Annotated in this window: 52 protein-coding genes and 1 tRNA gene (2 of these 53 cut by a window edge); 40 read left to right on the top strand and 13 right to left on the bottom strand. The window is 60.4% G+C overall.

All coding sequences use genetic code 11. The features are described 5' to 3' along the window. Positions 1–509, top strand: the 3' portion of a protein-coding gene (gene miaA, locus B7H23_RS09520; RefSeq protein ID WP_094077705.1) for a tRNA (adenosine(37)-N6)-dimethylallyltransferase MiaA. 409 nt of this gene lie to the left of the window's left edge; 509 of the gene's 918 nt are visible here — the last part of the coding sequence; the start codon falls outside the window, past its left edge; its stop codon occupies positions 507–509. Positions 510–604: 95 nt separating this feature from the next. Continuing rightward, positions 605–1,366 (top strand): GGDEF domain-containing protein, encoded by a 762-nt coding sequence (locus B7H23_RS09515; RefSeq protein WP_094077193.1) that lies wholly within the window; start codon positions 605–607, stop codon positions 1,364–1,366. A 7-nt stretch (positions 1,367–1,373) separates the two neighbouring features. Here B7H23_RS09515 and B7H23_RS09510 read toward each other — a convergent pair whose 3' ends face one another. Continuing rightward, on the bottom strand, positions 1,374–3,446 hold the full coding sequence (locus B7H23_RS09510; RefSeq protein ID WP_158215806.1) for an ATP-binding protein: 2,073 nt from the start codon (positions 3,444–3,446) through the stop codon (positions 1,374–1,376). 332 nt (positions 3,447–3,778) lie between these two features. Between B7H23_RS09510 and B7H23_RS09505 the strand changes: the two genes are divergently transcribed. From B7H23_RS09505 to B7H23_RS09495, 3 genes are all read left to right on the top strand, one after another. Continuing rightward, on the top strand, positions 3,779–5,572 hold the full coding sequence (locus B7H23_RS09505) for an acetolactate synthase 3 large subunit (protein ID WP_276294270.1): 1,794 nt from the start codon (positions 3,779–3,781) through the stop codon (positions 5,570–5,572). Between the two features lie 23 nt (positions 5,573–5,595). Beyond that, positions 5,596–6,174, top strand: coding sequence for an acetolactate synthase small subunit (gene ilvN, locus B7H23_RS09500; protein ID WP_094077191.1), 579 nt, complete (start codon positions 5,596–5,598; stop codon positions 6,172–6,174). Positions 6,175–6,370: 196 nt separating this feature from the next. After that, positions 6,371–8,068, top strand: a complete 1,698-nt coding sequence (locus tag B7H23_RS09495) for a DMP19 family protein (RefSeq protein ID WP_143534752.1) — start codon at positions 6,371–6,373, stop codon at positions 8,066–8,068. Positions 8,069–8,077: 9 nt separating this feature from the next. Here the strand turns inward: B7H23_RS09495 and B7H23_RS09490 are convergent, their stop codons facing one another. Next, positions 8,078–8,557, bottom strand: a complete 480-nt coding sequence (locus B7H23_RS09490) for a group III truncated hemoglobin (RefSeq protein WP_205320142.1) — start codon at positions 8,555–8,557, stop codon at positions 8,078–8,080. Between the two features lie 9 nt (positions 8,558–8,566). Next, positions 8,567–8,731 carry a hypothetical protein gene (locus B7H23_RS16100; protein WP_173861901.1) on the bottom strand — a complete coding sequence of 55 codons (165 nt, stop codon included), beginning with the start codon at positions 8,729–8,731 and terminating at the stop codon, positions 8,567–8,569. Between the two features lie 93 nt (positions 8,732–8,824). On the opposite strand from B7H23_RS16100, the gene B7H23_RS09485 reads away from it, so the two are divergent. Together B7H23_RS09485 and B7H23_RS09480 are read left to right on the top strand one after the other, a co-directional pair. Continuing rightward, a complete protein-coding gene (locus tag B7H23_RS09485; protein ID WP_240535043.1) occupies positions 8,825–9,271 on the top strand; it encodes an RrF2 family transcriptional regulator in 447 nt (148 codons plus the stop codon). Between the two features lie 42 nt (positions 9,272–9,313). Beyond that, positions 9,314–10,441 carry an ATP-dependent DNA helicase gene (locus tag B7H23_RS09480; RefSeq protein ID WP_094077189.1) on the top strand — a complete coding sequence of 376 codons (1,128 nt, stop codon included), beginning with the start codon at positions 9,314–9,316 and terminating at the stop codon, positions 10,439–10,441. 24 nt (positions 10,442–10,465) lie between these two features. On the opposite strand, the gene B7H23_RS09475 is transcribed toward B7H23_RS09480, so the two are convergent. Both B7H23_RS09475 and B7H23_RS09470 read right to left on the bottom strand, forming a co-directional pair. Further along, positions 10,466–10,930 carry a hypothetical protein gene (locus tag B7H23_RS09475; protein WP_094077188.1) on the bottom strand — a complete coding sequence of 155 codons (465 nt, stop codon included), beginning with the start codon at positions 10,928–10,930 and terminating at the stop codon, positions 10,466–10,468. Between the two features lie 113 nt (positions 10,931–11,043). Then, entirely contained in the window at positions 11,044–11,868 is an 825-nt protein-coding gene (locus B7H23_RS09470; RefSeq protein WP_158215805.1) for a SpoIIAA family protein, read from the bottom strand. A 252-nt stretch (positions 11,869–12,120) separates the two neighbouring features. Between B7H23_RS09470 and B7H23_RS09465 the strand changes: the two genes are divergently transcribed. The 19 genes from B7H23_RS09465 (at position 12,121) to B7H23_RS09375 (ending at position 33,478) form a co-directional block, all read left to right on the top strand. Then, positions 12,121–12,885, top strand: coding sequence for a pyridoxine 5'-phosphate synthase (locus B7H23_RS09465; protein ID WP_094077701.1), 765 nt, complete (start codon positions 12,121–12,123; stop codon positions 12,883–12,885). A gap of 75 nt (positions 12,886–12,960) precedes the next feature. After that, on the top strand, positions 12,961–13,119 hold the full coding sequence (locus B7H23_RS16030; protein ID WP_158215804.1) for a hypothetical protein: 159 nt from the start codon (positions 12,961–12,963) through the stop codon (positions 13,117–13,119). Positions 13,120–13,253: 134 nt separating this feature from the next. Continuing rightward, entirely contained in the window at positions 13,254–13,832 is a 579-nt protein-coding gene (locus B7H23_RS09460; RefSeq protein ID WP_094077186.1) for a transglycosylase SLT domain-containing protein, read from the top strand. A 104-nt stretch (positions 13,833–13,936) separates the two neighbouring features. Further along, positions 13,937–14,617, top strand: a complete 681-nt coding sequence (locus B7H23_RS09455; RefSeq protein ID WP_094077185.1) for a TetR/AcrR family transcriptional regulator C-terminal domain-containing protein — start codon at positions 13,937–13,939, stop codon at positions 14,615–14,617. Positions 14,618–14,649: 32 nt separating this feature from the next. Beyond that, entirely contained in the window at positions 14,650–15,669 is a 1,020-nt protein-coding gene (ilvC, locus tag B7H23_RS09450) for a ketol-acid reductoisomerase (protein WP_094077184.1), read from the top strand. A 147-nt stretch (positions 15,670–15,816) separates the two neighbouring features. After that, complete coding sequence (locus tag B7H23_RS09445) at positions 15,817–17,028, top strand: aminotransferase-like domain-containing protein (RefSeq protein WP_094077700.1); 1,212 nt, start codon at positions 15,817–15,819, stop codon at positions 17,026–17,028. Between the two features lie 69 nt (positions 17,029–17,097). After that, on the top strand, positions 17,098–18,207 hold the full coding sequence (locus B7H23_RS09440) for an endonuclease/exonuclease/phosphatase family protein (RefSeq protein WP_094077699.1): 1,110 nt from the start codon (positions 17,098–17,100) through the stop codon (positions 18,205–18,207). Next, positions 18,204–18,986, top strand: coding sequence for a hypothetical protein (locus B7H23_RS09435; RefSeq protein WP_094077183.1), 783 nt, complete (start codon positions 18,204–18,206; stop codon positions 18,984–18,986). The genes B7H23_RS09440 and B7H23_RS09435 overlap by 4 nt, the downstream gene beginning before the upstream one ends. Further along, on the top strand, positions 18,983–19,885 hold the full coding sequence (locus B7H23_RS09430; protein WP_094077182.1) for a PhzF family phenazine biosynthesis protein: 903 nt from the start codon (positions 18,983–18,985) through the stop codon (positions 19,883–19,885). The genes B7H23_RS09435 and B7H23_RS09430 overlap by 4 nt, the downstream gene beginning before the upstream one ends. A gap of 265 nt (positions 19,886–20,150) precedes the next feature. Next, positions 20,151–20,765 carry an Isoquinoline 1-oxidoreductase subunit gene (locus B7H23_RS09420; protein ID WP_206608885.1) on the top strand — a complete coding sequence of 205 codons (615 nt, stop codon included), beginning with the start codon at positions 20,151–20,153 and terminating at the stop codon, positions 20,763–20,765. 292 nt (positions 20,766–21,057) lie between these two features. Next, positions 21,058–21,564, top strand: coding sequence for a (2Fe-2S)-binding protein (locus B7H23_RS09415; protein ID WP_094077180.1), 507 nt, complete (start codon positions 21,058–21,060; stop codon positions 21,562–21,564). A 113-nt stretch (positions 21,565–21,677) separates the two neighbouring features. Beyond that, positions 21,678–24,047, top strand: a complete 2,370-nt coding sequence (locus B7H23_RS09410; RefSeq protein WP_094077179.1) for a xanthine dehydrogenase family protein molybdopterin-binding subunit — start codon at positions 21,678–21,680, stop codon at positions 24,045–24,047. Positions 24,048–24,126: 79 nt separating this feature from the next. Next, a complete protein-coding gene (locus B7H23_RS09405; RefSeq protein ID WP_094077178.1) occupies positions 24,127–24,975 on the top strand; it encodes an FAD binding domain-containing protein in 849 nt (282 codons plus the stop codon). 185 nt (positions 24,976–25,160) lie between these two features. After that, a complete protein-coding gene (locus B7H23_RS09400; RefSeq protein ID WP_094077177.1) occupies positions 25,161–27,011 on the top strand; it encodes a sensor histidine kinase in 1,851 nt (616 codons plus the stop codon). A 10-nt stretch (positions 27,012–27,021) separates the two neighbouring features. Further along, positions 27,022–28,380, top strand: a complete 1,359-nt coding sequence (locus tag B7H23_RS09395) for a sigma-54-dependent transcriptional regulator (RefSeq protein WP_094077176.1) — start codon at positions 27,022–27,024, stop codon at positions 28,378–28,380. Positions 28,381–28,665: 285 nt separating this feature from the next. After that, entirely contained in the window at positions 28,666–29,673 is a 1,008-nt protein-coding gene (locus tag B7H23_RS09390) for a DctP family TRAP transporter solute-binding subunit (RefSeq protein WP_094077175.1), read from the top strand. Between the two features lie 107 nt (positions 29,674–29,780). Continuing rightward, positions 29,781–30,476 (top strand): TRAP transporter small permease, encoded by a 696-nt coding sequence (locus B7H23_RS09385; protein ID WP_094077174.1) that lies wholly within the window; start codon positions 29,781–29,783, stop codon positions 30,474–30,476. Positions 30,477–30,480: 4 nt separating this feature from the next. Next, on the top strand, positions 30,481–32,100 hold the full coding sequence (locus B7H23_RS09380; protein ID WP_094077173.1) for a TRAP transporter large permease: 1,620 nt from the start codon (positions 30,481–30,483) through the stop codon (positions 32,098–32,100). Between the two features lie 127 nt (positions 32,101–32,227). Further along, a complete protein-coding gene (locus tag B7H23_RS09375; protein ID WP_094077172.1) occupies positions 32,228–33,478 on the top strand; it encodes a sensor domain-containing diguanylate cyclase in 1,251 nt (416 codons plus the stop codon). 183 nt (positions 33,479–33,661) lie between these two features. On the opposite strand, the gene B7H23_RS09370 is transcribed toward B7H23_RS09375, so the two are convergent. After that, positions 33,662–33,737: transfer RNA gene (locus tag B7H23_RS09370), tRNA-Lys, on the bottom strand. A gap of 238 nt (positions 33,738–33,975) precedes the next feature. Between B7H23_RS09370 and B7H23_RS09365 the strand changes: the two genes are divergently transcribed. The 5 genes from B7H23_RS09365 (at position 33,976) to B7H23_RS09345 (ending at position 39,886) form a co-directional block, all read left to right on the top strand. Continuing rightward, positions 33,976–35,415, top strand: coding sequence for a UbiA family prenyltransferase (locus B7H23_RS09365; protein WP_094077171.1), 1,440 nt, complete (start codon positions 33,976–33,978; stop codon positions 35,413–35,415). A 3-nt stretch (positions 35,416–35,418) separates the two neighbouring features. Then, positions 35,419–36,753 (top strand): FAD-binding oxidoreductase, encoded by a 1,335-nt coding sequence (locus B7H23_RS09360; protein WP_094077170.1) that lies wholly within the window; start codon positions 35,419–35,421, stop codon positions 36,751–36,753. 147 nt (positions 36,754–36,900) lie between these two features. Next, positions 36,901–37,344, top strand: coding sequence for a DMT family transporter (locus B7H23_RS09355; RefSeq protein WP_094077169.1), 444 nt, complete (start codon positions 36,901–36,903; stop codon positions 37,342–37,344). Between the two features lie 11 nt (positions 37,345–37,355). Next, positions 37,356–38,396 carry an NAD-dependent epimerase/dehydratase family protein gene (locus B7H23_RS09350; RefSeq protein ID WP_094077168.1) on the top strand — a complete coding sequence of 347 codons (1,041 nt, stop codon included), beginning with the start codon at positions 37,356–37,358 and terminating at the stop codon, positions 38,394–38,396. A 134-nt stretch (positions 38,397–38,530) separates the two neighbouring features. Further along, positions 38,531–39,886 carry an aspartate aminotransferase family protein gene (locus B7H23_RS09345; RefSeq protein WP_240535087.1) on the top strand — a complete coding sequence of 452 codons (1,356 nt, stop codon included), beginning with the start codon at positions 38,531–38,533 and terminating at the stop codon, positions 39,884–39,886. Positions 39,887–39,896: 10 nt separating this feature from the next. Here the strand turns inward: B7H23_RS09345 and B7H23_RS09340 are convergent, their stop codons facing one another. After that, the gene (locus B7H23_RS09340; protein ID WP_094077166.1) at positions 39,897–41,567 is read right to left on the bottom strand and encodes a hypothetical protein; all 1,671 of its coding nucleotides are present in this window, start codon (positions 41,565–41,567) and stop codon (positions 39,897–39,899) included. Between the two features lie 327 nt (positions 41,568–41,894). Between B7H23_RS09340 and B7H23_RS09335 the strand changes: the two genes are divergently transcribed. After that, positions 41,895–44,270, top strand: a complete 2,376-nt coding sequence (locus B7H23_RS09335) for a putative bifunctional diguanylate cyclase/phosphodiesterase (RefSeq protein WP_094077165.1) — start codon at positions 41,895–41,897, stop codon at positions 44,268–44,270. 30 nt (positions 44,271–44,300) lie between these two features. On the opposite strand, the gene B7H23_RS09330 is transcribed toward B7H23_RS09335, so the two are convergent. Next, positions 44,301–44,993, bottom strand: coding sequence for an exopolysaccharide biosynthesis protein (locus B7H23_RS09330; RefSeq protein ID WP_158215803.1), 693 nt, complete (start codon positions 44,991–44,993; stop codon positions 44,301–44,303). A gap of 294 nt (positions 44,994–45,287) precedes the next feature. Between B7H23_RS09330 and B7H23_RS09325 the strand changes: the two genes are divergently transcribed. Continuing rightward, on the top strand, positions 45,288–45,569 hold the full coding sequence (locus B7H23_RS09325; RefSeq protein WP_139943666.1) for a hypothetical protein: 282 nt from the start codon (positions 45,288–45,290) through the stop codon (positions 45,567–45,569). Here the strand turns inward: B7H23_RS09325 and B7H23_RS09320 are convergent. The 4 genes from B7H23_RS09320 to B7H23_RS09305 all read right to left on the bottom strand — a co-directional run bounded on the left by B7H23_RS09320 (position 45,559) and on the right by B7H23_RS09305 (position 51,001). After that, complete coding sequence (locus B7H23_RS09320) at positions 45,559–47,604, bottom strand: zinc metalloprotease (protein WP_094077162.1); 2,046 nt, start codon at positions 47,602–47,604, stop codon at positions 45,559–45,561. The two genes, B7H23_RS09325 and B7H23_RS09320, sit on opposite strands and share 11 nt — an antisense overlap. A 56-nt stretch (positions 47,605–47,660) precedes the next feature. Beyond that, positions 47,661–49,127: an efflux RND transporter periplasmic adaptor subunit gene (locus B7H23_RS09315; protein WP_094077161.1), complete on the bottom strand. Its 1,467-nt coding sequence runs from the start codon at positions 49,125–49,127 to the stop codon at positions 47,661–47,663. Next, positions 49,124–49,990: an efflux RND transporter periplasmic adaptor subunit gene (locus B7H23_RS09310; protein WP_143534750.1), complete on the bottom strand. Its 867-nt coding sequence runs from the start codon at positions 49,988–49,990 to the stop codon at positions 49,124–49,126. Before B7H23_RS09310 ends, B7H23_RS09315 begins: the two co-directional genes overlap by 4 nt. A 207-nt stretch (positions 49,991–50,197) precedes the next feature. Further along, positions 50,198–51,001: a TSUP family transporter gene (locus B7H23_RS09305; protein WP_094077159.1), complete on the bottom strand. Its 804-nt coding sequence runs from the start codon at positions 50,999–51,001 to the stop codon at positions 50,198–50,200. A 208-nt stretch (positions 51,002–51,209) separates the two neighbouring features. Here B7H23_RS09305 and B7H23_RS09300 point away from each other — a divergent pair, with 208 nt between their 5' ends. Next, complete coding sequence (locus tag B7H23_RS09300) at positions 51,210–51,638, top strand: L,D-transpeptidase (protein ID WP_094077158.1); 429 nt, start codon at positions 51,210–51,212, stop codon at positions 51,636–51,638. A gap of 56 nt (positions 51,639–51,694) precedes the next feature. Here the strand turns inward: B7H23_RS09300 and B7H23_RS15890 are convergent, their stop codons facing one another. Further along, positions 51,695–52,621, bottom strand: a complete 927-nt coding sequence (locus B7H23_RS15890; protein ID WP_158215802.1) for a helix-turn-helix domain-containing protein — start codon at positions 52,619–52,621, stop codon at positions 51,695–51,697. A 64-nt stretch (positions 52,622–52,685) separates the two neighbouring features. On the opposite strand from B7H23_RS15890, the gene pobA reads away from it, so the two are divergent. The 6 genes from pobA to B7H23_RS09265 form a co-directional block, all read left to right on the top strand. Beyond that, complete coding sequence (gene pobA / locus B7H23_RS09290; RefSeq protein WP_094077696.1) at positions 52,686–53,900, top strand: 4-hydroxybenzoate 3-monooxygenase; 1,215 nt, start codon at positions 52,686–52,688, stop codon at positions 53,898–53,900. 60 nt (positions 53,901–53,960) lie between these two features. After that, positions 53,961–54,758: a 3-oxoadipate enol-lactonase gene (pcaD, locus tag B7H23_RS09285; RefSeq protein ID WP_094077157.1), complete on the top strand. Its 798-nt coding sequence runs from the start codon at positions 53,961–53,963 to the stop codon at positions 54,756–54,758. Continuing rightward, the gene (gene pcaC, locus B7H23_RS09280) at positions 54,755–55,186 is read left to right on the top strand and encodes a 4-carboxymuconolactone decarboxylase (protein ID WP_094077156.1); all 432 of its coding nucleotides are present in this window, start codon (positions 54,755–54,757) and stop codon (positions 55,184–55,186) included. Before pcaD ends, pcaC begins: the two co-directional genes overlap by 4 nt. Continuing rightward, complete coding sequence (gene pcaH / locus B7H23_RS09275) at positions 55,186–55,932, top strand: protocatechuate 3,4-dioxygenase subunit beta (RefSeq protein WP_094077155.1); 747 nt, start codon at positions 55,186–55,188, stop codon at positions 55,930–55,932. The genes pcaC and pcaH overlap by 1 nt, the downstream gene beginning before the upstream one ends. Then, the gene (gene pcaG / locus B7H23_RS09270; RefSeq protein ID WP_094077154.1) at positions 55,932–56,546 is read left to right on the top strand and encodes a protocatechuate 3,4-dioxygenase subunit alpha; all 615 of its coding nucleotides are present in this window, start codon (positions 55,932–55,934) and stop codon (positions 56,544–56,546) included. The genes pcaH and pcaG overlap by 1 nt, the downstream gene beginning before the upstream one ends. A gap of 66 nt (positions 56,547–56,612) precedes the next feature. After that, on the top strand, positions 56,613–57,671 hold the 5' portion of the coding sequence (locus B7H23_RS09265) for a 3-carboxy-cis,cis-muconate cycloisomerase (RefSeq protein WP_094077153.1). 42 nt of this gene lie beyond the right edge of the window; the window shows 1,059 of its 1,101 coding nt (coding positions 1–1,059); its start codon is at positions 56,613–56,615; its stop codon lies beyond the right edge, outside the window.

Below are 57,671 nucleotides of genomic sequence, written 5' to 3'. Positions count from 1 at the left end.
GCGAAGGATCGGAAGCGCTTCATGCCGAGCTTGCGCAATGCGATCCGTCCGCTGCCGCCGCGATCGGCAAAAACGATGCGCAGCGCATTCTCCGGGCCCTTGAGGTTTTTGAGGCATCCGGCGTTCCGCTCACCGAGCATCAGGGAAAGGGCAGTATGCCGCTTGTCGACCTTGAGAAAACGCGACGCCTGCTATTGGTACCGGATCGCGGTGAGTTGCGGATGCGTATCGCCGAGCGCTTCGAAACGATGATGGCGGGGCCGGCTGTCGACGAAGTCCGGCACCTCCTGTCCTTGAAACTGGATCGTTCGCTGCCGGCCATGAGGGCAATCGGCGTCGCGCAGATCGCTGCCATGCTGGATGGGCAGATCGAAAAGGGTGAGGCCATCGTTCAATCGATTAATGCCACGCGGCAATACGCCAAGCGCCAAACCACCTGGTTCCGAAATCAACTCGGCCCCGAATGGGAGCGGCTCGACAGATGCCAACCGCCTGTTTATATCGCCTAATCGCGTGACCAGTTACCTTGGGGAACAGTGCGCCGCTTAAGAGATGTTTAGGGCGGTTTCATTATGCTGCCGGAACAACGAGGATCGCCGGCTCAATGCGTTTTCACAAATCCGAACTGGCCTTTTTTGCGTTCACGTTTGCCCTTTTGATGGCGAGTGGGCTGCTGGCGTTCGCACTTTATGTATCGGATGAATTGTCGTCCAATTATGGTCTGCGCGCGTTCACTCATGGCGCGCTGGTCATTCAGGGCGCTGCGCTCCTTTTCGGCACGCTCTACATTTATCCGCTCCTGCGCTCCCATGCCCGAGAGGAACACAAGCTGCGGAAGATGACGGCGAATCTTTCCGAACGCAGTGAGACGCTGGAGCATGTGGCGCTGACCGATGGCCTGACCGGCATGCAGAATCGCCGCTATTTCGACGATGCCCTGCGCGAATACATGGAAGAGTTCGGCCGGATTAAGCGGCCGATCGGTCTGATGATCCTCGATCTGGATCACTTCAAGACCGTCAATGACACGCACGGCCATGATGTTGGCGACGAAGTTTTGAAAGCGGTCGCCAAGGTCCTGAAGGATTTCACGCGCTATCACGATGTCGTCGCACGGCTTGGCGGCGAGGAATTTGCTGTCGTCACGCCCAATATGGGTGCGTCAGGGTTGCCTGGTTTCGCCGACCGGCTGCGCAAGGCCATCGCAACGATCGATATTCTAACGGACAATGTGCATCTGCGCGTGACGACATCCGTCGGCGTCGCTGTATGGAACGGCGATGAGACGGCGGAAGAGTTGTATCGGCGGGCGGACCGTATGCTCTACCAGGCCAAGCGCGAGGGCCGGAACCGCGTCTGCGCCTGAGCAAAGGTCAGCGCTTCGGCCGGAATTGCTTCATCAGATCATTATTGGTCGTACGCCCAGCCGCTGAACGGTCGGACAGATCGAACCGACTGGTTCTCTGTTTGTCGTTCGCCGCCCTGGGCTCAGGTTTGGGCGACTGCGCGGAGGGGCCCGACGGAACGACGGGTCTATGCGCCTTCTTCGATGCGTCTGCATTCGTCTGCAATTGAGCGTTGTCCGCCCCTTCGTCATTGGCGTCGCCATCCGCCAGCAGCACCCGGGCGCGCACGCGGCTGAGCATGTCCTGCCCGCCGGGATCGGCGCCTCGATCCTGCCCTTCGGTTTCACGCGCTGGGGCGGACCAGGAAACCTTGCCATTTCCGTCCTCGGCTGCACCCTCCGTTCGCAAACGCGCGATAACCTTGCCGAGATTGGGCGCTTTTTTGCCGTTCGCGATAGCGTCACGCTGTTCGTAGATATGAGCGCCGGGCAAGTGTTCGCCAGGCAGGTTTTCGAACTGCATCCGCATGGGCGTCTGAAACGCTTCGCCAAAAGCGATGCATTCGCGATTTGCGATCGACGACAGAAATGAGAGCGTCGATTTGGCTGCGCCAACGGATGCTCGCCGAATGATCTCCTGATCGTATTCATTGGCCAGCCGCATGGCGAAGATGGTCGAGCATTGCGACAGGATAGTCTGGTCCAGTTCGCCGGGTCGTTGGGTCACGATACCGAGGTGCACGCCATATTTACGGCCTTCCTTGGCGATCCGCGAAATGGCGAGTCTCGTCGGCAGGAAACCGGCGCTTTTGTCGGCCGGAATATAGCGATGGGCTTCTTCGCAAAGGACGAGGGTTTCGATGGAACCATCGGACGATGTCGCCAGTTCGAACGCGATCCGACAAAGCACCGACACGACGGCGTTGACGACTTCGCTCGGCAGATTGCTCATTTCGAAGACGCAAATCGGCTTGCCGTCGATCGGCAGGCGGAACACTTTGGCAAGAGTAGCCTGCATACAGTCGGAAACGGCGTTGCGTCCGAACATGAACTGAAACCGGTTGTCGAACAGAAGGGTTCTAAGCCGGTTGCGGATGGCCCGAAGATGGGGGCGGTCCTCCTTGCCTTCCAACTGGCCGATCCGTTCGTCGATCAGCGCAAGCAGATCCTGCATTCGGTATGGCACGGGCGTATCGGCCGTGTGGTTTGATATCTCCTGCTGGTTGCGGACCAGTACGCTGGCCTCGGGCCGTCCGCCCGATTCATAGCGCTGCTTGGCGAGGGGGATGAGATCCTGCAGCGCGTCGCGTTCGTCCACCGGTGCAGGGCGGCCACGATAGATCACCTCGATGAACTCCTCGAAGCGGAACATCCAGTAGGGCAGGTCGAGCTGGTTGGCATCGATGGTCAGCGCCTTGTCGCCAAAGGCGGCAGCAAATTCATTATGCGGGTCGAGAACCAGTGCGCGCAGCTGGGGTCTGATTTCGACGATCTTTCGCAAGAGCAAAGCGATTGCCGTCGACTTTCCGACGCCCGTGGAGCCGACGACCGCGAAATGGCGGGATAGCAGTTTCTCGACATCGATGGTCGCGGAGACGCGCTCGTCCTGGGAGAGCGTGCCGATGGCCAAACCGCCGTTCTCGGAGGTGTACATGGCCTCTAGATCGATGGCCCGGATGCGGTGGGCGACAGCGCCCATATAGGGATAGGTAGTCACGCCGCGCGAAAAGACCGGGGCACCGTTCTCGGTCTGGCGGACTTCGCCGACGATTTCGATAACCACACGTAGCTGGTTGATGGCCTTGGGGTCCCAGGCCTCGGCGACCGTATCGACCTTATAGACGAAGCCGACAATGCGGTTCTCGTTGACTCGAACCGAGATCATCTGGCCGACCGCCCAGTAATCGTCGGAGCCGGCTGCATCGCCGCCACCTTTCGCCATGATGATAGCGTTGTTGCCGTCGCACTGGATCACGTAACCTTCGGCTCGGTTGCGTTTGACGAACTTGCCGTTGTCATCGAGAAAACCATTCTCGCGGCGACCATCTGCCTTGAGGCGCTCGCCTGTAGCGGCCGGAAAATGTGTCGACGGTTTATCCATCTTCGTCCCAAATCTAGCGGCGGGTCTTCGCCGGGCTCGCAGACTATAAGAACGCCGTTGCCAAAATCCTGTTAACAGCCGGCTAGCTGCCTGCACTCCAATCGTCCGATGGCCGGCATCTCTTGACGGGAGGCATTGCTCATGCTTGATGCGGGTCATGATTTCTATTCGTATCGTACTCGTAGGACCGCGCATGGGCAGGGTGGCGTAGCCGCCCGGCATTTGCCACCCATGCGCGGAAAATCAGGCCCGAAAGGGCCTTTTTTATTGCCTTCACGACATGAGTTGGGACAAACCGCCGCATTGGGCGGGACAGACAGGACAACGGGACGATGGCCGAAGGAAACGGACGACGGGAAGCAGGCGCGCGGCAGATGACAGGCGCCGAAATGGTGGTGCAGGCGCTGATCGATAATGGGGTCACGGATATTTTCGGTTATCCGGGCGGCGCCGTCCTTCCCATCTATGACGAGATTTTCCAGCAGGAGACCGTCCGCCACATCCTGGTCCGCCACGAACAGGGCGCAGGTCATATGGCCGAGGGCTATGCCCGATCCACCGGGCGGTGCGGCGTCATGCTGGTGACCTCCGGGCCGGGTGCGACCAATGCGGTGACGCCGTTGCAGGACGCGCTGATGGATTCCATCCCACTCGTCTGCATATCCGGCCAGGTTCCCACTGCCGTTATCGGCTCGGACGCATTCCAGGAATGCGATACGGTCGGCGTGACGCGGCCTTGTACCAAGCACAACTGGCTGGTGCGCAATGTCGACGAACTGCCGGAGATCATGCACGAGGCGTTTCGCATTGCGACGACAGGCCGGCCGGGACCGGTGCTCGTCGACATTCCGAAGGACGTTCAGTTTGCGACCGGCACCTATATACCGCCGAGTGCGGCAAAACGGCGCACGAGCTATCAGCCGTCCATCCGCAGCCGTTCAGATACGGTGCGCGAAGCGATCGAACTTCTGCGCCATGCCAAGAAGCCCGTCATCTATTCGGGCGGCGGCGTCATCAATTCCGGGCCGGAAGCGTCGCATCTGTTGCGCGAATTCGTCCAGCTGACCGATTTTCCGATCACCTCCACCCTGATGGGGCTCGGGGCCTATCCAGCGTCCGGCGAGCGTTGGCTCGGCATGCTCGGCATGCACGGCACCTATCAGGCCAATATGGCCATGCACGATTGCGACGTGATGCTGTGCATCGGCGCGCGGTTCGACGATCGCATCACCGGACGGCTGGATGCCTTCTCGCCGAATAGCCGAAAGATTCATATCGACGTCGATCCGTCTTCGATCAACAAGATCGTGCATGTCGATGTTCCGATCATCGGCGATTGCGGCCATGTGCTGGAAGATATGGTTCGGCTCTGGCGGGCCGGTTCCGCCGATAAGGGGCGCCTGAAACCCTGGCTGGAACAGATCGAAAGCTGGAAGGCGCGCGATTGTCTGGCCTATTCGCCCAATGACGATATCATCATGCCGCAATACGCCATTCAGCGGCTGTATGAGCTGACCAAGGATCGCAAAACCTTCATCACTACGGAAGTCGGCCAGCACCAGATGTGGGCGGCCCAGTTCTACGGCTTCGAGGAGCCGAACCGATGGATGACCTCCGGCGGGCTCGGAACGATGGGATATGGCCTGCCAGCGGCGGTCGGCGTCGCTGCCGCGCATCCCGATGCGCTGGTCATCGACATTGCGGGCGATGCGTCCGTGCAGATGACCATGCAGGAGATTTCGACGGCGATCCAGTATGACCTGCCAGTGAAAATCTTCATCTTGAACAATCACTATATGGGCATGGTGCGCCAGTGGCAGCAATTGCTGCATGGCAACCGACTATCGCATTCCTATTCGGAAGCACTGCCCGATTTCGTCAAGATGGCCGAAGCGTTCGGCGCCACCGGACTGCATTGCGCCAAGCCGGACGATCTGGACGATGCCATCCAGGAGATGATCGAAACGCCCGGCCCGGTGATCTTCGACTGCGAGGTGGCCAATCTGGCCAATTGTTTCCCGATGATTCCGTCCGGCAAGGCGCATAACGAGATGCTGTTGCCGGACGAAGCCAGCGATGAGGTTGTCTCCAAGGCAATCGATCGCGAAGGCGCACAATTGGTCTGACTGGTCTGAGACGGAGAATAATCATGAACGTCAAATTGCAACCACCCGCCTCGGCCTATTTCATCACCAAGGAGACCGAGAGCGCAGAGCGCCGGACACTATCGGTTCTCGTGGACAATGAGCCGGGCGTACTGGCGCGAGTCATCGGCCTCTTCTCCGGCCGGGGCTACAATATCGAAAGCCTGACCGTCTCGGAGACCGAGCACGAGAAGCACCTGTCGCGGATCACGATCGTGACGAGCGGGCCGCCGCATGTGCTGGAGCAGATTCGCCACCAGCTTGAGCGAATCGTGCCGGTTCATCGCGTCGTCGATCTGAACCTCGTGGCAACCTCCAAGGGACACGACAAGCCGATCGAGCGGGAGCTTGCCCTGGTCAAGGTTGCGGGGACCGGCGAAAAGCGCGTTGAGGCGCTGCGCCTGTGCGAGGCTTTCCGCGGCACGGTGATCGACGCCAATACCGAGCATTTCATCTTCGAGATCACCGGACGGGTCTCCAAGATCGAGCAGTTCATCTCGATCATGGCGCCGCTGGGCCTCATCGAAGTCTGCCGAACAGGCGTGGTCGCCCTTTCGCGCGGCGCGGAAGGCATGTTGGAATGACCGGCTGCTAACCGTTCATTTACCATGTTGCGGCTCTTCGGTAGAGCCGTCCGCCCTATTAGCAGGATGTTGACCATAGAGGCACAGACTCGGTGGCAGTTCATTGTCCGCGTCAGGGTTTGTCATGCTGAATGGTCTGCTGAAAAAAAAGAAGAAGACGGACGAGTCTATTCATCCCCAAGTCACTAAGGACGAAGTGGGTGCGCGCCTGAAAGGGCTCTTCAAGAGCGCGGAAGGTAATGCGCCAGACAGGCCCGACGACAATAAAAGCGCTCTGAAGCGACTTGTCGCATCCGCTGCTGCCGAAGCCATGGGCGAGGGGCAGACACAGACCGTCCAGAAAGACGATGACGATCCAGCCGTGGTGGAGAAAGCGGCGAGCGACGTTCAATCCGCAGCCGACACTTTGTCCGCCGCCCTGGCCCACGCTGGTGCGCAGGGCAGTAACCCGTTTGCGCAGGCTCCGACCTTTCGCGACATTGGCCGCGATATCGAAGCGCATCTGGAAACGCTGCGCCGTTCGAATGCCGACATTCAGGCCTTTCTGAATGAGAGGGATCATGGCGGTTCACCTGCCAACATGCCCGATTCCGATCATGCGTCAGTTACCGAAGACGCGCTCGATACCGACGGTGAAGGTGCAGAAACGCTATCCCGCTCGCGATCCGACGATGAGAGTGTGGCGGTTGCCGAACCGGCCGAAGAAATTGTTGCTTCGGAAGCGGTTGGTGTTTCTGATGAATCTCATGCAACGATCGATGGCGATGCTGCTGCGATCGTGCAGCCGGACGAGGCGAGCGACGTCGGAAACGATCCAACGGACGCATTACCGGCGGAAGACGGGCTGGCTCACGAGAGCGCCCCGACGGATGAGTCGGCGGATGACGGCGTGGCAATGGAAGCGCCCTCGATGATTCCCGACGTGACGGACATCGTCGAGGATGCCGACGATATGTTGGGAGACCGTGCGGTCGGTGAAGCGCGAGAGGGGCATGAGGATGCCTTTCCTGAAAACAAGGACGAGGCAATGCCGGCCTATAGCGAGAAGGTCAGTCTCGGCGACCAGATCGCGTCCATGACACCGGATGAGCATCAGGAACGGCTTCGCCGGCTTGAGGAAATGGTGACCGGCGGTTTCGAAGCCGATGGCGACGACGAAGTCGACGCGAGCGCGGATACCGAACCTACCGTGGCGGAGGAGCCGGGTCGTTCGGAGGCGCAAGACGCCGTCGGCGCCACGGATGAAGCGCCTCATGTGGCCGCCACCGACCAACCGGAACCGGCAAACGCCGATACTGCGGATCGCGAAGAAGGCGGCCATGCCGCCCTCTCGATTCCCCTGATGCTAAGCGACGAGGTGATGGCGCAGGAGGACGATACCGCGGCGCATGAACTGAACGCCCAGATCTGCGATTTTCTTCTCTTCGATGCGTTCGTCACGTCGGAAGAATTGAGCGAACCGGCTTTCATGGGCTGGAGCGTGGACTTCTTCTGGCGAAACGCTGTCGAGGGCGGGCTTGCACGCTTCGTGCATCTGGCGATCGACCGCCCGGAAATCTGGAAAGCGCTGGTCGATGGACTGGAAGCGGTCGAGGCCGAAAGCCATCTGCGTCTCGTCGAGGCGTTACAGGCTCTTCTGGCGCAGGATGGCGACCTTGCCGATGCTCTCTCCGCCGATCCGGCGGGAGCGGACGATGAGAAGGTGTTCGAGGAGCTCGACGAAGCTCTGAGCGATGCCGACGAGGAATTCAGCCTTCCACACGCCATGGGCGGCTGGCTGAAATCGCAAACCGATGTCGAGGTTCTGGAAACGGAAGCCCTGCGGCAGAAGGTTTCGGCCTATGCCGATCTGCCGGAATTGCAGAGGCGCGGCAAGACGGACGGCACCGCCTGACAGGAAATTTCAGCCACGATCGGCCGCGTTGCCCCTGAGCGCCTCCGGCGGCGTGTTGAAAGGCGAGCCGAACCGCGCCAGCCAGAGGCTCGACCCGACCCGTCTGGCCACGGCTTGAACGGTAGCTGCAGCCTGCGGCTCGAAAAGCGCATTCGTCGTCGCATCGAACAGCGCGATCCAGCGTTCGAAATCGCTGGACTTCAGATCGGCAATGCCGTTGTGCGCCGGTACGGGACGACCATGATATTCGCCCGTTCGCAACAGCACCGAGCGCCAGAACGCCTTCATTCGCTCCAGATGAACCGGCCAGCGATCCTGGATGATTCCGTCGAAGAGCGGACCCAGCCGCTCATCATGCCGTACGGCATCGTAGAACCGGTCGACCATGACCGAGATATCATTCGCCTCGATGCCGGGCGCGGCGGGAGCGGGCGGCCGGCTGACAGACCGAACCGTCAATTCGGGTATGTTGTCGGATGGATCGCTCACGTGACTCTCCTAAAGCCAGTCCCGCAGATTGAGCACGAGGACGGTCAACAAAACACCCCATACGCACATATTGATGAAGGACCGGATGATGCCACCATCCTCTTCGACCGAAATGCCGAGCCGCCGCCGTACGAAATCGCCGGGCAGAAGAAACAGATTGACGATGTGATGCATGGTCAGCGATCCTAAAAGTGGTATATACAATACCTGTATTACATTGCGCTGAAAAGCAATATCCCATATGCCACTTTACGATGCGATCTGGGAATGGAACCCATGCGCCTGACCGTCCAGACCGACTACGCGCTGCGTATCCTGATGGCGCTGGCCGCGTGCCATCCGGAGCATCTGTCCGTCAGTGCGATGGCCGAGCGCTTCAATGTATCGGGCAATCATCTGATGAAGACCGCCCAGACTCTGATCCGAAACGGCTTCGCTGTGGCAGTGCGGGGTCGGGGAGGCGGCATTCGTCTTGCGCGACCGGCAAGCGATATCGTCGTTGCCGACGTGGTGCGGGCGGTCGAGCCGGACTTCGCCATCGTCGAATGCTTCCAGCGGGCGGGCTGCTGCTTTTTGCCCGGCTGCCGGCTTAAGTCGCTGCTGGCGGAGGCTCGTTCGTCCTTCCTGGCCACGCTGGCGGGCGAGACGCTGGAGGGGCTTGTGGCCGGGTCGAAGGTGCCGCTTCCGGGGGACAGTCGTTCGGCTGCGGAGTAGAGCGTCTTGCCGGGAATCACCTGATCTGGCACGGCAGTGGCCATGGATTTCTCACCGCAACAGGATGCCGCCCTGAAAGCCGTGGCCGATTGGCTTAAGGGCGGGAAAGGGCCGGTGTTCCGCCTTTTCGGCTATGCCGGCACCGGCAAGACGACGCTGGCCCGCCATTTCGCGGAGGGCATCGACGGCGACGTGCAGTTCGCCGCCTTTACCGGCAAGGCCGCTCAGGTGCTGCGCCATCGCGGCGCAAGGAACGCCAAGACCATCCACTCGCTGATCTATCGCCCGCGCGGCGAGGAGGCGGTCGAGGATGAAGAGACCGGCAAGACAAGGATCTCGCCCTCCTTCTCGCTCAACCGGCAGAGCCCGGTCGCCAAGGCCAAGCTGATCGTGATCGACGAATGCTCGATGGTCGATGAAGAGCTCGGCCGCGATCTCATGAGCTTCGGTACGCCCATTCTCGTGCTCGGCGATCCGGGCCAGTTGCCGCCAATATCGGGCGGCGGGTTCTTCACCGATGCGGAGCCGGATTTCCTGCTGACGGAAATCCACCGGCAAGCGGCGGACAATCCCATCATCCGGCTGGCCATGGATGTACGCGAAGGCAAGGCGCTGATGCATGGCGATTACGGCACCGCGCAGGTCATATCCAAGAACGATGTGGACCAGGAGATGGTGCTGGCGGCCGATCAGGTGCTGGTCGGCACGAACCGGACGCGGCGGCGCTACAATGGACGGCTGCGGCAGTTGAAGGGCTTCGAAGGGGCGACACCGCAATCCGGCGACAAGCTGGTCTGCTTGAGAAACGACCCGACCAAGGGGCTTCTGAACGGCTCGCTCTGGACGGTGGTCTCGTCCAGCCGCGAGACGGTGAAGCCGGGTATCAATCTACTGGTCAGCCCGGAGGAAGAAGACGCCGAACGCGGCCTTGCCAAGATCAAGCTGCTGAAGGCGGCGTTCGAGGAGCCGGAAACCGAAATCGCCTGGCAGCTCAAGCGGCGCTACGACGATTTCGACTATGGCTATGCGCTGACCGTTCACAAAGCGCAGGGCAGCCAGTGGGACAATGTGGTCCTCTTCGACGAGAGCTACGCCTTTCGCGACAATCGCGAACGCTGGCTCTACACCGCCGTCACGCGGGCGGCGGAAACGCTCACCATCGTCAAGTAAGCGTTTCCGGGCTTGCGGGTCGGACTACTGGTTCGTTTCGCTTTCCTGCGGCGCGGCTTCGGTGGCCGGTTCCGCTTCCGCAGGTGTCTCGGCAGGGTCCGGTTCGCCGCGAATCGCCCGCTCCAGCGCATCCAGCCTTTCGGCAATTTCCGACTTGGCCTGCTCAAGCTCCTCGCGGGCATTGGTCGTCACGGTTTCGGACTGTTCGCGCACTTCGGTGCCGGCCTCCTGCGCATCGCCCTGCAGATTCTGGATTGCATCGGCCGCATCGCCGCCAAGATTGCGCGCGCCCTCGCCGACGCGTTCGGCTAGCGACTGAACGGTCGCCTGCAATTCATCGAAGCGGTTTTCCAGCGTTTCCTGACCCGATTCGATCTGATTCTGGGTGGCGGCAACCTCTCTTTCCGACACCATGCCGGGCAGCACCAGCCAGCCGAACAGCGTTCCGAGTGCAAAAACGATCAGAAGCGTGAAAAGTCGCGAGAACATGGTGGGGTCTCCGGTTGGGCGTTTGGGACTATGATCCCAGCTTTCCGTAAATCGTCCGCCTGTCAATCGCATTCACCGTCCGATCGGACTGACGAACGCGATTCAGGGACGGCCTATGCAGGCGGTGCGCCGGTTTCTGCTCCGGTCGCTCCATGCGGAGGCGGCGCTACCGGCGAGGCGCCGATCCACTGCCATGCGTCGTCTTCGCGGCCCGCCGGGAAAGTCCGCACCTCGAATGGCATCATCGCGCCAAGGAAATCGGTTGCGCCGCCCAGCATCTGGGGTGCGCCGACGAGAGCGTACCGGCGTAGATGACGCCATGCGCTGAATTTGGTTGCCCAGCTATTGCCGCTGAACAGGACGGCCGGATCGAAACTCGGCATTTTCTCTTCAAGCCGCACCAAAACGTCGATTTCCTTATAGTCGCGCAGCTTTTCTTCCAGAAGCTGGCTGAACGCCCTGATGTCGGACTTGGTCAGCCGCCCCGATACGGAGAACGCCATAGCGTCGGGCCGGTCGGTCTGGACGAGATGGAGGGCGGGGGCGGCGTCCTCCTTCTCCTCGATGGCCTCGCCCAGAACATAGCGGCGCGCCCGATCCATCTCTTCTGAGCGGAAGGTGCGGACGGACACGCCCGGCAGAAGCGCGCCTTCGGTTTTGGCGGCCCATTCCATCCAGCTCTTTTCGGTCACCACCGCGACGCGATCATAGCGGGACAGATCGCGCAGTTCGCGGAAGCCCTGTCGGAGATCCTCAATGAGGGCAGCCATCTCGAACCCGGCGAAACCCCGGACGTCGACGAGTATGTTGATGCGCTCGCTTTCATCCTTGGCGGCAGTGATGGCCGCCATCGCCATTCTGATATCGGATTTCTCGATCCGCCCGTCGATTGTCAGGTGACAGACACCGGGGGCGAGCGTTTCGATTGTGATAGCCATGGGACATGCTCCAAGCTGAAAAGGGCAGGGCGGTTTGCGCGCCATATCGGTCTTTCATGTTTGTATTGCTGCCGCTAAGTTCAATCCGCCTGTCCATGTGCGGCTAGGGTTCCGCTGCGAAACGCGCAGGCCGTACCCGGCGCCGTTGTCGTCTTCACACTTTGCCGAACATGCCACTGTGACATGACAGACGATTGCCGTTGCGCGGCAGGCCGCTATGGTTCCGTTCCCGAAATCCGAGGAAAGAGCGTCATGCCCGCTGCCCTGTCCGTCAATCTCAACGCTGTCGCGATGCTTCGCAACCGCCGCGATCTGCCATGGCCGAGCGTGACCGGGCTCGGGCGGATCGCGATGGTGGCGGGCGCGCATGGCCTGACCGTTCATCCGCGGCCAGATCAGCGGCATATCCAGTTCTCCGATCTGGCGCCGATTCGCGCCTTGCTGGACGAGGAATTTCGTGGCGGCGAGTTCAATATGGAAGGCTACCCGACCGAAGAGTTTCTTCGGCTGTGCGAGGAGAACCGGCCCGATCAGGTGACGCTTGTGCCGGACGATCCGGCGCAGGCGACCTCCGACCATGGCTGGGATTTCGCCGCTCACAAAGAGAATCTGAAAGCGGTGACCAAGCGCCTGAAAGTCAACGGTTTTCGGGTCAGCCATTTTTGCGATCCCGATGCGGACGAACGCCAGCTCGACGCCGCAGCCGAGATTGGCGCCGACCGGGTGGAGTTTTATACGGGGCCTTATGGCGGAACGTTCGATGACGCGCAGGCCCAAATGCGGCAGGCAGAACTGCTTGGCAGAACGGCCTCGCTGGCGCGCGAAAGAGGGCTCGGCGTCAATGCAGGCCACGATCTGACGGTCGCCAATCTGCCGCCGCTCGTCGCCGCGATCCCCGACCTCGCCGAAGTGTCGATCGGTCATGGCCTGACGGCCGATGCGCTCGAACACGGTATGGCCGGCACCGTGAACCGCTTTTTGGCGGCGCTTGGCCATGCCAATACCGAGCGACCTTAACGTTCCCTTTACCATAAATCCGTTCAATAGCGTGGGATACGAAACCTCGCGGCGCGTCCCTGCCGTTTCTTGCGAATGGCACGAAATACGAAAAGCCGTGACGTTCAGAGTAAGGCCGACAAACGGATCATGGCGGAGAACCGGAACGACCGCGACGATGGTAAAGCGCCGAAAGGCCGGCTGATCGTCGACAATCCGCCACCGCTCGCGCCCGATATGGACGATCTGCTCTAGGTTTGGGCGGGGCGGGACCTGCGCCCAGCCGAGGTGGATCATCACAGTGCCGAAGTGCGACCATGGTTAATTCCATTACGCATAAAATTTTATGATTTTCAGCCTTTAACTCGTGCGTCTGCACGAGGTTTGTCATGCGTCCCGTTCTGTTTCTCATTCCTATTCTGGTTCTGGCCGGCTGCGCCACGCCGCCAAAACGCATCAATAATATTTGCGCTGTCTTCGAACAGACGGACGGTTTCTTCACCGACTGGTCCAAATCGGCCTACAAGGCGGAACGGCGCTGGGGCGTGCCGCGCTCGGTGCTGCTGGCGACGATCCGCGTGGAATCAGGTTTCGATGGCAAGGCCAAACCGCCGCGCAAGAAGATTCTTGGCTTCATTCCCGGTAAGCGTCCTTCGAGCGCGTTCGGCTATGCGCAGGCGCTCGACGGCACATGGGACCGCTACCGAAAGGAAACGGGCAATTGGGGCGCCAAACGCAGCGATTTCGACGATGCGGTGGACTTCGTCGGCTGGCACCATCGCCTGGCCCATGAGAAGAACGGCGTCGCGTTGAACGATACCTATAATCTCTACCTCAACTACTATCTCGGTCATTCCGGCTATCGGCGCGGCAAATATCACGGCAATGCGGGTCTTGCCCGAACAGCGCAGAAGGCCACGAAGATGGCCCTGTCCTACAATCAGCAGATGCATCAGTGCGGGCGCTGACAAGGCTCTCCGCCCTCGTCGATCCGAACCGCTCGGGGCACAGCGACCTCGCCAGATGAAAACATCTGTTGACGGTGTACCGTACCGTACGGTACATCGCCTCCATGACGTCCGCTACTGCCATTAAAGACGATTTCACCAGCCGCCAGCAGGAGGTGCTGGAAGTCGTTCTTCAATTGATGGTCGATGAGGGCGACGGATTTTCGCTGGCCCGCGTCGCCCGAGCGGCAAGTTGCTCCAAGGAAACGCTCTACAAATGGTTCGGCGACCGTGACGGCTTGCTGACGGCGACGGTCCGATGGCAGGCGTCGCGCGTTCATGCCGGCGATTACTCAGGCGGTCCGCTAGACGGCGACCGCCTGCGGAGCCATCTGGAAAATTTTGCAGCGAACTGGTTGTCCGTGATTTCGTCGCCGACATCCATCGCGCTCAATCGCGTCGCGGTCGGGCAGGCCGGGTCCGGCAAGAGCCGCCTCGGCACCATCGTGCTGGCCAATGGCCGCATGGCGGTCGCCGACCGGCTGAAGCCACTTCTCGATGCAGGCAGAGCGACCGGGCTGCTCGCCTTCGACGATACGGAAGAGGTGTTCCGCACCTTTCTCGGCCTTGTCGGCCGGGACGTGCAAATCCGGCTTCTTCTCGGCGAGGGGCCGTTGCCCGACAATCAGAAAATCGCCGCCGACGCCAAGCGCGCGGCCGATCAGTTTCTCGCTCTTTTCGGAACCGAAGAGGGTGGAAGACCGAACACCGGAGAAGCGGTCGGAAGCGGCCGTCCGGCGCACTGAAACATACAACAAGCCTCAGGAAAGGACACATAATGCGCGTTTATTACGATGCCGATGCCGATCTCAATCTGATCAAGAACAAGAAGGTTGTCGTGGTCGGCTATGGCAGCCAAGGCCGGGCCCATGCGATGAACCTTAAGGATAGCGGCGCGAACGAACTGCGCATCGCTCTGCGCCCCGGTTCGACCACGGCCAAGAAGGTCGAAGCCGACGGGCTTCAGGTCATGAGCGTTTCGGAGGCTGCCGCCTGGGGCGACGTCATTATGATGGCGACGCCGGACGAGTTGCAGGCCGACATCTGGAAAGATGAGATCGCCGACAATATTCGCGACGGATCGGCCATCGCCTTCGCGCACGGCCTCAATGTGCATTTCGGTCTGATCGAGGCGAAAAAGACAATCGACGTCATCATGATCGCGCCGAAAGGCCCCGGCCATACGGTGCGCGGCGAATATGAGAAGGGCGGCGGCGTGCCGTGTCTGGTTGCCGTCGATCAGGATGCGTCCGGCAATGCGCTCGACGTCGCGCTATCCTATGCCGCTGGCGTCGGCGGCGGACGGTCGGGCATCATCGAGACCACCTTCAAGGAAGAGTGCGAGACCGACCTCTTCGGCGAACAGGCGGTGCTGTGCGGCGGCCTCGTCGAACTGATCCGCGCCGGCTTCGAAACGCTGGTCGAAGCCGGATACGCTCCGGAAATGGCCTATTTCGAATGCCTGCACGAAGTGAAGCTGATCGTCGACCTGATCTATGAGGGCGGCATCGCCAACATGAACTACTCCATCTCGAACACCGCCGAGTGGGGCGAGTATGTCACCGGCCCGCGGATCATCACCGAAGAGACCAAGGCCGAGATGGGCCGGGTGCTGAAGGATATCCAGACCGGCAAGTTCACTTCGGACTGGATGCAGGAATGGCATTCCGGCGCGGCCCGCTTCAAGGGCATTCGCCGTGTCAACGATGCGCACCAGATCGAAAAGGTGGGCGAACAGCTGCGCGGCATGATGCCCTGGATCAAAAGCGGCGCGCTGGTCGACAAGGATCGTAACTGATTGGTCCTTTCCAAGGATCGCAAGCTATGGGGTCGCGTCTTCGGATGCGGCCCTTTTTTTGCGGCCTGAAAAATAGGTCAGTGCTGTTGACATAATGCGGCGGGAGGCGGAAACATGCGACACCAAGTTCGACCGATGGGGGAAATCATGTCGCAGCCTCGCCTCGCCAATCGCGCAAATCGCATGCGCGCGTCCGAGATCCGCGAACTCCTGAAGCTTCTGGCGCGGCCCGACATTATTTCCTTCGCCGGCGGTATTCCCGATGAATCGCTGTTTCCAGCCAATGCGGCAAAAGAGGGCTATGTCAAAGCCCTCGATAGCGAAACCCAGGGCAAATCGCTGCAATATTCGCTGTCTGATGGCCACGCGCCGCTGCGCCAATGGATCGTCGAGTATATGGCGAGCCTCGGTGTCACGTGCGAGCTTGAGAATGTGATGATCACCTCCGGTAGCCAGCAGGCGCTAGACTTCATCGCCAAGCTCTATCTGTCGCCGAACGACACCGCGCTCGTGACCTGGCCTACCTATCTTGGCGCACTGCAGGCCTTCAATGCCTATGAGCCGCGTTTCGACCGTCTCGACCCGATGGGCAATCGCAGTTCTGCCGAAATCGCGAAAGATGCGGAAGACGCAGGCGGCTCCGTCAAATTCGCCTATCTCTCCGCCGATTTCGGTAATCCGACCGGGCAGACCTACAGCCGAGAGATGCGCGAGCGGCTCATCGAGATGGCCGACGAGCTGGACATTCCGATTATCGAGGACGGGGCCTATCAGGCGCTGCGTTACGATGGTACGGCGATCCCGCCCATTCTTGCCATCGAACAGGAACAGCGCGGTGGCGATATCGAGGCTTGCCGGACGATCTATTGCGGCAGCTTTTCCAAGACGCTGGCGCCGGGTCTTCGGATCGGCTGGGTCTGCGGCTCGCGCCAGATTCTGGACCGGCTGGTCATCATCAAGCAGGCCGGCGATCTTCATACGTCGACGATCAACCAGATGGTCATCGACCACATTGCGCGCACGGTTTTCGACGAGCAGGTCGAAAAGATCGGCTCGGTCTATTCGGCCCGCCGCGACAAACTGCTGGCCGAGTTGAAGAAGAACATGCCGGACGGCGTCAGCTGGACCGAGCCGGAAGGCGGCATGTTCGTCTGGGTAACCCTGCCGAAGGGGCTGGACGGCGCAGCGCTTCTGGAGAAATCGCTCGAGACCGAGAAGGTCGCCTTCGTTCCCGGCCAGGCGTTCTTCGCCGACGGCTCGGGCGCCAATACGATCCGTCTGTCCTTCTCCTGCGCCGGTGATGAAATGATCGAAGAGGGCATGGCGCGACTTGGACGACTGATCGCGAACGCCATTTAACAGGGCATGGGCCGTTTGGTCCGAACGTTCCATGTTTACAAGGATTGTGGCGGGCTTCACATTGCTTCGATGGGATTGCGGCTTGCCACCTTCAACATCGAAAACCTGATGAACCGCTTCGATTTTGCGGGATTTCGCAACGCGCTGCGGCAGGACCGGGCGCTTTCGCTCTACCGAATCGACGATCAGCGGCAATATGAGGCGCTGGAAGCGGCGCGGGCGATCGCGACAACGGACGACACACGCCAATTGTCCGCCCTCGCCATGACGGCTTTGCGCGCCGATGTGATCTGTCTGCAGGAAGTTGAGAACGAGGGCGCGCTCGACGCCTTCGAGCGCCACTATCTCTACCGGATGATCGGACATGGCTACCGGCAGCGCCATCTCAGCCAAGGAAATGACGGACGGGGGATCGATATCGCCGTGCTCGCACGAGACGAAACACGCGATGGCGAACGGATTGAAATTCGCGACATTCAAACCCATGCCTTCAGGACCGTCGCCGATTTCGGCCTTCAGTCGGACGAGTTGATGGCAATCGGTATCGATGGCGGCCAGAAACTTTTTCGGCGCGACTGCATGGTTGTGGACATGGCCGTCGGCGGACGGCCGTTCACGCTCGTCGCTCTTCACCTGAAAAGCATGGGCCCCTCGCGCGATCCCGATATTCCCGGGCGGCAGTGGACCATGCCGATGCGTCGAGCCGAACTGGCCGCGACACGGCAGATCCTGACTGAGAAATTCGATGATCGTCCGGACAGGATGCGCTGGGCGATCTGCGGCGATTTCAATGATTATCGCGAGCGCATTCTCGTCCATGGTGAATTCGACGATGATTACCGTTTCGAACATTCGAAAGAAGACGATTCCAGCCTGAATATTCTGCTGGATGACGGTTTCGCCATCGATCCGTCAGAGAAGTTGGATCCGATGGGGCGATGGACGCTGTTCCATAGCCGCGGACCCGGCAAACGCCATCTCTGCCAGCTCGACTACATTCTCCTGTCGCCCAAACTGGCAGACGCAAACCCCGACGCCGTGCCCCGGATCGAGCGACGGGGACAGCCATGGCGGACGATCATGCCACCGAGCCAGATCGTGGAACGCTTTCCGAGAACCGGCTGGGATCGGCCCAAAGCCTCCGACCACTGCCCGATCGTGATGGAACTGTCGATATGACCGATCGGAACGATAACGACCATCGCGCCAAATTCGATCTGCCGCGGGAAACCATCGTTCCGCTCGAGCGCATCGAACTGAGGCAAATCGAGGGGTCGCACCCCTATGAACTGCGTCACCGAGTTGGAATCGAAGCGGAATGGAAGCGCCGCAAGGCGGCGACGCCCTCCCTGTTCGATGGCCGTTTCTGTTTGATGGAACGTTTGGCCCTTTCCGCGGATGGGGTGTTGCGAGGCGCGTTCCACATTGGCCGCTACGCGACCTTTCTGCATTGGCTCGCACGACGGGAGGAGGGGATCGAGCATCTCTTCGCCCATGCCGTTCCGGTTCTGTCGGACGGAACTCTTCTGGCTGTGCGTATGGGCGAAGCGACGCTCAATGCGGGGAGGGTCTATTTCGCAGCTGGTTCGTTTGATGCCGACGATGTCCACGATGGCGCTATTGATGTTCAGGGCAATATGCTGCGCGAAGTCGCCGAGGAAACCGGCATCGATCTCAAACGGGGCAAGCGCGAGCCGGCGCTTTGGTTCTGGGGTGGAACGGACGGTGCGAGCTGCCTCTTTCAGCGCTTCGCCATGCCGTTCTCCTCCAATGAAATGGAAGCCTTCGTCCAGGACCATATTGCGACCCAGACACAGCCGGAGCTTGCTTCGGCGGTCGTTCTGCGCAGCTTAGACGATCTGCCGACCAATGCGCCGGCCCATATGGCTCCGTTCGTTCGCTTCCACTTCGAACAGGCGGCGGGGCTCGGCGATGAGATAGATGGAGAACGACCGTGACCCGAGACTACGCCATTTACGACGTTTTTACCGCCACCCCGCTGGAGGGCAATCCGTTGGCCGTGGTGTTCGATGCCGACGGTCTCGACGATGGCCAGATGGCGGCCATTGCCGGTGAGTTCAATCTGTCGGAAACGATCTTCCTCACATCGCCGGAGAACGAGGCTCATAGTAGGGGCGCGCGCATATTCACTCCGAAGGCGGAACTGCCCTTTGCCGGCCATCCGACCGTCGGCGCTGCCATTGCAATCGTGGAACGGCGTGGCGGTCTTGCCGGCGATGGACGGATCGTGACGCTGGAGGAGGGGATCGGGCTGGTTCGCTGCGTCGTCAAGGACGATGGCGGAACGCATTTCGCCGAGTTCGACCTGCCGAAGCTGCCGGTCGCCGCGGAGCTGAATCTGAAAAAGGACGAGATCGCCGACGCGCTTGGCCTCGCACCTGCCGAGATCGGGTTCGAGAACCATGTGCCGACGCTCCATTCCGCCGGCGTGCCGTTCTTGTGCGTGCCTGTCGACGGGCTGGAGGCTATCGGTCGGGCGAGCACCAACAATGATACCTGGCCGGCCTTTTCGAAGCGGACAGGGTTCGGCGAAGTTTATCTTTATACGCGCGATACGGTTCGCCACGACGCGGCTTTTCATTCCCGTCTTTTCGCGCCCGGTTTCGGCATTGCGGAGGATCCGGCAACGGGTGCCGCTGCTGCGGCGTTCGCTGGCGTGGTCATGCAGTTCGACACGCCGCATGACGGCCCGCACGTCGTTCTGATCGAACAGGGCGTGGAGATGGGTCGGCCTTCCGCACTCCGTCTGGAGATGGATATCGAAAATCGCAAGCTGACCAAGGCCCGGCTTGGCGGGCATGCGGTGAGGATCGCGGAAGGCCAGTTGCTGCTCTAGGCGGTATCGTCATTCACGATCTGATCAAGGAAATGGGCGATTTCGGCCATATCCCCTTCGGGACGTGGCGGACTGCGCCTGCGGCGGTGTTGAAAGACCCTGATGGTGGTTGGCACCGGCGCTCTCTTTGCCTTGGCCCCGACAAGATATAGTACGGGCCAAGCGCGAGCCTTGAATATCGAGACAGCCTCGCCTGAGCCGGTCGACGCGATGCGCAAGCGCCCTAGCTGTCTCTCTTCGGCGACCCTTTCCATGTGAGGATAGTTTGATCCGGCTTACTGGTCTTGCGCGTTTCGTTTTTCTCTTCGGTTGCCTTGTGCCTGGCGGTGGAGCGTCCGCGAAGGAGGATTTGCGCGGTCCCGACGCCTTCACTTCGATACCTGACAGGCAGAAGCGTGCGGAAGCTCTCTTTACGGAGATGGGCAAGGTGCTTCAGCATCCGCGTTGCCTCAACTGCCACCCGGTCGATGACATGCCGCGCCAAGGCGACGCCATGCAGCTGCACAACCCGCCCGTCATTCGCGGAGACGCGGATTTCGGCGCGGCGGCCATGCGCTGCAACACGTGCCATGGCACGGAAAACGTCGCCTATACGGTCGGCAGAGGTTCCGTTCCCGGACACGAGCCCTGGCTACTTGCGCCGAAGGAGATGGGATGGATCGGCCTGTCGCTCGCAGCGATTTGCGAGCAGATCAAGGACCCGGCGCGCAACGGCGGCAAAACCCTTTCCGAACTGGTCGAGCACAATGCCGAAGACGGTCTTGTGGGCTGGGGATGGGAGCCCGGAGAAGGCCGTGAGCCGGCGCCCGGAAGCCAGGAAATTTTCGGCGATCTGACGAAAGCATGGGTCGCGGCTGGCGCAGGCTGCCCGTCGAATTAGGACATGCCCGTCTGTTCGGTTTGCAGGTTCTGCGTTCTTTCCCGACCGACCGAACCGCAGCAACCGAAAGACGGGCCGCTATGGTCGAGCGCATTCGCGGCCTTGACCGGACGGCGTGGGTTGGGCGGAGCGACAAATCAGGAAAAGAGCGGGCTGCCCGCATCCTGTTGCCCCTGTACCATAGTGCTAAGGTCTCGTTTTCACATTGACCGAACGGGCCGTGGCGGCATTTACTTGGACAGGCGGTCGCGATCTAGCGACCAGGGCGCCTTTATTGGGAGGATAGGATTCAATGTCTGAAGTGACGCTTGTCGTTAATGGACGCAAGGTGAAGCGGGTTGTCGAGGACCGCACGCTGCTCGTCCATTTTCTGCGCGACGAACTGGACCTCACCGGCACCCATGTGGGCTGCGATACGGCTCAGTGCGGGACGTGTGTTGTCCAGATGGACGGCAAAGCCGTGAAAAGCTGCAGCATTCTGGCCGCACAGGCCGATGGGTCGGAGGTCGTCACGATCGAAGCGGCCGATAGTGGCTATGACGATCTGCATCCCATGCAGAAGGCCTTCAAGGAATATCACGGCCTGCAGTGCGGCTTCTGTACGCCCGGCATGATCATGGCCGGGATCGACATGGTGCGACGCTACGGTCCGGGAAATCTGGACGAAGCGACGGTGCGCCAGAATCTGGAAGGCAACATCTGCCGCTGCACCGGCTATCACAATATCGTCAAGGCGATCCTCGCCGCATCCGATGAGATGGCCAAGAGCGATACGCAGCTGAACGAGGCCGCCGAGTAATTCAAGGCGATATCGTTTCGATCCGGTTGGAGTGCGGGATCGAACGGTCGTTTTTCGAAATGGGATCAAAAGGCGAATAGCGAGCGCGCTCTTTGCCAGGAGGAAAATCGGAAATGTCTGAAGGACAGGGTATCGGCGCCAGTGTGGCGCGAAAGGAAGACAAGCGATTCATCACCGGTCTGGGGCGGTATACGGACGATATGAAGGTGCCTGGGATGATGCATGCGGCCTTCGTTCGGTCGCCGCACGCTCACGCCAAGGTCAACGGGGTGGACAAGAGCGCCGCACTGGAGATGGACGGCGTGATCGACGTGCTGATCGGACCGGAACTGAAGGCCGACGGCATCGGTGATCTGATCTGCGGCTGGGCCGTCTCCAGCAAGGACGGCTCGCCGATGAACATGGGCGCGTGGAGCCCGCTTGCAACCGACACCGTGCGTCACGTCGGCAATCCGGTGGCCATTGTGGTTGCCGAGACACGCGATATCGCGCTCGATGCCGCCGAACGCGTCATGGTGGACTACGATCCGCTGCCCGCAGTGACCGATGCTGTCGATGCGCTGAGCGATGGCGCACCGCAGCTTCACCCCGAAGCGGCGAACAATCTCATCTTCGACTGGGAGATCGGTGAAGAGCAGGCGACAGACGATGCTCTTGCCGGCGCCGCCCATGTGGTCGAGGTCGACATCCGCAACAACCGCCTGTCGCCCAATCCGATGGAGCCGCGTGCAGCGCTCGGCCACTACAACAAGGCCGAAGACCATTACACGGTCTGGACGACGAGCCAGAACCCGCATGTGGCAAGGCTCGTCATGAGCGCGTTCTACAATGTCGCGCCGGAAAACAAGCTGCGCGTCATCGCGCCCGATGTCGGCGGCGGCTTCGGCGCGAAAATCTATATCTATCCTGAAGAGATCGTCTGTCTGTGGGCGTCCAAGCGCACCGGCGTGCCGGTCAAATGGGTGGCGACGCGCACCGAAGCCTTCATGACGGACGCCCATGGCCGCGACCACACAAGCACGGCAAAGATCGGCTTCGATGCCGATCACAAGATCGTAGGCCTCAAGGTCGAGACGGTGGCCAATCTCGGCGCCTATATGTCGCTCTTCTCCAGCGCGACGCCGACCTATCTCTACGCCACGCTATTGTCGGGCCAGTATAACATCCCGAACATTCACGCCAATGTGAAGACGGTCTACACCAATACCGTGCCCGTCGACGCCTATCGCGGCGCAGGGCGGCCGGAAGCGACCTATCTGGTCGAGCGGACCATGACGCAGGCAGCGCGCCAGCTCGGCGTCGACCCTGCGGAATTGCGGCGCAAGAACTTCATCCGCGAATTCCCACATCAGACGCCCGTGATCATGAATTACGATACGGGCGATTTCGAAGCGTCCTTGGATGCCGCGACGGAGGCGATCGACTACAAGAACTTCGAAAGCCGCCGTCAGGAAAGTCGCAATCGCGGCAAGCTGCGCGGGATCGGCATGAGCTGCTACATCGAAGCCTGCGGCATCGCGCCATCGGCTGCTGTCGGCTCGCTCGGCGCCGGCGTCGGGCTTTGGGAATCGGCGGAAGTGCGGGTCAACGCCGCCGGCACCATCGAGGTGCTGACCGGCAGCCACAGCCACGGGCAGGGCCACGAGACGACCTTCGCGCAGTTGGTGCATGAACGCCTTGGCCTGCCGCTCGATCAGGTCAACATCGTTCATGGTGATACCGATGTGGTGCAGATGGGCATGGGCACGTATGGCTCGCGTTCCGGCGCAGTCGGCATGAGCGCCATCGTCAAGGCGCTCGACAAGGTCGAGGCCAAGGCCAAGAAGATCGCGGCCCATCTTCTGGAGGCCGATGAGGGCGACATCGAGATCGAGAATGGCGAACTGAAGGTCGCCGGCACCGACAAGACGCTGCCCTGGTTCCAGATGGCGCTCGGGGCCTACACCGCCCACAACCTGCCGGACGGGCTGGAGCCGGGTCTGAAGGAAACCGCCTTCTACGATCCGACCAACTTCACCTTCCCGGCGGGCTGCTACATCTGCGAGGTCGAGATCGATCCGGAGACCGGCAAGACAGAGATACTCCGTTTCGTCGCAGCAGATGATTTCGGCAATATCATCAATCCGATGATCGTCGAAGGGCAAGTCCATGGCGGTCTGACGCAGGGTATCGGTCAGGCGCTGCTGGAAGGCGTCCATTACGACGCCGATAGCGGACAGCTGATCACCGCAAGCTACATGGATTACTGTATGCCGCGCGCGGACAATGTTCCGATGTTCGAGGTCAGCCACCAGACGACGCCATGCCCCGGCAACCCGCTCGGCATCAAGGGTTGCGGCGAGGCCGGAGCGATCGGTTCGCCGCCGGCGGTCATCAACGCCATCACCGATGCCATCGGTACCGAGGCGGTCACGATGCCGGCCACGCCCATGAAGGTTTGGCAGGCGATCCGCGGCGCGGCCATGGCGCAGGCCGCGGAGTAGGAACGGACGAAACCGGCGGGAGACGTCTCGTTTCCCGCCGCTTGCCTCTACCGTCCCAGGAACACCGGAGTTCAAGATTATGCATCAAACTCAATATCATCGCGCGAACAGCGTGGAAGAAGCCGTCAACATGGCTCAGGGCGCCAGCGATCCGCGTTATCTATCCGGCGGCATGACTTTGCTGCCGACCATGAAGCAGCGACTTGCCGCACCGTCCGACCTCATCGATCTGCGTCACATCGACGCCATGCAGGGCGTGTCGGAGGAGGGCGACATGATCGTCATCGGCGGCGCGACCAGCCACAACGATATCGCCACCAACGACATCATCCAGTCCAAGGCGCCGGGCCTCGCCTATCAGGCAAGTCATATCGGCGATCCGATGGTGCGCCACATGGGCACCATTGGTGGCTCGGTCGCCAATAACGATCCGGCGGCCTGCTATCCTTCCGCCATGATCGCGCTGAACGCCGTTATTCGGACCAATAATCGGGAGGTCGCTGCCGAAGATTTCTTCACGGGTCTCTTCGACACGGTACTGGATGAAGGCGAGATCGTCACCGGCGTGGCGTTCAAGGCGCCCGAACAGAGCGGCTATGGCAAGTTCCCGAATCCGGCTTCGCGCTACGCCATGGCAGGGGTCTTCGTGGCCAGGACGGCGGATGGCGTTCGGGTGGCTGTGACCGGTGCCGGAGACGATGGCGTTTTCCGCGCAACGGCGCTGGAAGAAGCGTTGAACGATGATTTCTCGGCAAGTGCGCTCGATGGAAAAACAATTGATTCCACCGGTTTGATGGGCGATATTCATGCATCGCCTGAGTATCGCGCGGCGCTGATCGTTGCGATGGCCAAGCGCGCCGTCGTGCTGGCCAATGGCGGGGATCCCGACACGAAGGCCGCAACGCCGGCGGGCACGGCTGCCGTCTGATCATTCGCCGATAAAGATCTGCCAAAATCGTTCGCGGTTCCGAGCCTTCTAGGTTCGGGGCCGTTTTCTTGTCGTTGCGGACGATATGATGGTGCTGGACGATAGGTCCCGTCATTGCTGACGATCCCGCTTGGCTGCTAGAACGCGGTCTCGTGCGATCTTCGGCGTCAGTATCGGGACAAATTATGGCTGTTCGATCGGGCTATGCTGTGCGGCGCAAGTTCCGCTTCCTGACCCGCGCTCTCATTATCGCAGTCATTCTCGTCGGGACCGTTCTCATCCTGTCGCTGCGGCATTTTGCCCGAGATCGCGCGGAGGCCGATCTGCAACGGCAGGCGCGCGAAACGCTGGTTCTGCAAAGCTCCGTCCTTACCGATCATCTGGAAAAATTCTGGCTTTTGCCGCCGCTGCTGGCGGGAAGGGATACGATCCAGACGCTCTTCGCCAATGGCGATACCGCTGCGGTCGTGGCGGAAGCCAAGCGTGTCGCAGGGCTTTCTGGGGCGAAGGACATCCTATTCCTGCGACCGGACGGGACAGTTTTCGCATCGGCCTATGGCGACTATGACAGCCTGGAATTTTCCGGCAGCGTGCTCCTTCAGACAGCTTTCCAGAACCGGCTCGGCCGCCAAACCCTTCACGGTCCTGCCGATCAACCGCTCTACGCGTTCGCTTCCGCCGTCAAGCGGGATGGCGCCCTGCTTGGCGCGATCGCCGTGTTGATCGGGCTGGATCAATTGGAGAGTATCTGGGCGCTGTCGCGCGAACCGATCGTCGTGACCCGTCAAGATATCGTCCTAACCGGCAACCGGCCGCATTGGGCTGGCATGTCCTTCCATTCCAGCGATCGGGGACCCGGACTTCTGGTCACTCGGAGCGAGGAAACGGGGTTGGTGCGGCTGCGTGAAGAACCGGGGGCGGATCTTTCGCGGCTCGTCTATCTCGCCGAACGCGATCTGCCGCTTCTGGACTGGCAGTTACACGCGCTGATCGACGCCAAGCCGTTATCGCAAGCGGCCGATCTGGCGCTCGCCGTCGGCACGCTGCTGACGGTGCTCGCCGGACTTGGGGCGCTGACCCTTTTGAAACGTTCCGAAATGGCAACGGGCCGGCTGCGTAGCGAGAGGGCACAGGCTCTGCGGCTGGAACGGCGCGTTCGTGACCGAACGGTCGAGTTGCGATCCGTCAACCAGTCTCTGGCGCATGAAGTTCAGGTGCGGCAAATGGCCGAGGAGCAGCTGAAGCAAACGCAGTCGGAACTGATCCATACCGCCAAACTGGCTGTGCTCGGCCAGATGAGCGCGACATTGAGCCATGAATACAATCAGCCTATCGCAGCCGTCAGGAGCCAGGCGGAGAACGCAAAGACATTTCTGGCGCGCGGCCAACCGGAACCTGCCGATAAGGCGCTGTCGCACATCGTCCGACTGACGGAACGCATGGGCGAATTGTCCAAATCCCTACTCGGTTTTGCGCGCCGGCCAGGCTCGGACATCGCGCCGACGAACCTTGCTGCCGCGCTCGACGAGGCGCTGATGCTGACCGGGCCGCGACTGCGCAAGGCAGCCATCGCCGTCGATCGTCAGGCGGTTCACAACAAATTGCGGATCATGGGAGGGCGGCTGCGCCTTACGCAGGTTTTCGTCAACCTGATCAACAATGCAGCCGATGCTTTGGAAGGGTTGGGTGTTGCGCCGGAAAAGGCGAACCAGACAGTCGGCCCGCTGCGGATCGTCATATCGGCCGCGATTGAAAACGATCAATGCCTTGTGAGGGTTGAGGACAACGGACCTGGCCTGCCGGACCGGACGCCGAACGACATCTTCGAGCCATTCGTTTCGACCAAAGGGGTCGGGGAGGGGCTTGGCGTCGGCCTTTCCGTGGTTGACAGCATCGTGTCCGATTTCGGTGGGACGATAGAGGCGGGTTCGTCTGCAATGGGCGGAGCCTGCTTCGATATCCGACTAGCGCTGGCGGTTGATGGCGAGGTCTCTGCTCAACCAGTGAACGACCGCGCCGGCGTCTGGAAGAGGTGAACGCGCTGCAATGACCAAGGTAATTCTGATCGACGACGACGACGATCTGCGCCTTTCGTTGGCACAGGGGCTGGAACTCGAAGGTTACGATGTTCAGGACCATGCCGATCCAACCGACGCCCTGGAATGCGTGACGCGTCGGTTCGAGGGCGTTGTCGTATCCGACATTCGTATGCCGGGCATGAGTGGGATCGACGTGCTGAAGGCCGTTCTGGCCATTGATGCGGCATTGCCGGTCATTCTGATAACCGGTCATGGCGACGTGCCGCTCGCCGTCGAGGCCATGCGCGAAGGCGCCTATGATTTCATCGAGAAGCCCTTCTCATCGCAGAGACTTGCCAGCGTGGTGCGACGCGGGCTCGATGCGCGGCGCCTTGCGCTGGAGAACCGGTCGCTGCGCGAACATCTGGAGAGCGTTTCGGCTGTCGAGGAAAGGTTGGTGGGACGCACTGACGCCATGCGGCTTCTGCGCGCCGAAATTGCCGCGCTTGCCGATACGGATGTCGACGTAATGGTGCGTGGCGACACAGGCACCGGCAAGGAGGTCGTCGCCCGCGCCCTGCACGATTCAGGATCGCGCGCTTCGGGTCATTTCGTCGCGATCAATTGCGGGGCGCTGCCGGCAGAGATCATCGAGAGCGAACTCTTCGGCCACGAGGCTGGAGCCTTCACTGGAGCCAAGAGCACTAGGATCGGCAAGATCGAACACGCCAATGGCGGCACTGTCTTTCTGGACGAGATCGAGAGCATGCCGCTTGACCTGCAGGTCAAGCTTCTTCGCGTGATCGAACAGCGGGCCGTGGAGCCGCTGGGCTCCAACAAGTTGAAGCCGCTGGATGTGCGTTTCGTCGCCGCCAGCAAGGCCGATCTAGCGACGGAGAGCCAGGCCGGGCGGTTTCGCGCCGATCTCTACTACCGGCTCAATGTCGTCAGCCTTCTGATCCCCAGCCTGAGAGAGCGCAGGGAAGACATCCCGCTTCTCTTTCACCATCTGGCGCGGGAAGCGCGGGCGCGGTATCGGCGCGACATTCCCCCGATGACGCCGGCGCTCGAAGCCGAATTGATGGCCTATGACTGGCCTGGCAATGTGCGCGAACTGCGCAATGTGGCCGACCGATGGGTACTTGGTCTCTGGCGCGGTCTGGCATCCAGGCCGACACATAACGTCGACGTTCCCTCCGAGGGCGTGTCTCTATCGGAGCATCTCGCCATTTACGAGAAGGCGGTTATCGAGGCCGAACTCGCCAGGAATGACGGGCGTATGAAGCCGACCTATGAAACGCTCGGCCTGTCGCGGAAGGGGCTCTACGACAAGATCCGCCGGCTCGGTATCGCCACCCGGCCGGAAGCCGACAGCGACGACGTCTAGACCGGCTGAGGCCCTTCTCGGTTTCCGTCTTCTCATCCTATTGTGTAGCCAGCCACCCGTGAATTTGGTTAGGGTGTGTCGATCGATACGCATCGATCGGATGGATGGGCGACCGGGGATCTTCCTATCCCATTGACGACGAACGATCTTCGTGCCGAAGCTGGGAGATGGCACGCTGCTTGCAAGCCGTAGGAGGTTGTCGGGCCGAGAGCCCATCATCGAGTAAATTCGCAATTTGCCCGCCATGCGATCAGCCATGGATTCGGGTATCCAAGGGAGGAACATATGTCCAAGATGCTTGGCGCCGTATCGGCGCTCGCCATTTCCGTCTGCGCCGGTCAGGCCATGGCCGACCCCGCTGGCTGCGACGGTGACGAAACCGTCGTCCGCTTCAGCCATGTGGTGGCGGCAACCGGCCATCCGAAGGGTGATGCCGCGCAATTGCTGGCCGACACGATCAATAGTGAGATGGACGGCAAGGTCTGCATGGAGGTCTATCCGAACTCCACGCTTTACGACGATGACAAGGTGATGGAAGCGCTGCTGCTCGGCGACGTTCAGCTTGCTGCGCCGTCGCTGTCCAAGTTCGAGGCCTATACCAAGAAGCTTCGCCTCTACGATCTGCCCTTCCTGTTTTCGTCGCTGGACGGCGCGAACAGCTATATGGGCTCCGATGACGCCAAGGAACTGCTAGCCGCTCTGGAGAGCGAAGGCTATACCGGTCTTGGTTACATCGTGTCCGGCCTGAAGCAGTTCTCGGCGAACAAGCCGCTGGAGAAGCCGGAAGACGCCTCCGGGCTGAAGTTCCGCGTGCAGACGTCCGATGTCGCGGTGGCGATGATCGAGGCGCTGAACGCATCGGCTCAGAAGCTGGCCTTCAAGGAAGTCTACGGCGCCCTGCAGACCGGCGTCGTCGATGGTCAGGAAAACTCCTGGTGCAACATCTACACCCAGAAGTTCTTCGAAGTGCAGGACGGCGTGACCGAAACCAACCACCAGGTGCTCGCTTATGGCGTCATCACCAGCCAGGATTTTCTTGACGGGCTGGATGAGGATGTGCGCGAACAGTTCGTCAGCATCGTCGACAAGACGCTGGGTGAGGCAAACCAGCAGGTGGCCGACAAGGAAGGCGAATGCCGCCAGTCCATCCTGGATTCCGGCGGTGAGATCCGTGAACTGTCGCCCGAGCAGCGCGAAGCCTGGGTATCGGTGATGAAGCCGGTCTGGAAGCAGTTCGAAGGCGATATCGGTGCGGACGTCATCGAGAAGGCCGCGAGCGTTTCGACCAACTGATCGCAGATGGAATGTGACCGCCTGAGGGTGGCGGTCGCATTCGAATGTCATGTCCATCGGCGGCAGAGTCGCCGGTGGGCCATCTTTGGGGAGAGAGGGGATTTCCTATGGAGCTTCTGTGGCCGAGCGTCCTGCTCGCGATACTCATTATTGGCCTGTTTCTTGCCGAAAGGCGTTGGCCGGCTGGTGTCGCCAAGCTCGAAGAAAACATCGTTGCCAGCCTTCTGGCGCTGATTACTCTCATATCCTTCGCGCAGGTGGTTGCGCGTTACGGTTTCAATTCCGGATGGGGCGGCGCGTTGGAAATGACGCGCATCCTGTTTGCCTGGCTGATCCTCTTCGGCATGAGCTACGGGGTCAGGATCGGCCTGCATCTCGGTGTCGATGCGATCATCCGCCTCTTTCCGCGACCTCTCTTCAAGGCGGCCGCCATATTCGGCGCGCTCTGCACGCTGGCCTACGGGCTGATCCTCCTTCATAGCGGGTTTCTTGCCATGGTCGGCGCCGATGTCGGCGGTAATTGGCGGCAGAGTGGTGCGATCGGCTACTGGAACTTTATGTTCGACCGCGGCACGGGGCTCGACGATCTGCGCTATCCGACCTGGGTCAGCGAGACCTTCGGCGTACAGGAACGCGTTCAGCGCTGGGTTGCCTATCTGATGCTACCCGTCGGGCTCGCTTTGCTTTCCTTCCGATCCCTTCAGGCCGTCATCGCCATTGCGCGGGGCGATCGCGAACTGATCGTCGCGAGCCACGAGGCGGAAGAACTCGTCTCCGAAAACCTGAACGCGTTGAAGGAGTAAGGCCATGGAAACGACCTTCCTTTTCGTCATGGTTCTCGGCCTGCTCTTTCTCGGCGTGCCGGTCGCGATCTCGCTCGGCCTTTCGTCGATCCTGACGATTGCGCTGTTCTCGTCCGATTCCATGAGTTCGGTTGCGCTGCAGCTTTTCACCGCCTCGCAGAATTATACGCTACTCGCCATTCCGTTTTTCATTCTGGCGTCGGCCTTCATGTCGACCGGAGGGGTGGCGCGTCGGATCATTCATTTTGCCATCGCCACCATCGGACATTTCCGGGGCGGTCTGGCCATGGCGTCGGTCTTCGCCTGCATGATGTTCGCGGCCCTGTCCGGCTCGTCTCCGGCAACGGTTGTCGCCATCGGCACCATCGCCATCGCCGGAATGCGGCAGGTCGGTTATTCCAAGGAGTTCGCTGCGGGCATCATCGCCAATGCGGGCACGCTCGGCATTCTCATTCCGCCCTCCATCGTGATGGTGGTTTATGCCGCCGCGACGAATGTCTCGGTCGGACGCATGTTCCTTGCCGGTATCATTCCCGGCATCGTCGCCGGCCTCATGTTGATGATCGCCATCTACATCCAGGCGCGGCGCAAGAACCTGCCCGCCGAGGAGTGGAAGGGTTTCGGTGAAGTCATCGCCGGCGGCAAGGAAGCCGGCTGGGGCCTGTTCCTCATCATCATTATTCTGGGCGGCATTTACGGGGGCGTGTTCACACCGACCGAGGCCGCCGCCGTTGCAGCGGTCTATGCAGCCTTCGTGGCCCTGTTCATCTATCGCGATATGGGCCCGCTGAAGGAAAAGGACTGGACGGAGCCGACCGATAGCCGCCGGGCGACGGTCGGTTTCAAGGCGTTGGTCTATGCGCTCGCCTTCTTCTTTGTCTGGATGATGCTGTCCTTCTTCGCCTTTGCGCAGGCCGGCGAAGGCAGTTTCGGAACCCGGGCGATGATCGGCCTGATCTGCTCGGCGCTCATCCTCATCGCCTATCCGCTATGGCGGGGCGATGGGGGGGCGTCAGCTCTTCCGGCAACGCTGGGCGCAGGTCTGCCGGTGTGGGGCCGCAATCTGGGCCAGATCGGCCGCCACTTCTTCGGCGCGCTGTTCCACGCCGACACCCACAAGGTGCTTGTCGACGCCAGCAAGACGACCGTGATGCTGATGTTCATCATCGTCAACGCGCTGCTCTTCGCTCATGTGCTGACATCCGAACGCATTCCCGACGCCATTGCCGCGGTGATGCTGGATTACGGCTTCAACTGGTTCACCTTCCTGATCGCCGTGAACATTCTGCTCTTGATCGGCGGCCAGTTCATGGAGCCGTCCGGTCTTCTGCTGATTGTGGCGCCGGTGGTGTTTCCGATTGCCATGGAACTGGGCGTCGACCCGATTCACCTCGGCATTATCATGGTGGTGAACATGGAGATCGGCATGATCACACCGCCGATCGGGCTCAATCTGTTCGTGACGAGCGGTATTACGGGAATGAGCCTGATACAGGTCGTTCGCGCGGCGCTTCCCTTCGTCGGCGTGCTGTTCATATTCCTTCTGCTCGTGACCTATGTGCCGTGGCTCTCGACGGCGGTGCCGACCGCGCTTATGGGGCCGGAAATCATCACGTCGCGTTAGCGCGCGGCCAGCAAGCCGCCGTCAGGTCAAGAGGGCCTGACGGCGGCAGATTTCGATAATCTTTAGGATACGATTCATAGCCGATTAAATCTGTTGACCTACCTTCATCCCACATGGAGGTAAGGTCATGATTGATATCGAAATGCTCGGCGTACCGGCATCGCTTGTTGCGGTGCAGGAGGACGGATCGGTCCGCTATGTCGGGCTGAATTCTCTGGTTGAGAATATGCTCGGTATCGAGGCTTCGAACTTTGTCGGAAAGACGCCGAAGGACGCCTGGCCTGGCGCTCCCGGTGAGCAAATCGCCTCGAAATATCAGACCTGCCTGAATGGTGGGAAGATGACCAGCTTCACCGACGAGCGCGGAAGCGAAGCCAACCCCACCTATCTGAACATCACCATGACCCCCCTTCGTGAGGCCGGTTCGTCCGATGTCAGCCATGTGGTGACGGTTTTTCAGGACGTCACCGAAGTTATGAAGCAGAAAAGAGCGCTGCGCGACGCCAATACGCGCCTCGAACTCGCACTCGATGTCGTCGATGGCGCTTTCTGGCATCTCGACGTTCCGAGCGGGGAATTCACCGCTTCCAAGGGCCTGGCCCTTCTTGCTGACAGCGATCCGAGTGAACCTTTCAGCGGGGATCAATGGATGGCGCTCGTCAATCCGTCGGACGAATGCGCGGCGGGACTCGATACGCTTCTCAGTGGAGAAGTGGACAGTATGATCACCTATTACCGGATCAATACACTCGCCGATGAAACGCGATGGATGCGATGTCGTCGGAAGACGGTGAAGGATGAGAATGGCGAGGTAACGGCCGTTTGCGGCGTCACTGTCGACGTTACGAATGAAAAGCTGCGCGAACACGAATTGGAGCAGAAGTCGCAGCGCGATCCGCTGACCGATCTCTGCAACATGCGGGTCTTCGATACCAAGATCGACCAGCTTGCCGGCAAGGCCGGCGGACAGCCATTTTCGGTCGCGATTATCGATCTCAATGATTTCAAGCCGATCAACGACAATTACGGGCACTTGGTCGGCGATGCGGTGTTGAAGGAATTTGCCCGACGTCTGAGGGAATCTTGCCGGAGCACCGACATTGCTTGTCGGGTTGGTGGCGACGAGTTCGCGGTCATCCTTCCGAATTCGGGCATTGAGCAGGCTGCGGCCGTAGCCGAGCGCCTGACGCAGTCTCTCAACCAGCCTTTTCAGCACGGGGGCCGGTCCATCCGGATTTCCGCCAGTGTCGGCTATGCCGAGTTCGACGATTTCGACAATGTTCCGGCGATGCTACAGGCCGCCGACACGATGATGTATGAGCAAAAACGCAACAAGCCGCGGATCCTGCCCTTCGGGCCGATGAAACTGACGGCCTGAGGGACTTTCCAGGCGCGGGATGTTCGTCCTAGGGGCGGCGCGTCTGTTGGCCGTCGCCGGACGTCTGGTAGAGCTATGGGAACTGCGCGGCGGGCAAGTGTGAACGCATTCGGAACACAGCCACGCCTCATGCCTCACAGAAAGCGCCTCATGCCTCACATCTAAACTTTAGGTCATTGAAATTGGTGGGTGATGTAGGGATCGAACCTACGACCCGCTGATTAAGAGTCAGCTGCTCTACCAACTGAGCTAATCACCCGAACCGTCGCGGCCATATAGGCGTGGATTGTTCGCCTGTCCAGCCCTTTCCGAAGGGTTCGAACGATTACCGGTTTTTCGTAATGACCCAAAGCGCCGGCTCATCCATGTGATGGGCCGTTAGCCTTCTGTTAGCCGTGAGATCATTCAATCGACGCCAGATCTGCGGTCTTCAGCCGATGGTCATTTCTCGATGGCATCAAATTCCCATGAGCCACAACCAAACGATGACTGTTGACATGGACGTACGGACTGACATCAAGGCCATCCCGCTCGCCATCGATCTCGATGGTACGCTGGTCTCCACGGATCTGCTCTGGGAAGGACTGTTCCGACTACTGCGGTCCAACCCGTTCATTCTGTTTCTGGTGCCGTTCTGGATTGCGTCTGGAGGCCCGGCGCGGTTGAAACACGAAGTAGCCCGCCGTGCCGACTGGGACGTGCCGACGTTGCCATACCGCGACGATGTGCTGCGGCTGATCCGCGCAGAGCGGCGCAAAGGACGCACGATCGTCCTGGCGACCGGGACGCCCCGGCCCGTCGCGCAGGCCATCGCCGATCATCTCGGTCTGTTCGATGAGGTCATTGCCACCGAAGACCAGGGCAACATGACCAGCCGCAACAAGGCCGCCAAACTCGTTGGCCGCTATGGCGAAGCCGGGTTCGACTATGTCGGCAACAGCCGAGCCGATCTGCCGGTCCTTTCCGCGGCGCGACAGGGAATCGTCGTTCAACCCGATGCGGCAGCGCGCCGCTGGGCCATGCGCAACAATGCCACCCGGCTGGTCGACGAGCCGATTTCATGGCGCGACATTCGCAAGATGGTACGCCTTCACCAATGGCTCAAAAACCTTCTGGTCGTCGTGCCGTTGATGCTGGCGCATGAATATGGCGACTGGGCCATGGTGGGGCAGGCTATCGTCGCCTTCTTTTCCTTCTCGCTCGCGGCGTCGGCGATCTACATCGTCAATGACTGTTTCGACATGGCGCTGGATCGTGCGCATCCTACCAAGCAGAAACGCCCCTTTGCGTCGGGCCGGCTCTCCATTCCGTTTGGGCTGATGTCCACGGTCGTGTTGCTGACCGCGGCATTCGGTCTGTCGCTGATGCTGCCGCTCGCGTTTACCGGCGTTCTGGCGGTCTATCTTTTGGCGACCACCGCCTACTCCTTCGCCCTCAAACGGATGCTGCTGATCGACGTCTTCACCCTGGCGGCTCTCTATACGCTGCGTATCATTGGAGGCGCCGCAGCCACGCAGGTCAACGTTTCCTTCTGGCTGCTCGGTTTCTCGATTTTCTTCTTCCTGTCGCTCGCGCTCGTCAAACGCTTCGTCGAGCTGAACGATCGCGGTCTGGAAATCGGACGAAAGATCGAGGGTCGCGCCTATCGCGGTGAAGACAAGGCCATCATCGCCATGAGCGGGGTGTCGGCCGGGTTCGGTGCGGCGATGGTTTTGGCGCTCTACATCCAGTCCGATTCCATCGCCAGCCAATATTCGTTGCCGTGGCTGTTGTGGCCGCTGGCGCCGGCTATTCTGTTCATTTGCATGCGAATATGGATCCTTGCCTATCGCGGCGAGATGCATGACGATCCGATCGTTTTCATCATGAGCGACTGGCGCAGCCAGGCAGTCGGCGCCATCGGTGCGTTGCTGGTGGTGGGCGCGCTGGTTCTCTGATCAATGGCAAGCGATCCCTATCAGAGCTTCGGGCGGATCAAACCGGACAAGCGCCGCGCGGTGTCGCCCGAGGAGGGCCTTGCCCGGATCGGCGACGGCCCGCTCGCCGATGGATTTCTGCCGTTCGGCAAAGGTCTCTCCTATGGCGATAGCTGCCACAATGATGCGGGACAGCTCATCGATATGGGGCAGGCAGACCGCATTCTTTCCTTCGACACGCAAACGGGCCTTCTCGACGCAGAAGCGGGTGTCGACCTCCAGGCAATCATCGCCCAGTGCGGGCCACATGGCTGGTTTCTTCCGGTCACACCCGGCACGCGGTTCGTCACGCTGGGCGGCGCCATCGCCAACGATGTGCACGGCAAGAACCATCACCGGCGCGGCACGTTCGGCGCGCACGTCGAAAGCCTGACCATCGCGCGAAGCGACAGCGGCATTCGGGAAATAAGCGCGCGGAAGGAAGCCGAACTCTTTCATGCGACGATCGGCGGTATGGGGCTGACCGGGGTCATCCTCTCGGCCCGTCTACGGATGATGCCGGTTCGCTCGCTCGATGTCGTTCAGACGATAACGCCTTTCGATACGATCGGTGACTACCTCGCCATGGCGGAAGAGGCCGACGCGAAGAACGAATACGCCGTCGCCTGGATCGATCAGCTGGCGTCGGGCGCGAAGCAAGGTAGGGGCGTTCTGCTTGCGGCCAATCATGCCGAGAGCGGTTCGAAAGGCGATGCCGCACCCGGTCAGGCGCGCCTGTCGGTGCCGTTTCAACCGCCGATCAACGTTTTGAACCGGCCGTTCCTGAAGCTTTTCAACGGCGCGTACCGTTTTTCGCAGATTCGCAAGGCGGGTGCGCCGATCCGCACGAGCTGGCAGAGCTATTTCTATCCGCTGGATAGCGTGCGCAACTGGAACCGGCTCTACGGTCCGAAAGGTCTTTACCAGCACCAGTCCGTCGTGCCTTACGAGACCGCGGCCGACGCGCTGCCGGCCCTGCTGGACGCGGCGCAGAAGGAACAGGCTGGCTCCTTCCTCACGGTTCTCAAACGGTTTGGTGAAATGGGTCGCGCAGGGCTGATCGGCTTTGCGCGACCCGGCTATACGCTGACGCTGGATTTCCCCAATCAGGGCGAGCGCACCCGCCGGCTCATGGATCGTCTGGACGCCATCACGGTGGCTGCCGGCGGCGCGGTCAATCCCTACAAGGATGCCCGAATGAGCCCGCGCACCTTCAAGGCGGGCTTTCCCGACTGGGCGAAACTGGAAGCGATGAGGGACCCATGCCTCATCAGCGATTACTGGCGGCGCACCGCCATCGTGCTGAAGCAGGACGGTTAACGAACCGTCAAAATTCTTCTTTCAAGTCAAACCATTAACTCTAGGCAGCAAAACGCTGATCTACAGGTGTGATTTGGCCTTCTCGTTTACGTCTTTGCACGCTTTGCCGTCTAGCCTGACGGTAATTCAAACGGAACCTGTGCCGAAATGAAATATATCCCGTTTATCCTGTTTACCGTGGCGACCAACGCATTCGCGCAGCTCATGCTCAAGCATGGCATGATGCAACTGGGTGAATTGGCGGTGCCGGGTGTCCATCCGGTTCTGCGCATTCTCCAGATCGTCTTTCAGCCCTGGGTCTTCTTCGGGCTGTGCGTGTTCGTCGTCTCCATGGCAAGCCATCTCTTCGTCCTGTCGAAGGTCGACCTGTCCTTCGCATATCCGTTTTTGTCGCTCGCCTATGTGCTTGTCGCGGTTCTGGCCTGGCAGCTATTCGGCGAAGACCTCAACGCGCTGCGTATTGGGGGTATCGCGCTCATCTGCGTCGGAACCGTGCTGATCGCCCAATCGGGCCGGCAGGGCCAGGCCGATACCGCGGAGCATGCCGACATCAGCGGCACCAAAACCATCTCTTCCTCAACGCTCAAGTGAGATCGAATCCCATGTCAAAACAACGTCATGTCATCTTCGGGGGGGACGGGTTCGTTGGCCGTCATCTGGCGCCGAAACTGATCGAGGACGGCCATGAGGTCATCGTAGCGGACATCGCCAAGAGCGCATTGCCGCACTACGATGAGGGCGTCTCCTTTACTCATTGCGACGTAACCGATCGCGCATCGGTAGAGGCGCTCGGTCTGCGTTCGGACGATAAGATCTACAATCTGTCGGCCAAGATGCTGTCGCCCTTGCAGGTGCGGGCGAAGCGGCACGATTTCTTCTTTCCGGTCAACTATAATGGAACGGTCAATATCATCGAGGCGATGGATGCGGTCGGCGCACGCGAACTCGTGCATTTCACCACCGACATGGTCTACGGCCATACCGTGCACTATCCGATGACCGAGGATCATCCCGTCGCGCCGCTGGGTGAATACGGCCTGTCGAAGCTGCGAACGGAGGAACTGGCCGAAGACTGGCGCAAGAAGGGCATGAACATCACGCTCTTTCGACCGCGCCTCATCATCGGACCGGGCCGACTCGGCATTCTGGAGAAACTCTTCAAGCTGGTCGACCGCAATCTGCCGGTGCCGATGATCGGATCGGGTAAAAACCCCTATCAGTTCATTTCGGTCTTCGATTGCGCGGAGGCGGCGCGCCTTGCCATGATCCATGGCTGTCCGAACGAAGCCTACAATCTCGGCTCGCTCAATCCGCCTTCGGTTCGCGCGCTGCTGACAAAGCTGATCACGCATGCCGGATCGAAGTCCATTCTGGTGCCGACGCCGGGCTGGGCGGTTAAACAGACGCTCAATCTTCTGGACCGCATGAACATGCCCCTGATGGACCCGGAACAGTATCTCATCGCCGATGAGGACTGCCTGCTCGATGTTTCCAAGGGCGAACGCGATCTCGGCTGGGTGCCGCAATATCGCGACGAAGACATGCTGATCGCCGCCTATGACGAATACCACGCCAGGAAAGCCGGCGGGAATGCTCCCGCGAGCGGCAAAAAGGATCGCAGTTATCTGGAAGCTGCGCAATGAGGAGCAGTCCGGTGAACGTAATCGAAAAACCCGAAAGCGCGGAGCGCCTTGATTTGAACACGCCCGATCTCGCCCCCACGGAACTGGCCCCGCAGATAAAGCCCGATCTTTTGTCGGTGGAAGACGCCGCCTCGATGTCGCTCGGCACTATGACCGATCTCTTCATGGCGCATATCAATCCTGGCCAGATGCATTTCATGAAGCTGCTCGGCTTCAACAAGGTGAAGGTCGAGCGCGCCGAAGGGATGTATTATTACGACCAGAACGGCCGGAAGATCCTCGACTTCTTCGGCGGCTTCGGTTCTCTGGCGCTCGGCCATAATCATCCGCGCATCACCGCCGCCCGCAAGCGGTTCCAGGACGAGAGCCGGCACGAAATCGCCATCGCCTTCATGAGCCAGTATGCCGCCGCGCTGGCCAAAAACCTCGCCACCGTTTCGCCCGGCGATCTCGACATGGTTTTCTTAGGCTCGTCGGGCTCCGAAGCCATGGAAGCCGCCGTCAAGCTGGCGGAAAGGGCAGCCGGGCCGGATCGGCCGAAAATCGTTCACGCCGTCAATTCCTTCCACGGAAAGACAAAGGGCGTCCTGTCGATCACCGATGGCGAGCTCTATCGCGGCCAGTTCAAACTGGTCGACAATACGGTGCGCGTTCCCTTTGGCGACATAGCAGCGATCGAGCGCGCTTTCAGAGCCGACAAACAGATCGGCGCCATCGTCCTGGAGACGGTTCAGGGTGGCGGCGGCATCGTCGAGGCGCCGGACGGTTTCTGGACCGAACTGCGGGCGCTGTGCGACCGCTATGGCGTGATTATGGTCTGCGATGAAGTCCAGTGCGGTTTCGGCCGAACCGGCAAGTTCTATGCCTTTGAACATCACGGCATCGTGCCGGACATCACCGCGCTCGCCAAAAGCCTGGGCGGGGGCAAAACGGCCATGGCCGCCATGATCGCCAAACGCGATATCTACATGAAGGCCTATGGTGCGCCGAAGAACGCGTTGATCCATGCGCAGGCGACATTCGGCGGCATCGGCGAATCGTGCATCACCGCCATCGAGGCGCTGAACGTGCTGTACGATGAAGGCTTGATCGAAAACTCGGCGCAAACCGGCGCCTATCTGATCGAACGGCTGAAAGAGCTGCAGAACCGCTATCCTAAGCTCATCAAGGACGTGCGCGGCCGAGGGCTGATGGTCGGCCTCGAATTTCACGATTTCAGCCAGGCCATGCCGCTTGTGGTCAAGCCGATGATTGCGATGCTGGACGACAAGCTGAAGGGTTCGCTGCCCGGCTTCATCGGGTCGGCGCTATTGCGGGACCATGGCGTTCTGGTGGCGTTTACCGAATATAATCGTAACGTTATCCGTCTGCAGCCGCCACTTATCGCCACGCGGGCACATGTCGACGAATTCATGGACGCGCTCGATGCTGTGCTGTCGAAGGGCGTGGTGCGCATCGTCAAGGACTTCGTCGCCAGCCAGGTCGGCTAAGTTCCGAACTCTACTGTTGCAAGTCAAGGGAGCCGGTTTCGCTTTGCGGGCCGGCTTCCTGCGTTTCAGCCGATGAGGAAGGCTGTGACGCGAGCGATCCGGCCAAACGTGGATGGACGAAACCGTCATAGCATGGCGTCAGCCGCACGCGCCGATGCTGTTTCAGATGGGAGCCGTAGATGCGCAGCAGATGGGCGCTATTGGCGCGTGGTGCGCAAGTCGGCAATACCGCAAGATCGGTCGCCTGCACGGCTTCGATGATCCTGGCATCCGGTTCCGGCACCGTTCGGTTCGGATCTGCGCCGATTGGAATATGTTTCGGCGCGTTCCGATCCATCGCCCAGCCTATCGGATTGGTAAAATCCAGCGTCATGATGGTATCGAAGCGAATGCCGTGCCGCTCTTCGATCTGGCGAAGCTGGCGCACCAGCGCGTCCATCATCCATATCAGGCGGATCTGGAATTCGAAGTCGGAATAGCGAAGAGGACTGGGTAGTTCGCCTTCTTCGATAAAGGTTTCGAAGGTATCCCTGTGCTGCAGTGCAACTTTTAGATGCACCTCGGCCTGGCGAACAAAGAAGGGGCGGGCGGTAACGTGCCCAATCGTCTTCAGATTGGGTGCGGCGATCGCCTCGTTTTTCAGCGCACCAACCCACGTCCGTGCCGCTCTTTCGATGACGACACCGGCCAGCGGCATCACCAGAAGTCCGGCCATTGCCACCCGCACGACGCTGGCCATCGACCGTTCGGATTGCATGATCCGCTGGCAAGCGAGAAGTGCCGGCGGGATCGCGGCGATCATCGCCTGGCTGCCTGTGTTCTGCGTTTCATAGATCAGGCTGGCAAGCAGCGTTACGATGATCCAAAGCCCCAGCCGGTCGAGCCGTGCCGCAACGCGCTCATGCCATTGCATCCAGCGTGCTCCGTCGGCGGGAATTTCGCCACCCGCCGCCCACCCCAAGGTCAATAAAGCCAGAACGCCGCCGCCAAGCAGCGGCACGATATTCATGGAGGCGCCCTGCATGTAACGCGGTAGAAGCGACCCCTCATTCATCCTTATCAGAGTCAGGACGTCGACGAGGTAAGCCGACGGCAGCCGATAGATAAATTCCAAGATTGTCAGTGTAATCAGGAAGATCGCGGCCGCTATAAGCGCGTGGCGGAACGGAATGCGCAGGGTGGCAAGCGCAAAGAAACAGACCAGTCCGCCTGCCGCGAAGGCCGTAATCTTGGTCAGGAACAGCGCCAGCATGAGAATGGCGATCATGACCGCCATCAGAAAGGTGTTGCGCAGGGCCAGGACGGTCACGACCAGCACGTAAAGCAACTGCGCACCATGCCGGTTGTAGATGCCAAAGCCGTCGGAGCCAGGAAACGGGTAATATTCCTGCGTGTTGAACGGCAGGGCGGTGAACAGAAGAAAAGGCAGAAGGTAGAGAAGGCTTTCCGTGAGGGATCGCCGTGCCGCCGCCGTACAGGCGACCGCCATGGCCGGACCGGTGATCAGCAGAACGGACCAGCTTATAAGGAGAAGCGGCTGCGCGTTCGGCAGAACACGCAGTGCGCCGTCGAATATCCAATAGAAAAGCGGCCCCGCCGGCATGAAGAAGTCGACGGCCGGAATCTGACCGGTTCGCAGCCGCTGGACGGCATCGAAATAGATGTACAGATCCCAGTACATCGGACCGATCGGCACCCGCTGTACAACCAGTAGTATACCGAACAGCAATGTTGTGGTCGCAAGGATAAGAATTCCGGGTAAGCCAACCCATATCCAGCCGCGATGCTGGCGGCCTGTCCCTGCGATCATTGAATTACCCCGACCCATTCCCTGTGCGTCCTCAATGCCCAAAGCGGAAAGGCGGGTCAATGCGCCCCGTCATGGCGTTAACCCCCCGCTAAGTCCAATGCCGTTTGATCCGGATCGCCCTTGAAACTTAACATCATAAGAGTTGGCTGCTGCTAAACTTGACGGCCTATGGAAATCTATCTGGGGTGGCAGTGATCGATGTTTGCGAAATTTACATCGCGCTTTCTATCCCTGCTGGTTTCCGATCCCACTGCGAATCTGACCGATAAAAAGACGCTCGAGCGGATCGATGCCGAGCGCAGGATTCGGGTCAGGGAAAACTATCAGTTCATAAAGGTTGCCGGCACCGTCAGCGCTGTCACGGTAACGGGCGTTGGCGTGTTTGCCGCTTCTTCGGACCGGATATGGCTATGGGCGCTCTGCTACCTGCTTTTTCTCTCGGCTGTCTTCACGGAGCGATTGCTGAGACATAAAATCGGCCGTTACCGGATGAATTCGTTCGAAGGGATCTCTACTCGCGGCACCGTCAGCCTGGTTGCCGCAAGTATAATATGGGCGGCGGTTCCGGCAATTTTCTTTCCTATCGCCGATGGCGAGCTTCTGCTGTTCGTTTGCGGCCTTGCGTGCGGTAATATGGCCTTTAACAGCCTGTTTTTGTACATGGCGCCACGCCATGCCGCTGCGCTGGTCCTCATCATGGCGGCCGGATGCCTGATTGGATTGATCGGACGGGGAAGCATGGCTGCAGTTGGCGTATCTGTGATGCTCCTGCTTTACGCTTACGGCATCATCGTCGCCATTCGGCAAATTTCGAACGCCTATTTCGAGGGCCTCGTCAAACGGTTCGAACTGGAACGGAGCCGGGAACTTTTTCGCATTCTGTTTCGGGATTTCGAAGACACGTCCAGCGACTGGATGTGGAGCGTGAACGAGCATGGCGAACTCAACCACATCTCACCACAATTCCTTGAGGATAGCAGGACGCGCGGCTATTCGCTGGAGCCGGCCGCGGTTTATCGGAGCTTGAAGGATCCAGCCATTTGCGAAAAGGAACGCGCTCATGGCCGAATGCCGAAAGCGCTTCTCAAGGCCTTGAAGAACCGGTTACCCTTTCGCGACATCGTCGTCGCGGTGGAACTCGACGGCGCGTGGCGATACTGGCGTGTCTCCGGGCGCCCGGTTCTCGATACCGATCATCGCTACATCGGAATGCGCGGCAGTTTCTCCGACATCACCGACACCTACCTTGCCGAACAGCATCTCCACTTCCTGGCCCTGCACGATCCGCTGACGGGACTGGCCAACAGAGCCAGTTTCGAGCGCGAAGTGGAAATGCTCATCGAAACAGTCTCGGAAGCCAACAGGGAATTCGCCCTGCTGACGATCGATATCGACAAGTTCAAGATGGTCAACGATACGCTCGGGCATCAGGCCGGCGATGAGGTGCTGAAGGAGATCGGCCGGCGCTTGCGCACAGCCAGTCCGGACGATGCGTGTATAGCGCGGTTTGGTGGTGATGAATTCTGCGTTCTGCTGCCGGCACCAACGGGCGAGGGCGAAAGCCGCGGCATCGCAATGGCCGAGGGTTTCATTTCGTCTCTAGACGAACCGCTGAGCCTCGGGCCCAATGTGCTTGAGGTAGACTGTTCTGTAGGACTGGCCGTCGCGCCACGTGACGGTGTCGACCGGCATACGATCCATCGCAATGCCGACCTTGCCTTATATCGTTCGAAAACCCTGGCGGGATCGTCTTATCGTATTTTTGCGCCGGAGATGGATGCGCTCGCTCAACGCGCCCAAGAGCTGGAATATGAACTTCGCACGGCTCTGAAGCGCAACGAGTTCGAATTGAACTATCAGCCGCTCGTCGACAGCCAAACCCGGAAGATCACCGGTTATGAAGCGCTTCTGCGATGGAACAATCTGAAATTCGGCCCTGTTTCTCCGGGCGAATTCGTTCCCATTGCTGAGCGGAGCGGCATGATTGCCGGCATCGGCGAATGGGTTCTCCATCAGGCTTGCATGGATGCCGCCGGATGGCCCAACGACATTCATATCGCCGTTAACCTGTCGCCGCATCAGCTGAACGGCTTCTCTCTACTTGCAGTTCTCCCGCGCGCTCTCGGCGAGAGCGGTCTGCTGGCCCGCCGTCTGGAACTGGAAATCACTGAAACCGCGCTGGAAGGTGACCCCGAACACATCATCGACATGCTGCATTCCATTCGCGAGATGGGCATATCGATCGCCCTGGACGATTTCGGAACAGGGTACTCATCGCTGTCGCACCTCGTCCGCTTTCCCTTCGACAAGCTGAAGATCGATCGCAGCTTCGTGTCCGAGGCCATGGTTTCCGCCGAAGCGATGACCATCGTTCGGGCCATCGTTTCCCTTGCGCATAATTTGAAGGTCAGAACCACGGCCGAAGGGGTCGAGACCGAGGAGCAGTTTGGCACGCTCGCCGAAATGGGTATCGATGAGATACAGGGTTACCTGATTGCCCGACCGCTGCCCGCCGACCGCCTGGATCACGCGCAGAACAGGTTCGATGCCGCCGGCTTCAATGCGACCGCTTAGTTCAGGAGCCAGAGTGCCATTCGCGCTACCTTACAAAGGCGGCGGGTCGTCCGGCATCGATTCGATCTGTTCGCTTACCCATTCCATCGCAAAGCCCGCGCCGGACAGAACGATACCGATGATGATCAGCGACACCAATCCGATCAGTGCGCCGATTGCCAGAACGATGCCATCCCGTTCGGACAAGCCCAGGGCAACGGTGAAGCAGGCGAGGGCGGGAAGCCAGTTGCCCAATGGGATCGGCACGACGACCGCGATTCCAAGGATGAGCAGAAGAAAGCCGATCATCCGCTCCGCTCCGGCGCGATTGGCTGGCCAGTAGCGGGGTTTGATGAAGCGCTCGCCCTTTTCGATGATCGGCACGATCCGCCCGATCAGAAAGCGCCAGGCCTTTGCCGGAAGGAACTGCTTCAGAATGAACCGGGGTAGCCAGACGCGATCCTGACGCATCACCATCTGCCAGGCGATGATGACGAGCGGTATACCAAGAAGGACACTGGTGCCGAACGGCAATGGCAGGAGATTGAATGAAGCGAAGACCATCAAGATGGTCGCGAAGGACCGGTCGCCGAGCGCATCGGCGATCCTGCGAATGCCGACGCTTCCATCGGTTTCGGGTTCGATCTGCCGAAGCACCTCGGAGAGGCGTCGATAGGGGGGCCTTTGGGGGGCGGGCAGATCCAATGCGAGCAATGCTCCGGGCAATTCGGGTTTAGCGGTCACGCAGATAGGCGGCCACGCCGTAATGGGCAAGCACTCATTGATAAGCGCTCAACACAACTCGTAACAGCGGCATGAAACGGGTCGATGTCGCTTGCATCAGGCAGAGGCGCCTTTACGCCTACTAACGAATGTCTCAATGGCCCAGGAACTGTGAAACGTGTTAGGCGTTCAGTCCCTGTCACGTTTTCTTCAAAAACGTTTCCCAAGCGCCCTTTGGCGGAAAGTCCCCCTATGTTCAAAAACAGGTCCGCTGATTCAGCATTTGTCCTTGTGCCCGCAGTTATGGCCATGCGAATGCCGCTGATGCTCGCCGAGCTTGCCTTGCCCGCCGACAAGCGCGCCGAGACGACCGGAGCCGTGACGGAAAAGCTCATAGCGGCGCAGGTGGGCGCCTGGGCCGGGGCTTTTGCCTATTTTACGCGCGCTGCGTGGCTTCCCTATGATTTGATGAGCGGCCAGTCCGCGGTGACGACCCTGTCGGATGCACAGAACCGGGCCACAAGGGCAGCGCTCGATCCGTCGGCTCGGCAGGTCAAGAAGAACTACCGACGACTGACACGAAGCGCTAAAAGTTAAACTCACGCAGTAGAACGCCGGCGGCATGGCGAAGGTAGCGGCTTATGGGCGCCCTCCGATCCGCCTCGGCGACCATCGTCCCGCGCAGTTCCATTCGCGGCGCTTCTCCCGAATCGTCCAGCCGGACGGCGATCGCGAACCGCGGCGTTATCGGCACATGGCCAGGATCGCCGACATCGTCGACGGGAATGGGACCGCCATAGACGCCGGACAAAAGGGGCAGATCCAGTGCCGCGCTCGGAGCCGTGGCGATGCCGATCATCTCACCTCTCCGGATAGGGCTTTCGGGATGATCCGGCACAAAGGCGGCTCTGCCACCAAGGCTAAGGCGTTCCAGCTCGGTTTCGGTGACATAGCCGATAAAAACGGGCGGTCCCTGCCGGACGATCGTGCCGAGCGGGGCGGATGAGGCGATCCAACGCCCTTCATGAAGTCCTTCGGAGACCCATGCCAGATCGGTTTCATGCGCCTGCCGACCGGCGCTGAGGATGCGCAGACCCATAGCCCGTTCGTTCAGATCGTTCAGCTCGGACCGGGCTGCGGCAACCTGCCGTGCAAAGATCTGTCGTTGGTGGCGCTCCTGCGTATCGGCGGCGATGCGGGCAAGGCGTAGTTCGCTCAGCCAGAGACGGGCGCGGGCGGCTTCATACTGATGGGCCAAATCCGGATCGGTCGCCCTGATCGATAGGAGTCGCTGGCCGCCGGTCCTTACGTCTTCGACACTCTCGATGAAGGCCGGTGAGGCCAGGTGCAGATCGGTAACCTGTGAGGCTCGCAGAACCGCCGGCGCGCGGACCGTGCCCTGCCAGGGCGCAAAGAGCGCCACGCCGAGCGACGTCAGGACAGCGGTCGTCGCAAACGTGTGGCGATTGAAACGGAAGCGGCCGCGTTGCTCATACCAGTGCTTCAGTTCGTCGAGGATTGGCTTGCCGACAAAAAGAGCCAGATGCGTCATGAAAAGAAGGATACCCAGTGCCTTCGCAACCGAATGGTAGACGAGAAGGGCGATGGCGAGAAAGAGAAAGAAGCGGTAGATCCACGTGGCGTAGGCATGAACGACGATGATCGAACGTTGACGCGGCGAAAGATGCTCCGGCGGTGGATCGGCGAAACCGAAGAGGCTTTTTCGCAACGTCCAGCGCGCCATTGCGAAGCCGCGCTGCTGCAGATTGTCGACGCCGATCAAGTCGGAGAAGAGATAATAGCCATCGAATCGCATGAGCGGATTGAGGTTGACCAGAAGGCTCATGGCCCAACTCAACGTGGCAAGGGTAAAGGCGACGGATCGCGCCGCTCCATCTGGCAACAACGCCCAAGCCAGTGTCGCATAGGTCGCAATGACAAGCTCGACCATCAGTCCGCCGGCGCCGATCATCATGCGTGAGCGACGCGGCAGACGCCAGGCGCCGGTGGTGTCGGTATAGAGGACAGGCGTCATCAGCATGAAGGCAAGGCCTATCCGAGGTACGGGTACGCCATAGCGCCGCGCCATGAAGGCGTGACCGCATTCATGCAGGATCTTCAGAACGATGAGGCTGGCGGCATAAAGCGACATGCCTTCCAGTGTTGCGAAATCTGAAAAGGTCCGCCGAAACCCGTCCCATTGGCGGCTCGTCAACCAGAGACCGAGCAGACCGGCGATCACAGTCAGTGCGACGAAGCTGCGGGAAAAGACCGGCGCGACATAGGGCCATGCGCGGTCCAGCAGGAGCTGCGGCCGCAACAGCGGAATGCGGGCAAAAAGTGAGGCGTGGAAGAGCTTCGAAAGGAGCGATCTTTTCGGCGTGTCGTGGGCGGCGAACAGCGAATGAACGTGGTCGGTCTCCAAGAGCTGATTGTCGCGGAGAAACGCGCGTAGTTCTTCGGGATCGCCTCTGGATGACCTACCGGAATCATCCGAAGGATGATGTCGGCTCGAAGCAGATGTGCCGCCAGCGCCCCAGTCGGCCAGCCATGGCACCAATCTGTCCGGCAGTTTGAAAAAGCAATTGCGGACGGGGTCTTCCAGAAGGATACCGGTGTCGGGTTTCCGCATTCGCCACAAACGCAGGTCCTGCCGAAGGGCGGGAGTAGGTTCCGCCTCCTTCACGGCTACCGGCCAAACCGCTGACGTAATGCGGCGATCGGGCGGCGGAACAGGTAATAGGCCAGGCTAACCCGATCGCCCATGATCTGCACCGTTCCGCGCATGCCGATGCGCAGCGCGTCGGTCTCGTTCAATTCGCCCGTCAGAATATAGGCGAGCCGATTGTCTGGCGTGACTTCCGCCCGATACCCCGCGCTCACGATCCGCCCGCCGACGGGGTCGAAGGGACGACCTTCCAGAAACAGCCGGAGCGGCTGACGGTTCGCCAGTAGACCGGCGTCACCGATCGGCAGTTCCGCGCGCAACCGCATGCTGTCCGGATCGGCAATCTCCATAATGCGTTCGCCTGTCGAGACCGGTTTGCCGATCCATTGATCCGGCCGAGCGAACAGGGCGACGCCTTCTTGCGCCGCACGAACCTGTGTACGCGAAAGCCTGCCCTCTGCCTGGCGGAACTCGGCTTCCGCGACCCGTCGCAGTGCGTCAGCCTCCGCCAGCTCACGCCGTGCAGCAGGATCGGAGAAAGCCGCCTGACGCAGGCGTTGCTCACGCGCCGCGGCGACAGCGAGCGCTTCGCGCGCAATAGCCTGGCGGCCCGCCAGTTCGGTGTCGTCATATGTGAAGAGAAGATCGTCCTTCGCCACCAGGCTGTTCGGCGCGACATTCACCGTGCGGATAATCCCGTCGATGGGTGCTGCGACGATGAAAGGATCGGCGGCAACGATTTCCGCTGGCGCAAGGGCCGATAGCGGCACGGGAATAACGCCGAGAAGGACAATGGCAATGAGACCGGACGTGGCAAGACGCGACAAGCGTATCGACGCGAAGACAGACGGGGTCTTGCCAAATAGCGACAGGGCATGCCCGCAAGCTCCGGCGATACGCTGGAGAATCGGATCGTGCGATCCGGGAGCGCGGTCGAACTCCAGCAGCAGGACACCTATCAACGATGCTTCACCTGCCTTTCCACGGCCTGATGGCCGCCGGTCTACCAGGGGAAGGAGCGCGACGAAAGGGCAGATCAATGACCGTGCCTGACAGTGTGCATCGTCGTCGGACCGGGCGGCCAGTAGCTCGTCCGCCGCCAGAACGGCGATTTCGGAAAGTGAGCGCGCCTGGCTGCAAACCGCACGTTCCAGTCGTTGCATGGGCAGTGAATCCCGATCCGGTCGGGTGACGTAGCTGGCGTGTTGCAGACGGAACTTATCGCTGCGTTCCCTGCCGAAGAGGAGGGCTCGTTGCAGGCCGGGCAGCAGCTTGGAATTCAGAGCTGTCGTGATGGTGATGCCAAGCTGATCGTCGGATTGGGCCTCTCGCAACAGACCCTCGAAGCGAAGAAGCTCGGCAAGGCGCGACGAAGGTAGCGGCCGGCCTTGTGGCAACGAAGCGGCGATCGCCGCTGGTGAGGCCTCGCCGCAGGAGGTCGTCTGGTCGTCAATGGCGAAATTGGATGACGGTGACGGGCGGTTCATTTAGCGACCGCACTAGTCGTTTCGACCGACATGTGTGCGGTACCGCTCATCCCGGCCAGGGTCCGACCCCTACCGCCTTCGATGCGTCCGATGATGCGGATGGTCTGGCTGACGGCGTCGACCTCGGCCGCAATCCGGGCAACGGACGCGGACAGGATCTCGCCGGTCTCGTCAACGCGGAACGAGAAAGGCTGGCCTATCTCGATCCAACGCAGCCAGTGACTGGGAGCGACAAATTCGATCTCGAGGGTCTGATCGTCGAGAATGCTGATCAGCGACTGATCGCTCCGCGGCAACTCCGATGGCGAGACATTCAGTGCGATCACGCGGCCGTCGAAGGGCGCGACGATCTCGCAGCTCTCCAAGCGCGCTGCCAGGGCGGCGGCGTTCGCACGGCTTTTGGCAAGACCGGCCTTGGCAATGTCGACTTCGCCTTTCCCCGCCGCGCCGTAGCGGCTCAACTCCGATTTCTGTGCCAGTTCCAGTTGGGCGGCATGCGACGACGCTTGAGCGGCGGTCCATTCGGCGCGATAGCGCTGGCAGGCGAAGCGAATGAGAATGTCACCCTTTCGAAAAGCCTGCCCGTCGCGATAGGGCGCTTCCGTGACAGGCGCCATTAGATCAGTGCCGATATCCAGTCGGTTCGCCGCGCTGACTAGACCTCGGGCCTCCACGTTAGAAAATGGGTCGCTTCCCACGCCCTGCGCATGGACTACCCCGCCAAGGACCGAAACGGTCAACGTAGCGATCAAGATTCGCACCGAGAAAATGAGATTTGCCGCAAGCATATGTGGTCCCCACGAATCACAATGCAATTTAAGCGTGCAAATAGGAAATTTTTCAACCCAAAACGCAAAAGCCACGTTTCGCCGTTTGATCGGGTGAAACGTGGCCTTGCCATTCTACGCTGGCGCTTCGCCGACAAACTCTGCGAAGATACCGGGCTCCGGTACGCATTACCTGATCCGGAGCGCCGAAGCGGCTGTCCGCTTCGTTTTCCTTTGTAGCCCTTCTTCGTTACTGCCGAGTTATCGGGCCCTTATCAAAGGGTAAAATCCGTCCCTCAACTTTCAGGCAAGAAGACGTTGCAAGAGAGCGTTCAGAGGATGATCGGCCTGCGAGAAAAGACGTGCGGCCGTCGCCAGACAGATGACGATAAGCAGCGGCCGGATGATCCAAGTCCCGCCCTTGATGGCGAGCGCCGCGCCGCACCGTGCGCCGAGAAATTGCGTCACGCCCATCGCGATACCAATCCGCCAGTCAACGGCGCCAAGCGCCAAGAAGGCGGCGAAGCCTCCAATATTGGAGGCGAAATTCATCAGCTTGGTGTGGGCGGTGGCGCGAAGCAGACTCTGGCCGCGCAGGGTGGTGAAGGCCAGAACGAAAAACGAGCCGGTTCCGGGGCCGAACAGCCCATCGTAGAAACCCACAGCTGGAACCGCGCTCAGACCAAAGGCGGCTCGGCCCAAGCGAGGCGTTTCGACTTCCGTTTGCGGCGGGCTTCTCCAGAATGCGAACCATATGGCGACCGCGATCAGAAAGAAGGGCAGAAGGGCCGCCAGAATGTTCTGCGACAACAGGCCAGCAAGACCGGCTCCGATGGCCGCGGCCATCCCGGACACGATAGCGTACGGCCACCAAAGACCCCAGTCGAGATGCCGAGCCCGCGCATAATGCAAACAGGCCGACCCCGACCCGAACATGGATTGAAGCTTGTTCGTGCCGAGCGCTGTCAACGGCGGCAGCCCCGCCAGAAGGAGCGCCGGTATGGTGAGAAGGCCACCGCCGCCGGCAATGGCGTCGATGAGACCGGCGGCGAAAGCAACGCCCAGCAGGATGAGAAGGATCAGATCAGCTTCAGGCAAAACACCCATCCTTGGCCTTGTTCCGCGAAAGATTGATCTGACGTGGACGATTCTATTAAGGGATTGATCGGAAAGTTTTTTTCAAAAATTTGCTCGGGACGGCGTCGCGGATGTCAGGGCGAACCGAAGCGTTTGGGGCAATTTTGTGATGAAACCTTGACGTGTTTCTGTCACTTTGGGTCGGGTAAGGGATGTATTATGTGAGTTTGAGGGTTCCATGAAGTCAGTACTCGTCGCATTTCTCACAATGCTCATCGTCTCGATCGGTCCGATCTCCGCTTCCGCAGCCAAGCTCGTTGCCAAGATCGATGTTTCCCAGCAGCGTATGACTGTCCTGAAGAATGGTAGAGTTCTGGGGCGTTGGCGCGTATCCACCGCCCGTCGAGGCTACTACACGCCTCGCGGCACCTATTCGGCCAAGCGGATGCACCGTCAGTGGTACAGCCGCAAATACGATATGTCGCCGATGCCGCATTCGATTTTCTTCCACGGCGGATACGCCATTCACGGCACGGGTGCGGTCCGCTCGCTCGGCCGACCGGCATCTCATGGTTGCATTCGCCTTCATCCGAGCCATGCGGCGAAGCTCTACAACTGGACCCGTCAGGTGGGCATGCGCAATATGCGCGTGGTGATTACGAACTGATCGTCACGTCGAGCCTCTGGACATAAGCGGCCCGACGCGCTCCGGTGACTCTGATGTCAGACCCTTTTGTCCGCAGCGACTGCCGGCGAACTGCCCTTTAGTCGTCGGCGCAGTTCTGTGGGTGAAAGGCCTGTCTTCCGCTGGATGACGCGAGTGAAATAGGCGGGATCGGCAAAGCCAAGATTTTCCGCAATCTGTTGGACGGGGCGGTTCGTGTAAGCAAGGTGTCGCCGCGCTTCCACCAGGAGTCGGGCGCTGACGATCATGCGTGGCGTACTCCTTGTCCCAGCGCGGACGACCCGCCCGAGATGGGTTGCGCTGACGCCCAGGGTCGATGCGTAGCGGGCAATCGGCCAATGATTGCGGAAGTGCTCTTCGACCAGGGCGGTGAAGCGCCTCACCAGCCTGGTGTTTGCGTTGGGTGGCGGTGCGTCGTCGTGCATGCCGACCCCGGCCGGCGTCATGCGCGCAATATTTAATGCCAGCAAAGCGGACATATGGCGCAGAATGGCGGAGCGGAGCGCCGATGATCCTTCGCCATATTCCTGTTGAACCGTCTCAACGCATTGCCAGATCGACGGACTTGCGAAAAGCGTTTTTGGCGAAGCGATGGCCGCGAGTGCCTGGCGCGGCAGACGGGCTTCGTCCAGCACCTCTCGCGGGACCGTGATGACGGAGCCGACGGACCGCTCGTCGAACGCGATGGCATGGACACAGCCCGGCGGAACGTTCAGCACCATATCGTCCGCCAGATTGTAACGTCCGCCATCCAGCGTCACCGTTCCGCCGCCCGTTCGCAAGATGAAGAACTGGTGCAAATTCGGATGGCTGTGTGGCGCTATATGTCCGTAGAAACGGGCCCGCCATGGGGTCTTCTCATAATGTAAAATATCCGGAAAACCGAGGGTTTCACCATAGAGGCCGTAGGGAGGAACAATAGGCGGTTCGGTCTCGGTATCCATGTTGGAAAAGTACAACTTCAAGTGCGACCCGTCCATTCTCCAAATTCGGAAGGGCGCTAATCTTGAAGTTGTGGAGGACGGACCATTGAACGTCGATGTCGCGATTATTGGCGGCGGGCCGGCTGGCTTGCTGCTTGCCCGACTGCTCAGCCAGGCTGGTGCGAGCGTCATCGTGCTGGAGCGTCAGAGCCGTGACTACGTGCTGTCGCGCATCCGCGCTGGTGTGTTGGAATGGGGCGCGGTCGAAACCCTTCGGCAGGCGGGTGTCGGTGAGCGGATGGACCGCGAAGGCTATGTCCATGAGGGGGTCTCTCTGGCGGCCGCGAATGCCGCCTTCCGCGTCGATTTTATGAAAGCCTGCGGGCAGCCTGTCATGGTCTATGGGCAGACCGAAGTGACGCGTGACCTCTACGAAGCCCTGGACCGGTCCGACGGCGTTGTCGTGGTGCAACAAGCCGAAGATGTGCAGCCACACGATATCGAAACCGAAAGACCGTTCGTCACCTATCGCAAGGATGGGATTGAGCACCGGATCGACTGCCAGTTCGTGGCCGGATGCGACGGTTTCCACGGCGTCTGTCGGCAAACCATCCCCAAGGCCATGCGCACCGAATATGAGCGTGTCTATCCCTTTGGCTGGCTGGGCGTCCTGTCGCGAACGGAACCGGTCAGTGACGAACTCATCTATGCCCAGCATGAGCGCGGCTTCGCGCTGGCTTCGATGCGTAACGCCAATCTTTCCCGCTATTACATTCAGGTCCCTGCCGATCAGAAGGCCGAAAGCTGGTCCGACAACGAATTCTGGGACGAATTGCGTCGCCGGCTGCCAGACGAAGCCGCCGAGACGCTTGAAACCGGGCCGTCTGTCGAAAAGTCCATCGCGCCGCTCCGGTCCTTCGTTTCGGAGCCGATGCGCTATGGCCGGCTTTTCCTGGCCGGTGACGCCAGCCATATCGTTCCGCCGACCGGGGCGAAGGGTCTCAATCTGGCGGTGTCCGATGTGCGTTATCTGGCCGAGGGCCTCGTCAGCGCACTGAAGGACGATGATGAGCGCGGCATCGACATATACTCCGCGCGGGCGCTCGACCGTGTCTGGCGAGCCATTCACTTTTCATGGTGGATGACTTCCATGATGCACCGCTTTCCGGACCAGACGCCCTTCGACAGGCGGCTTCAGGAAGTGGAACTACGGCGTATCCGTGACTCACCGGCGGCGCAGACCCTTATGGCAGAGATTTACACGGGGTTGCCTTACGATGGGAACTTCGAGCACCTCGACCGATCAGTTGCGAGCGCTTGACGAGGGCATTGCAACTGCCACGTGATAATGGCGGTCATAGCGAAGAACGGGAGCGATGACATGCAATCGGCTGCGATCAACGGCATGACGCTCCATTACGATGTAGAGGGCAGCGCATCCAACCCCACGATCGTTTTTTCCAACTCGCTCGGCACCGATTTTCGCATCTGGAACGCGGTCATAGACCTTCTGTCGGACAGGTACCGCCTCGTTCTCTACGACAAACGCGGCCACGGGCTTTCGAGCCTGCCTGATAGTTCCCTGACCATGGACGATCATATCGACGATCTCATCGGACTGATCGAACATCTGGATTGCGGCCAAGCAGTTCTGTGCGGGCTATCGGTCGGCGGGCAGATCGCGCAGGGTGTCTACGGCAAACGGCCCGATCTTGTCGACGGGCTGATCCTGATGGATACCGCGCACAAGATCGGCTCGACCGATATGTGGAACGACCGGATCGCAGGGGTGCGTGGTGACGGTATCGCTTCCATATCCAACAGCATTCTGGAACGCTGGTTCACGGACGACTTCCGCGCGAACGATCCGAATTTCCCGCTCTATCGTGCCATGCTGGAGCGGACGCCTGTCGCTGGTTACGCCGGTACATGCGAAGCACTGCGCGATAGTGATTTCACCGCAACCGCGCGATCGATCAAAGTGCCCACGCTTCTGCTCGTCGGTGAACGGGACGGCTCCACGCCGCCCGATCTGGTGCGCTCCACAGCCGATCTGATCGAAGGCAGCCGGTTCGAGATCATCGCCAATGCCGGCCATCTGCCGAACATCGAACAGCCTGACGCGGTGGTGCGCCATATTCGCTCCTTTCTGAAAACGGTGGAGAACGAGGCCCCATGACCGTTTCCAACCGCCAGCCGGACACGCCGCCTGCCAAACGGCAGGAGGAAGGCATGGCAACCCGGCGCAGCGTTCTGGGCGACGATCATGTCGACCGCGCCGAACAGTCTCGGACGGGTTTCGACGCGCCCTTCCAGGACATGATCGTCGACTCCGCCTGGAGCCGCGTCTGGTCGTCCGATGCGATCACCAAGCGCGAACGGTCCATGCTGACACTGGCTCTTCTGGCCGCAGGCGGCCACTGGGACGAATTCGAGATGCATCTGAAGGCGACGGCCAACACTGGAGCGCAGCCGGAGGACGTTCGCGAAGTGCTGCTGCATGTCGCAATTTATGCCGGTGTTCCTGCCGCCAATCACGGTTTCAAACTGGCGAAGGCGCATTATCGGTCGATCGGGGTCGATCTGGGCGAATGGGAGACGGTGTGATGGCCGCGGACGACAGCAGACCGGAGAGCGGAGCCTTTTTCGCGCGCGACAGTACCGTTCATCCGCCCGCTCTGACGCCCTCCTACAAGACGTCGGTCGCCCGTTCGCCGAAACACGCCAAACTATCGCTCGGCACGACGCTGTCGGAGATGACGGGACCGGTCTTCGGCCACGACCTTCTCGGCGATCTCGACAATGATCTGATCCTCAATTTCGCCGCACCCGGCGAAAGCGCAATCGGCCCGCGCATCGTCGTGCATGGCCGTTTGCTGGACGAAAGGCGCCGGCCTGTTCCCGGCGCGCTGATCGAGGTCTGGCAGGCCAATGCCGGCGGTCGATACCGACACAGGAAGGAATCCTATCTTGCGCCACTCGATCCCAATTTCGGCGGTTGCGGGCGCGTCATCACCGACGATGAGGGCCATTACTGTTTCCGGACCATACAGCCAGGCCCTTATCCTTGGCCGAATGGGCCGAATGAATGGCGGCCGGCGCATATTCACTTCTCGATCTTCGGCCACGGCTTTGCGCAAAGGCTGATCACGCAGATGTATTTCGAGGGCGACCCGCTCATTCCGCGCTGTCCGATCGTCCGAACCATTCCCGACGAAGCGGCGATCAGGCGGCTGATCGCGCCGCTCGACATGAACCATACGATTCCGATGGATGCCCGCGCCTACAAATTCGATATCGTTCTTCGTGGACGCCGTTCGACCCTGTTCGAAAACCGGCTGGAGGGAAACTGATGGTGCAACGGCTCGATGATCTGAAGGAAACGTCGTCGCAAACCGCTGGTCCCTATGTCCATATTGGTCTGACGCCGAATTTCGCCGGTATATCGGGTGTTTACGCTGAAGACCTTGGGAAGAGAGTCATCGAGGACGGGGTGAAGGGCGAGCGGATCGTCGTCTCCGGAAAGGTTATGGACGGCACCGGCACGCCATTGAAGGACGCTTTGATCGAAATCTGGCAAGCCGATGCCGATGGGCTCTACAATTCGCCCAGCGAGACACGCGGCAGGGCCGATCCGAAATGTAGCGGTTGGGGCCGCATTCCCGTCGATATGGCGGATGGTTCCTTTTCCTTCGAGACGATCAAACCGGGCCGCGTTCCGCATCCGACCGGTAAGGATCAGGCACCGCACATCACCTTCTGGATCGTGGCGCGGGGGATCAATATCGGTCTGCAGACGCGTATGTATTTTTCGGATGAGGAGGCGGCCAACAAGGAGGACCCGATTCTCAGCCGGATCGAACACCAGAACCGCGTACCGACACTGATTGCGGAGCAGGATAGGGCGGGCTATCGCTTCGACATCCGCATTCAGGGCCACAAGGAAACGATCTTCTTCGATATCTGACGGATTTCGAAAAGTTGTAGTGGCTCCGAGACGCGCGCGTCGTCCTGTTTTTGAAAGAGACCTTCAATGGATATTGAGACAGGCCCGCTCTTTGATGGAATCGGTGGGACGGTTCAGTCCTCGGCGCTCTTCGCCGATCTGCTTGGCGACGGAGAACTGCAGGCGCTGCTATGCGATATCGCCATTCTTGCCCATTACCGTCAATTCGAAACCGCTCTGGTGGAGGCCAAGCGCGATCTCGGTATGACCGCGGAAAAAGAGGCAAGCGAGGCGCTCAGCCATCTTGCCAGTTTCGTCCCTGATACCGAGCTTCTCGCGCGACAGACGGGGCGGGATGGCGTTCCGATCCCCGGCTATATCGAGCGATTGAAGCAGGGACTGAACGGGGAAGCAGCCGATGCCGTTCATTCAGGCGCGACGAGCCAGGACGTCATGGATACGGCACTGATTCTCTGCTTGCGCGATGTGAACGCGGTTTTAGAAACCCGGCTTCAGAACCTGCTCGGCCAGTTCGATCGTCTGGCGGCCCGTTTCGGCGATCGCACGATCATGGGGCGAACCCGAATGCAGGCGGCGCTGCCGATTTCCGTCTCTCATCGCATCGGCAACTGGCGGCGTCCATTGCAGGCTCTCCTGGACGACTGGCCGCACATGTCATCGCAGATCGAATGGCTGCAACTGGGCGGGCCTGTTGGCGACAGGCGGGGATTTGAAGGCCGGACTGACGGCGTCGCCGAGAAGATGGCGGAACGGCTGGGCCTGATCGATCCGGGCCATGCCTGGCATACCGATCGGCGGCCCATCATGGCGCAGGGGGAGGTACTCAGCCGCCTGTCCAGCGCCCTCGGTAAGTTCGGGCAGGACGTGGCGCTGATGGCGCAGAACGGCATCGACGAGATCAAACTGCGTGGTACTGGCGGCTCATCGGCCATGCCGCACAAATCGAACCCGGTCGCAGCCGAAGTGCTGGTTTCGCTGGCCCGCTACAACACCGCGCAATTGGGCCTGCTGCACACGTCGCAAATCCACGAGCAGGAACGCAGCGGCGCAGCCTGGACGCTGGAATGGATGGTATTGCCGACCATGTGCCTGGCAAGCGGCCGCGCCCTTCTGCTTGCGGCGCGG

The sequence above is a fragment of the Notoacmeibacter marinus genome, assembly GCF_002238045.1.
GTDB lineage: Bacteria > Pseudomonadota > Alphaproteobacteria > Rhizobiales > Rhizobiaceae > Notoacmeibacter > Notoacmeibacter marinus.
Note: the sequence above shows the minus strand (reverse complement) of the source record. Positions and strands in the feature narration are given on the sequence as shown.

Bases quoted from the DNA above. Each gene is read 5' to 3' on its own strand.
- B7H23_RS09515 (WP_094077193.1), top strand. From the start codon at position 605: ATGCGTTTTCACAAATCCGAACTGGCCTTTTTTGCGTTCACGTTTGCC.
- B7H23_RS09510 (WP_158215806.1), bottom strand. From the start codon at position 3,446: ATGGATAAACCGTCGACACATTTTCCGGCCGCTACAGGCGAGCGCCTC.
- B7H23_RS09505 (WP_276294270.1), top strand. From the start codon at position 3,779: ATGGCCGAAGGAAACGGACGACGGGAAGCAGGCGCGCGGCAGATGACA.
- ilvN (WP_094077191.1), top strand. From the start codon at position 5,596: ATGAACGTCAAATTGCAACCACCCGCCTCGGCCTATTTCATCACCAAG.
- B7H23_RS16100 (WP_173861901.1), bottom strand. From the start codon at position 8,731: ATGCATCACATCGTCAATCTGTTTCTTCTGCCCGGCGATTTCGTACGG.
- B7H23_RS09485 (WP_240535043.1), top strand. From the start codon at position 8,825: ATGGAACCCATGCGCCTGACCGTCCAGACCGACTACGCGCTGCGTATC.
- B7H23_RS09480 (WP_094077189.1), top strand. From the start codon at position 9,314: ATGGATTTCTCACCGCAACAGGATGCCGCCCTGAAAGCCGTGGCCGAT.
- B7H23_RS09475 (WP_094077188.1), bottom strand. From the start codon at position 10,930: ATGTTCTCGCGACTTTTCACGCTTCTGATCGTTTTTGCACTCGGAACG.
- B7H23_RS09470 (WP_158215805.1), bottom strand. From the start codon at position 11,868: ATGGCTATCACAATCGAAACGCTCGCCCCCGGTGTCTGTCACCTGACA.
- B7H23_RS09465 (WP_094077701.1), top strand. From the start codon at position 12,121: ATGCCCGCTGCCCTGTCCGTCAATCTCAACGCTGTCGCGATGCTTCGC.
- B7H23_RS16030 (WP_158215804.1), top strand. From the start codon at position 12,961: ATGGCACGAAATACGAAAAGCCGTGACGTTCAGAGTAAGGCCGACAAA.
- B7H23_RS09460 (WP_094077186.1), top strand. From the start codon at position 13,254: ATGCGTCCCGTTCTGTTTCTCATTCCTATTCTGGTTCTGGCCGGCTGC.
- B7H23_RS09455 (WP_094077185.1), top strand. From the start codon at position 13,937: ATGACGTCCGCTACTGCCATTAAAGACGATTTCACCAGCCGCCAGCAG.
- ilvC (WP_094077184.1), top strand. From the start codon at position 14,650: ATGCGCGTTTATTACGATGCCGATGCCGATCTCAATCTGATCAAGAAC.
- B7H23_RS09445 (WP_094077700.1), top strand. From the start codon at position 15,817: ATGTCGCAGCCTCGCCTCGCCAATCGCGCAAATCGCATGCGCGCGTCC.
- B7H23_RS09440 (WP_094077699.1), top strand. From the start codon at position 17,098: ATGGGATTGCGGCTTGCCACCTTCAACATCGAAAACCTGATGAACCGC.
- B7H23_RS09435 (WP_094077183.1), top strand. From the start codon at position 18,204: ATGACCGATCGGAACGATAACGACCATCGCGCCAAATTCGATCTGCCG.
- B7H23_RS09415 (WP_094077180.1), top strand. From the start codon at position 21,058: ATGTCTGAAGTGACGCTTGTCGTTAATGGACGCAAGGTGAAGCGGGTT.
- B7H23_RS09410 (WP_094077179.1), top strand. From the start codon at position 21,678: ATGTCTGAAGGACAGGGTATCGGCGCCAGTGTGGCGCGAAAGGAAGAC.
- B7H23_RS09405 (WP_094077178.1), top strand. From the start codon at position 24,127: ATGCATCAAACTCAATATCATCGCGCGAACAGCGTGGAAGAAGCCGTC.
- B7H23_RS09400 (WP_094077177.1), top strand. From the start codon at position 25,161: ATGGCTGTTCGATCGGGCTATGCTGTGCGGCGCAAGTTCCGCTTCCTG.
- B7H23_RS09395 (WP_094077176.1), top strand. From the start codon at position 27,022: ATGACCAAGGTAATTCTGATCGACGACGACGACGATCTGCGCCTTTCG.
- B7H23_RS09390 (WP_094077175.1), top strand. From the start codon at position 28,666: ATGTCCAAGATGCTTGGCGCCGTATCGGCGCTCGCCATTTCCGTCTGC.
- B7H23_RS09385 (WP_094077174.1), top strand. From the start codon at position 29,781: ATGGAGCTTCTGTGGCCGAGCGTCCTGCTCGCGATACTCATTATTGGC.
- B7H23_RS09380 (WP_094077173.1), top strand. From the start codon at position 30,481: ATGGAAACGACCTTCCTTTTCGTCATGGTTCTCGGCCTGCTCTTTCTC.
- B7H23_RS09375 (WP_094077172.1), top strand. From the start codon at position 32,228: ATGATTGATATCGAAATGCTCGGCGTACCGGCATCGCTTGTTGCGGTG.
- B7H23_RS09365 (WP_094077171.1), top strand. From the start codon at position 33,976: ATGGACGTACGGACTGACATCAAGGCCATCCCGCTCGCCATCGATCTC.
- B7H23_RS09360 (WP_094077170.1), top strand. From the start codon at position 35,419: ATGGCAAGCGATCCCTATCAGAGCTTCGGGCGGATCAAACCGGACAAG.
- B7H23_RS09355 (WP_094077169.1), top strand. From the start codon at position 36,901: ATGAAATATATCCCGTTTATCCTGTTTACCGTGGCGACCAACGCATTC.
- B7H23_RS09350 (WP_094077168.1), top strand. From the start codon at position 37,356: ATGTCAAAACAACGTCATGTCATCTTCGGGGGGGACGGGTTCGTTGGC.
- B7H23_RS09345 (WP_240535087.1), top strand. From the start codon at position 38,531: ATGTCGCTCGGCACTATGACCGATCTCTTCATGGCGCATATCAATCCT.
- B7H23_RS09340 (WP_094077166.1), bottom strand. From the start codon at position 41,567: ATGTACTGGGATCTGTACATCTATTTCGATGCCGTCCAGCGGCTGCGA.
- B7H23_RS09335 (WP_094077165.1), top strand. From the start codon at position 41,895: ATGTTTGCGAAATTTACATCGCGCTTTCTATCCCTGCTGGTTTCCGAT.
- B7H23_RS09325 (WP_139943666.1), top strand. From the start codon at position 45,288: ATGCCGCTGATGCTCGCCGAGCTTGCCTTGCCCGCCGACAAGCGCGCC.
- B7H23_RS09320 (WP_094077162.1), bottom strand. From the start codon at position 47,604: ATGCGGAAACCCGACACCGGTATCCTTCTGGAAGACCCCGTCCGCAAT.
- B7H23_RS09315 (WP_094077161.1), bottom strand. From the start codon at position 49,127: ATGAACCGCCCGTCACCGTCATCCAATTTCGCCATTGACGACCAGACG.
- B7H23_RS09305 (WP_094077159.1), bottom strand. From the start codon at position 51,001: ATGGGTGTTTTGCCTGAAGCTGATCTGATCCTTCTCATCCTGCTGGGC.
- B7H23_RS09300 (WP_094077158.1), top strand. From the start codon at position 51,210: ATGAAGTCAGTACTCGTCGCATTTCTCACAATGCTCATCGTCTCGATC.
- pcaD (WP_094077157.1), top strand. From the start codon at position 53,961: ATGCAATCGGCTGCGATCAACGGCATGACGCTCCATTACGATGTAGAG.
- pcaC (WP_094077156.1), top strand. From the start codon at position 54,755: ATGACCGTTTCCAACCGCCAGCCGGACACGCCGCCTGCCAAACGGCAG.
- pcaH (WP_094077155.1), top strand. From the start codon at position 55,186: ATGGCCGCGGACGACAGCAGACCGGAGAGCGGAGCCTTTTTCGCGCGC.
- pcaG (WP_094077154.1), top strand. From the start codon at position 55,932: ATGGTGCAACGGCTCGATGATCTGAAGGAAACGTCGTCGCAAACCGCT.